Raw genomic sequence first — 57,671 nt, forward strand, 5'->3', positions numbered from 1 at the left:
CGAACCTTTACAGGGATGAAACAGCGGTTCGTCTGCTCGACCAGATCGACTACGACTTTTCAGAGGCAGAGAAAAACTCCCGCAGCCTGATGCAGCGCTTTGGTGCGCTGGAGGTGGCCATGCGGCAGAGTGACCTTGCTTTCGAGGTACGGGATTACCTGAAAGGCCATCCCAATGCGGCGGTGGTCAATCTGGGCTGCGGGTTGGACAACACCGGCAGAACCTGCGACAACGGTAGATGCAAGATCTACAATCTGGACTTCCCGGATGTGATTACCTTGCGGCAGCAGCTACTGCCCGCCGGGGATCGGGAACAAAATATCCCCTGCGACCTGAAAGACACCACATGGTTTGGCAAAATCGATGCCTCCGGCGGGGCGGTGTTCTTTGCCTCCGGGGTGTTCTATTACTTTCTGACCCAGCAGGTCCGGGAACTGGTGCGGGGGATGGCGGACGCTTTTCCCGGCGGTGTGCTGGTCTTTGATGCTGCCAATCGGACGGCAGTAAAGATGATCGCAAAAACATGGCTTAAGACTGCAAAAATCAAGGATGTGGGGGCATATTTTGCGGTTTCGGATGCCGCCAAGGAAATCGGCACGTGGAACAGCCGTCTGCAGGTCACAAGTCGCGGCTATATGCTGGGCTACAACGATTTGAGAGACCCTTCTGTCAGCGGCTTTTTCCGGTTTCTCGCAAGGGTCGGTGACAACGGAATGAAAATGCAAATCGTGAAAATAAGATTTTGAGAGGCAGAAATGAAGCGCATTCGCTTCGACGTTGAAGAAGACGGCTTTTACGGCGCATATTGGGCGTGCAAGGACACACATACAGCAGCGGGCACGGATTCGATTGAAACCGTGCCCGCTATCTGATACTATATTATTTATCGAACGTCTGTTCTATTCCCACTCGATGGCGTCGGTTCTGCCGTCCCGTCACTCCAGTTACACCCAGTTTTCGGCATCGACACAGAACGCGTGCCGCCGAATGACGCGATGTCGCGTTTCGTCGGCTTCGGGGACAAAAGCTGGGACAACCTCAAAAACTTTTTTCAAACTCAGCGCTTTGAGTTTTTGTTTTTGTCCCAAAGTGCGCGGCGGGTCGCCTTTGGAGGCTCGATGGCGCCGAAAACGCCCGTTTTGAAACTCAACCGCCCTTTTGCCCGCAAGCCGCCAGCTGCAATCGCAAGTGAATTAACGCGGGTGGCTTGTGCGCCATTTTGCAAAACCCCAGGTCGCAGGTCTTCGCCATTCGTGAACAAAGTGAGTAGTCTCAGGTGGCTTGCTTATGAGTTGGCGAACGGGCCTTCAGGATTCAGGGCAAACATGCTGGTAGAATAGGATTCTCAAATCAATGACAGGAGACCGAGCATGGCCGAACCCCACGATAGGAAGCCGATCCTCACGATCGAGCAGCAGATAGAGCACCTCAAGCAGAAGGGCGTAGCCTTCGAACTGTGTTCCGAGGAAGAGGCCGCGGACTACCTGCGCGACAAGTGCAACTTCTTCAAGCTCGCATCCTACCGCAAACTCTTCTCGAAATACGAGGGAGGCCCGCGCGACGGCCGCTACGTAGACCTCGACTTCGGCCAGCTGCGCCTGCTCGCGGCGCTCGACCAGGAGCTGCGCCACGCCCTGCTCGGCATGACGCTCGACATCGAGCATTTCCAGAAGGTGACACTGCTTCGCGAGATGGAGGACCGTGGAGAGGACGGCTACGCCATCGTGGCCGACTACATGGCATCGCTTACCACTGCAAACAGGGAGTACCGCCTGCGCGAGCTCAAGATGAGCGGCCGCAGCCCCTACAGCTCGAGCCTCTACGCGAAGTACTCCGGCGACATGCCTGCCTGGGCCTTCCTTGAGCTCACCTCGTTCGGCACCCTCATCGACTTCGTGCGCTTCTGCGCCAGGCGATGGGGCGACAGGCGCCTCGAGGCCTCCCACTACGACCTCAAGCGCGTGAAGTCCGTCCGCAACTGCGCCGCGCACGGCTCGTGCCTGATCAACTGCTTCGCCGAGAGGGGCGCCGCCCGGGGCTCGGCGTCCAGCGGCGTCTCCCGAAGGGTCGCCGCCGTGGGAATTCCCAAGGCGACCAGGAGGAAGTGGATGGGGAATACGGCCATGCAGGAGGTCGCGACCGTGCTCGTGGCGCACTCCGGCTTGGTACCCGAGGGCTCCTCGCGCTCGCGCGCCGCATCCGAGCTCGCCGAGATGTTCGCCAGGGCCGACGGCGAAACCGAGGCGCTGCCCGACAAGGGGCCCGACGCCGCAGCTCGCTCCGCGCTCGAGTTCCTTCGCAGGTTGACAGAATCGCTCGGGTTGGTAGAATAGCGTGCAGATAGCAAAACCTTCACGGTTTTAGGGGCGGACTTGCGCAAGCGACTCTGCCCTATTTTTTTGCTCGCACATTCCTCTTCTCGACGAGCAATTCCGGGCTACCTAAAGGAGAACATGGATGAAGCTGTTTTTATGTTCGCACTTTTCAAGTGTAGGAAGTTTGATAAAAGAAGAAATTGATAACAAGAAAGTCGCATTTATTCCCACAGCTTCGCCGCGTGAAGGCTACACCGGTTATGTCGGCTCGGCTCGAAAGCTATTCAATAAACTGGGAGCAGCCGTAACGGAAATTGATATTTCAACGGAGTCTTATTCAACGATACGGTCCATTTTTGAAGATGCGGATGTGATTTATTTTACCGGTGGAAATTCTTTCTTCCTTATGGACCAGCTCCGTAAAACGGGAACGGATGAGCTGTTGAAGAAGGAATTGGCAAAGGGAAAACTGATGATCGGTGAATCAGCGGGGGCGGCTATATGCGCTCCTACCATCCAATATATTGAGCAAATGGATGAAAAGCCGGAGGACTACTCACAGGAAGATGATGCAGGGCTTGATTTGATCGATTTCTATGTTCTTCCGCATTATCTTACGGCACCATTTAAGAAGGTTACCGAGAAAATAATGACTGAGTTTTCGGATTTGAATCTATGCCCAATTAACAACCGTCAGGGAATTGTAATTGATGGTGAAGGCTCAAAGGTTATTTGCAAAGACTAATTTGAAAATTCGAGTGTCCTTGAATTTTCGGACAGTGCATGATACAAGGTAATTGGTTTTCCGTTAGGAAGGCTTCCAAGTGCCGGGGACGTTTTCCCCGGCTTTTTTCTTATCCATGAGAGCAATGCGAGAACTCAGCATCTTCGTCGACGAGTCGGGAAGCGACGGCCTCTCCGACCGCCACTACCTGCTCACCGTTGTCATGCGTGACCAATCGAACAGCATAGCGGACTCGATCAGGTCGTACGAGAGCGCCTTCCATGCCGAAGGCCTCCCCGACACACCCTTCCATGCGTTGTCGCTCATGAACGGCAAGGACTTGTACTCCGGACTCGATCCAAGGACGCGCAAGAAGCTCGTATAGCGGCATGCCGCGCGGAGGCGACGAGGGACATGAAGCGCACTTAGGGGGACGGAAGCTTAAGCGCAAACAAATCCTTACTCCCATTCCTCCGAATACCGCCCCGTTCCTTGCCGTCTCGAAATACGGGGAGTAAATAGCGAAATCGCAGATGAAAGGGAGTAAAACGGTAAAGAAAAAGCCTCCGTTCCATCACGGGAACGGAGGCTAGATTATCGTATTCGCCCACCGCCGTCGCTGGCGGCTTTGCCATGACTCTCGTACGAAACGAAACTCAGCAGCACAGTGCGGCACTCAAAAATACAGGTCAGAACCCTGTCAGCCTACTCCCACTCGATGGTCGCGGGCGGCTTGGACGTGATGTCGTAGCACACGCGGTTGGCGCCGGGGACCTCGGCAACGATGCGGCCGGAGATGCGGGCCAGCACGTCGTAGGGCAGCTTGGCCCAGTCGGCGGTCATGGCATCGCTGGACTCGACGGCACGCAGGATGATCGGGCGCTGGTAGGTGCGCTCGTCACCCATAACGCCGACGGACTTGATGTCGGGCAGAACCGCAAAATACTGCCAGCAGCTGTGCTCGGAGTTACGCTCGCCGGTCTGCTCATACAGGCGCTGGTTGTAGGCGTCGAGCTCCTCGCGCACGATAGCGTCGGCGTTCTTGAGGATCTCGAGCTTCTCCTTGTCGACCGCGCCGATGATGCGGATGGCCAGACCCGGACCCGGGAAAGGCTGACGGAACACGATGTGACCCGGCAGGCCCAGCGCCAGACCAAGTGCACGGACCTCGTCCTTAAAGAAGTGATCGAGCGGCTCAATAAGGTCGAAGTGCACGCCCTCGGGGAACGGGATCAGGTTGTGATGGCTCTTGATGGTGGCCGTCTTGCCGCCCGTCTTGCGAGCGCCGGACTCGATGATGTCGGGGTAGATGGTGCCCTGAGCCAGGTACTTGACCGGCTTGCCATCGGTCTCGAGCTGCTGAGCAACCGCGAAGAACTCTTTCCAGAACTGCGTACCGATGATGCGGCGCTTCTCCTCGGGCTCGGTCACGCCGGCCAGAAGCTCGGCATAGCGGTCCTCGGCGTGGACGTGGATAAAGTCGACGTCAAACTGCTTGGTGAAGACCTCCTCCACCTGCTCGGGCTCGCCCTTGCGCAGCAGACCGTGGTTGATGAACACGCAGGTCATCTGCTTGCCCACGGCGCGAGCGCCCAGCGCAGCCACGACGGAGGAGTCGACGCCACCGGACAGGGCCAGAATCACGCGGTCGTCGCCGACCTTCTCGCGGAACTCGGCCGTCATGGTCTCGACCAGGTTGTCCATACTCCAGTTGGGCTCCAGGCCGCAGATCTCAAACAGGAAGTTGCTCAGCAGCTGCTGACCATACTCGGAGTGCTTGACCTCGGGGTGGAACTGCGTGGTGAAAATCTTGCGCTCGACGCACTCCATGGCAGCAACCGGGCACACGTCAGTGCTGGCGGTAACGGTAAAGCCCTCGGGCACCTCGGAAACGGCGTCGCGGTGGCTCATCCACACGGTCTGCTCCATGGGCGTGGAGTTAAAGAGCTTGGCGCCGGCCGTGCGCGTGATGGTGGCGCGGCCGTACTCGCCCACCTCGGAGTGGCCGACCTTGCCGCCGAGCGTCACGGCCGTGATCTGATGGCCGTAGCAGAAGCCCAGGACGGGAAGGCCCAGGTCAAAGATGGCGGGATCGATAGACGGAGCGTCCTCGGCATACACGGAAGCCGGACCGCCAGAAAGGATGAGCGCAGAGGCGTTCATCTCGCGAATCTCGTCGGCCGAGATGTCGCAGGGGACAATCTCGGAATACACGTTGAGGTCGCGGACGCGACGGGCAATGAGCTGACCGTACTGCGCACCAAAGTCGAGTACGAGGACCTTTGCGGAAGCCTTTTGATCCATGGTTCCCCCTCTTGTTGGCGGGGAGCCGGTGCCCACCCGCGTGAATGAACGAAAATAGCCTTCATAGTGTACACGTTATATGGGGTTTCTCGCCCCTCGCAGCCATCAGCGCACGGCAAACGCACGACCTAGGCCCTTATTTGACGGCAATTGAAGTGTTACCAAACGTTACAGATGATGTAATACGTTTGAACATTGGACGCCCTGTGCCACAATACTGCCGAACGACTCCGCCCTTGCGGCGGCAAATACGATAGGAATACCAGCATGAAGCGCATCCTTCTCATCGCCACGGGCGGCACCATCGCATCGACCGAGGACGGCAACGGCCTCTCCCCCGCCCTGACCGGTGAGGAGCTCGCCCAGAGCGTCCCCGAGATCTCGGACCTCTGCGAGCTCGACGTGGTGCAGCCCATGAACATCGACAGCACCAATATGCGCCCGAGCGACTGGATGCGTATCCGCGACGTCATCGTCGAGGGCTATGCCGACCACGACGGGTTTGTGGTCCTGCACGGCACCGACACCATGAGCTACACCGCGGCGGCGCTTTCCTATCTGATTCAGGACAGCCCCAAGCCCATCGTGCTCACCGGCTCGCAAAAGCCCATGGGCAATCCCTTTACCGATGCCAAGCTCAATCTGTACCAGAGCCTGCTCTATGCGCTCGACGAGCATTCGCACGACGTCTCGATCGTGTTTGGCGGCGTAGCCATTGCCGGCACGCGCGCCCGCAAGCAGCGCACCATGAGCTTTAACGCATTCATTAGCGTCAACTATCCGCCCATTGCCTACATCCGCAACGACCGCATCGTGCGCAACGGGCTCCACGGCACTCATCTGGGCGAAAACCCGGTGCGTTTCTACGACAGCATCGACCCGCGCGTATTTGTACTCAAGCTTACGCCCGGCGTGAACCCGGGCATCCTCGACGCCCTTGCCGACAGCTACGACGCCGTGATTCTGGAGACCTTTGGCATTGGCGGTATCCCCGAGTTTGGCGAGTCGGGCGAGTCGTTCCAAGAGGCAATTTTCCGCTGGGTCGATTCGGGTCGCACCGTCGTTATGACCACGCAGGTCCCCGAAGAGGGCCTCGATCTGGGCGTTTATGAGGTCGGCCGTGCTTACGCCGATCATCCGGGCATTCTGCGCGGCGACGACATGACCACCGAGACGCTCGTGGCCAAGACCATGTGGGCACTCGGCCAGTCACGCGATGCGGCCGAGATCCAGCGCCTGTTCTACAGCCAAGTCAACCACGACCGCATCCCGATGGCGTAATCCCTAAGGCAGTTCCACTTATCGCAGCCTCAAACGACAGGTGGTCCCCCTCGGGCCGTGCAAAAATCGGAGTATTCTGCAATTTCTCCGCCGGAGACATAGAATCGGCCGATTGTTAGACGAACTTTTAGGGCGAAGAGGCCGTCTAGTAAATATTTATTCCACATTTGCATTAAGCGTGTGGATTAACTACTGTCAAAAAGGCAAAGCCAGCCGCTCGAGCTACCATCTACGGCCGAACTGGTGCTGAATACTCGCGATTTTGCACATCGCAACCAGGGGGACCCGCCCAAAGAGCGTCAAATACAGCGGGGGAACGTCCTATTCGATACCCTCGAGAAGTTCTGACACCGTCATGCCGAGTGCGGGTGCGATCTTAAATAGAACCTTGAGCGTGAAATTTGCCGTCCCATCTTCGATTCGGTCGAGGTAGGGTCGGCTAATTCCTGTCGCCACACAAAAATCAACCTTGGAGATACCAAGGTCCCTGCGTGTCTCTTCGACCCGCCTGCCAAGAATCTGTTTCGCACGTTCGTCCATGCAGCCGAGTTTGAAATGGAGCCGAACATAAACGTAAACTATAGTTTACGTTTTGCCGAATACACAGGAGTTTTCTATGTCGGGTTCTTCGGTCCGCATGTACCGAGCCACGCCTCGCACAAACAGCGCACCGCCCAAGCTCGTCGTCGTTGAAGCAGAATGCCTTTCGCCCGATGAGCGCACAGCATTTGCATTGCTATCAAGTCGCGTCGCCACCGTTCTGCTCCCTTGCCCGACGCAAGGTGAACTTGCTGTTCAATGCCAAACGCACAGCTGCCCACTCAATCAGGCTGCCGTAATCGCAACCAGCCAACGCGGCCTGCCGCTCCTTTTAGAAGCCGGCATCGCACTCGCCCTTCGTGGCGCCGGATACGAAAACGAGACCGCCGCCGATATGGTCTTTAAACCACGATCGAGCGGCGGCCTCGCAGCAGCCATTGAATATATGTGCAGGCTCGTTGCCTAAAAGGACAAGCTAGAAACCAAGGCCAAAGCCCATACCGGTAATCGCCGAATACATAAAGTAGACGTTGATCACGTTGAGGAACACACCCGTGATGCAACCGTTACGCAGGTAGCGCTCGCACACGATGCGCGCCATGGCGGCGGAGTCGTCATTGTTCTTGGCTTGGCGTCCCGCCGTAAAGTACGTCGCCACGCTCAGCAGCAGATTGAGTACCGGCAGTGCCAGCAGCTCGTAGCTCTTACCCCAGCGCGTCACCTCGCCGGCGGCGTTAAACTTCGTTGCCACCTCGGGGCCAATGTTGGGGATAACACACGCTGCGACCACCAGCGGAATCACCGCAAGTACGAGCAGCGCAATACCCATGTAGCCAGCTTTTTTGCCATATTTGAACATATGCGTCGTCCTTACACGTTAAAGCGGAAGTGCACGACGTCGCCATCGGCCATGACATAGTCCTTGCCCTCAATACGCAACTTGCCGGCGGCCTTGGCGCCCTGCTCGCCGCCGAGCTCGATGTAGTCGTCGTAGCCAATGACCTCGGCCTTAATAAAGCCGCGCTCAAAATCGGTGTGGATGACGCCAGCGGCCTGCGGGGCGGTCGCGCCCTGACGAACCGTCCAGGCCTTGACCTCCATCTCGCCGGCCGTAAAGAACGACTGCAGGCCGAGCAGCTTGTAGGCAGCCTGAGCGAGCACGTCCAGGCCGGGCTGCTCCAGGCCCAGGCTCTCCAGGTAGTCGGCGGCGTCCTCGGGATCGAGCTCGGAAAGCTCTGCCTCGATCTTGGCGCAGATGGGCAGCGGCTTGACACCATCGATGGGCGCCAGATCGTCGTTGAGCATATCCTCGTCCACGTTGGCCACATACAGGATGGGCTTCATGGTGAGCAGGAACAGCCCCTTGGCGGCGGCACGCTCCTCGTCGGTCATCTCCATGGATGCGGCGCGCTTGCCCTCGTTGAGCCAGGCAAGCAGGCGCTTGGCAACCTCGAACTTGGGCATGAGCTCCTTGTCGCGCTTGGCCTCCTTCTCGAGCTTAGGCAGCTGCTTCTCGAGCGTGCCCATGTCGGCCAGGATGAGCTCGGTCATGATGGTGTCGGCATCGCCGGCGGGATCGACGAACTCGCCCGTGCGGCCCACCTCACGCATGACGTTGGGGTCCTTAAAGTAGCGCACGACCTCGCAGATGGCGTCGGTCTCGCGAATGTTGGCCAGGAACTGGTTGCCCAGGCCCTCGCCCTCGTTAGCGCCCTTCACCAGACCTGCGATGTCGACGAACTCGACCGTCGCCGGCACAATGCGACCCGGGTTGACGATGTCGGCGAGCTTTTGCAGGCGGCTATCGGGCACATCGACGATACCCACGTTGGGGTCGATCGTGGCAAACGGGTAGTTGGCGGCAAGGCCGGTCTTTTTGGTAAGCGCGGTGAACAGCGTCGACTTGCCCACGTTGGGCAGGCCCACGATACCGATGGAAAGGGACACGACAGCTCCTTTTGGTACAGGTACTTCAAACTGCATAAGTATAGCGCCGCCGCAGCATCCGGGCGAATCCGGACACCACGACGGCGCAAATGAAGCAAAGATTGGGGTCGCTGGCTAGTCCGCGAGCTTTTCCACCTGGTCGAGCATCTTGTCCAGCTTGGCCTTTGCCTCGGCCTTGACCTTCTCAGCTTCTTCGTGAGCCTTCGCCTTCTGGGCGGCCTTTTCCTCGGCTTCGGGATCGACGACGACCAGATTGGACGCGTCATGCTCAACCAACTTGAGCGCATGCTCGGGGCACACCTTGACGCAGGCACCGCAGCCCAAGCAATACGTCGACTCCAACGCAAAGCGACCGCTTCCCACCAAATCGCAGGCAAACGTGGGGCACACGTTGACGCACTCGCCGCACGACGTGCACTTGTCAAAATCGCATTCCGGCGTGCTCACCTGCATGTTCTGGGCAAGCTCGGGGTGGTTTTGCAACGTCGAGAGCACCAGTTGGCGCCCGTGCGTAAGCGTACGGCGACGCTTGGTCGTCGTGGTGCCGCACATGGTGTTGAGCGTGCGCTCCAGCTGGGTAATCTGATGGCGATGAGCCTTGAGCTTTTGCGTCACCGAGGCCAGCGCCGCCGTCGCCGGATTGAGCTTGGTCACCGTCAGGCCCGTGGTGCGGGCAATCTTTTCCATGTACTCCTTGCGCTCGTACTCGCGACGCTTATGGCATTTGAGGCTCTTGGGGTCGACCTCCAGGCCCATACCCGTGCCGGACCACTCCTCGGCCTTCGCAATCGCCTCGCCCAGAATGTCCTCACCGCCGGTGTTGCGGCATTTATCGCACACGCCCAACGGCAGGTACACACTCACGTTGGGATAGTCCGCCAGTACCGAGAACCAGGTCTCAGCCGTAATATCGCCCACGCAGGCAACGACGACCTCGTTTTCGCGCGGCATGCGCTTGAGGGCGCGCGTGCAGGTGACGTAGGCGGTCTCGTGGCTCGTAGCCGCCGAGACAATATCGTCATACAGGTTTTTGGGCGCCAGGCGCGGCGAGATGATCGCCTCGGTCGGACAGACAGCGGCGCACAGGCCGCACTTGCGACAGGAGTCGAGGATCTCGATGGCGTCTTCCTCGACCTCGATAGCGTTGACCGGGCACACATCCATGCACGCGGTGCAGCCGCTCTTTTCGTTTTTGCAGGCCAGACACGGAATGGTGTTGCCGCGCGGGCGCTCCTTGTAGTCGGCAGGATTCCATTGCGGCGCCGATGGATCGAGTGCATCGGTCACACCGCCAAGCGGGTTTTTAAGAAAGTCGAAACCCTTGCTGATCTCGATAATGTCATCAAACAGATCGTGTTCCTGCGCCATGCGCGGCCCCTCCCTGAGCAGTGCAAACAAGCAAGAGATAATGATACGCTATCGGCCCACGCCTCGGGCAAATTACACGCGGCGCATCTTTGCGGCAAATAGCCCATGGTCTATCGCCGCCTCGATTGCACAAGGCCGATCAAGCGCCAAGCTATGCCTCACACATGAGCTCGACGAGCTTTTGCCTGGTCACCTTTGTCTGCTCGTTGGCCATGTTACGCTCGTTTCTAAAGACCGCATTTGCAACACCCTGCAGATCGGCATCGGAAATCTCGCTAAGGCCCAGCTCCTCGAGCGTGGTCGGCAAACCGACGCGCTGGCAAAACTCGAGCACCTGATTAAGCTCGGGCGCACGCTCCAGGCGTAGCTGCACCACCAGACCAAATGCCACGGCCTCGCCATGCATGGCCTTGCACTCGGGCAGGATCGTCAGACCGTTGGCGATGGCATGCGCCAACGCCAAGCCACCGCTCTCAAAACCGACGCCCGAGAGCAGAATATTGCACTCGATCAGGCGCTCAACCGCCGGCGATGTACGGCCCTTTTTGAGGTCGCGCTTGGCAGCGACGCCGCACTCCATGAGCGTGTCGTAGCAGGCGCGAGCCGCGACCAGAGCCAAGTGCCCCGGCTCGCCACCGTGCTCGTTGGTACCGTGCGCCGCGGCGCACGAACGCGCCTCGAAGTACGTTGCCAGTGCGTCGCCCATGCCAGCGACCGTCATACGCAGTGGGGCTGCCGCGACCACGTTGGTATCGACCACGACCAGGTCTGGATTCTTCTCGAGCATCAGGTAGTGGTCGAACGACCCATCCTCGTGATACAGCACCGAAATCGCGCTGCACGGACCGTCCATCGAAGCCGCCGTGGGGCATACGCACAACGGCAGCTCGGCATAAAACGCTACTGCTTTGGCGATATCGAGCATTTTGCCGCCGCCAATACCCACCACCATGTCGCAATACTCGGCCTGGGCTTCCTTAGCCATTTCGACAACGGCCTCTTCCGTACACGGACCGTCATAAATCTTAAAGAACGGCTCACTTAGATCTTCGTCCAGAAATCCATCGACAATCTGCTTGCACAGCCGATCCTCGGTGCCCTGGTCAAACAAGACATAAGCAGCGCAGCCCAACCACGACAAGTACCTGCCCTGACGCGAAAGTTCGCCCGGCCCCTGAACATACCGGCCGGGACCGCCATAAACCATGGGAAGCGCCATACGAGAATCCGCCCTTCATCAAACAACGATTGGTGCAAAGTAACCTGCCCCCTGCACCAACTTGTGCATTGGAGACAGGCCACTTTGCACCATAGCAAAAAGGGGCAAAGCCATCTGTCGGCTTTGCCCCTTCCTTACCTTAGTTTACTCATCCATAAGGTAGTAGTGACCCAGTGCGTCGGCACCCAGAATGGCGTTTGCGACCATCTCGGGCGTCACCTCAAACGGCATGTTGCACATGGTGTCATCGGGCGCGCAGGCGGCCTCGGCAACAATCATGGCCTGCTCGTGCGTAAGCTCGGCAACGCCAAGTTCCTTCATCGTGACCGGCAGGCCCAGCTCAATGCAGAAGCCCAAGACTTCCTCGAGTTTCTCAGTCGGAGCATCCTCGAGTACCAGCTGGACGATGGTGCCGAAGGCGACCTTCTCGCCGTGATACATGCCGTGGCACTCGGGCAGCATCGTCAGGCCATTGTGGATGGCATGAGCAGCAGCAAGGCCCGAGCTCTCAAAGCCAATGCCCGAAAGCAGCGTGTTGGCCTCAATGATGTGCTCGACGGCAGGCGTGAGAGCACCCTTCTCCAGCGCGACCTTGGCCTTGACGCCATCGGCCATAAGCGTCTCGTAGCAGAGCTTGGCGAGCGCCAAGCCGGCCATGCCGCCCTTGCCGCCGGCGCAAGTGCCGCCGTCGGCATCATGCGTCGCCTGGGCCTCAAAGTAGGTTGCGAGCGCATCGCCCATGCCGGAAACCGTCAGGCGCACCGGGCTCGCCGCGATAACCGTCGTATCCATCAGGACAATATTGGGGTTTGCCTTAAGGAAGAGATACTTGTCGAACTGGCCGTCGTCGGTGTAGAGCACCGAAAGTGCCGAGCACGGAGCATCGGTCGAAGCAATGGTGGGGCAAATGATGACCGGGGACTCCAGGTAGTAGGCAACGGCCTTGGCGGTGTCGAGGATCTTGCCGCCACCGACACCGACGATGATGTCGCAACCGTTGTCGCGAGCGAGCGCAACCAGGCGATCGACCTCGCCCTTTGAGCACTCGCCGTTAAAGTCCTCAAACAGCAGCTCGGCCTTAGCCTCGGCAAAGCCGCCCTCGATCTTGGCACCAACGCGCTTCTTGCCCGAAGGCGTCACGATGACGAGGGCCTTAGCGCCGAGCGGCTCAACGTAAGAGCCGAGCTTGGCGAGCTCGTCCGGGCCCTGGATGTACTTGCTGGGGCTATTGAAGATTGCAGCCATTTTTATCCCATTCTCTAATAATTAAAAAGAAAGGGGCTCCGTACGGATACGTGCGGAGCCCCTCATTACGATAACAAGAGTCGATTAGAAATCGATGTCGGTGTCGTAGTAGCAGGCCTTGAGGATCTTCTCGAAGTCGGCAGCCTTGGTCTCACGCGGGTTCTCCGGCGTGCAGGCGTCGGTCTCGGCGTTCGCGGCGATCTCGGGCAGCTTGGCGAGGAACTCCTCCTCGGAAACCATCTGCGGGTTCTCGGCGTCGACCTTCACGCCACCATTCGCGTAATCCTTGATGGACTGCGGAATGTTGAGCTGGTCGTTGAGGTCGCGAATCTTCTGGACGAGCGCGGCGATGAGCTCCTCGTTGGTCTCGCCGGGAAGGTGCAGGATCTCCTTGGCCACGTAAGCATAACGCTCGGCAGCACGGGGATCCTTGGAGTTCCACTGGATGACCTTGCCCAGGTACATGGCGTTAGCAGCACCGTGGATGATGTGGCCGTTCTCGAAGGCAGCACCGGTCTTGTGAGCCATGGAGTGAACGATGCCGAGCAGGCCCGAGGAGAAGGCGATACCGGCGATGCACTGAGCCTCGTGCATGTGCTGACGGGCCTCATGGTCGCCAGCATAGGACTTGGGCAGCCACTCGACGATCTCGCGGATGCCGTGCAGAGCGTTGGCGTCGGTGAACATGGAAGCGCAGGTGGAAACGTAGGCCTCCATGCAGTGGGTCAGAGCGTCCATGCCGGTGTGAGCGCACAGCTTGGCGGGCATGGTGTAGGTGAGCTCGGGGTCGACGATGGCGACATCAGGGGTGATGTTGAAGTCGGCCAGCGGGTACTTGATGCCCTTGGCATAGTCGGTAATGACGGAGAAGGCAGTGACCTCGGTAGCGGTACCGGAGGTAGAGGAGATGGCGCAGAAGTGAGCCTTCTGACGCAGCTCGGGGAAGCTGAACGGCTGGATGATGTTATCGAAGGACTCCTCGGGATACTCGTAGAAGACCCACATGGCCTTAGCGGCATCGATGGGCGAGCCGCCGCCGATGGCGATAATCCAGTCGGGCTCGAACTCGCGCATGGCCTCGGCGCCCTTCATGACCGTCTCGATGGACGGATCGGACTCGACGCCCTCGAACAGCTTGACCTCCATGCCGGCCTCTTTGAGGTCGGCCTCAACGTCCTGCAGGAACCCGCCGCGGCGCATAGAGCTGCCGCCAGAAACGATGATGGCCTTCTTGCCCTTGAGGTTCTTCACCTCGTGGCGAGCGCCCTCACCAAAGTACAGATCGCGAGGATTGGTAAAACGTCCCATACTGTGCCTCCTAAACAAGCCCCTCTTAGACTTGCGTATATAACGGAGCACCCAATTGGCTCCGTTAGGACCGTTTTGCGCGTTGCCGGCGATGACAATGCGCGATGTCTAAACGTCTCAACGCTCAGACAAACACTATTCTACCGTTCTGGTTGGTCAGTTATTCACCTAAAGCCGACAATGATGAAACGTTTTTTCTATCCCTGAAGACCCTTGTGGGGCATTCATACTCCCAAGCTGGGCAAACGTTTTATCAAGGTTGACCACATATCCCGGGCAGGACTGTGGCCCTCCAAAATGTGCCCCGTTCGCCGCCAAAAATCGACCGTTTGCGGCACCGTGATACCACTCAGTCGTCCAAGGTGCCGACATTTGTGCGACATCCGTCTTCGTGGTGCAAAGGTGCATGTCCAAGTGCGGCACCCCCGGTGTGCCACATGCGGGTAAACTAGAACCTTATATAGAGACATTTGAACCCTAACCGCAGCAAAGGAGGCCCCATGGCATTCGATCCCATTCAAGAGGATTGCCATCGCCTCGTTCTTGAGGCCTTGCGCCGCGACAATATCCCGCTCACCGACGGTGCCGCCGTAGAGCGTCTGATGGAACAATTCACCCGCGACCCCGCGCCGCTCATCGTGCACGACCGCGACCGCGCCGGGCACCTCATTGCCAAGGTGGTCGAGGCTGTCGACTACCGCATTCCCTTTATCCCTGACGATACCCAGGCAGAGCAAGAAGAGGCCGCTGCCGAGAACATGCTTCGCGAGGCAGCCGCGCTCGACCCCACCAACTGGGATGCCCAGCGCATGCTGATCGCCCTCACCGCCAACTCCAACGAGGAGTACGTACAGTACTTGGTATCCAAGCGCGATGAAGTCGAGCACGACCTGGCACTCAAGATCGCCTCGGCGCAGGACCCCTACGAGCGCGAGGCCGCAGGCGACCTTATGCGCCGCCCCTACCTGCGCTGGCTTGCCGCCCTTGCGTCGCGCGCCCTCATTAGCGGCCGCTATCGCATGTCGCTCGAAGCCGCAAACCGCAGCCTCGACTTTGCCCCCAACGATCCGGCCGGCGTCCGTCACACCGCGATGCTCGCCATGGCGAAGCTCGAATACCCCGCCGAGGAGCTCAAGCGCTTTCGCTCTGCCCACTCCGTCCCCTATCTCACCAACACGCCGCTACGCCGTCGTCCCAAGGACGCGGAGCGCGACTTGGACCCGTGGACGCTCATCGCGCTGATGAGCGCTGCCTGGCGCGAGCTGGACTACGAGGGTGCCGAGCACTACTTGCGCATCCTTGCACGCTCGTGCCCACACGCAGCCGAGGCGCTCTATTTCCAAACCGAGTTTCCCGATGGCGTCTATGCCCGCGTCAACGTGGGCGTGGGCTCCACCGACGAGCTTGTCCTTGCGCTGTCCGAGGCGACGCCGGTACTGCAAGAGGGCTTGGGCGCCCCCGACAACGCCAGCTTTGCCGCCTGGGTCGCCACCAACGATATCGTGCGTTCCCAGATTGACGAGCGCATCCTGCGGGCGGCCGAGCAGGGCCTGCCGTTTAAGGGAGGAGACCTCTAATGGATCCGAGCGTCTACATCCCCGCCTACCTGGAGCGCGCCTACCTTGCGTCGCACCCCGAACTCACCGATGCAGCACGCGAGCTTGTCCATAACGACGTGAGCGTCAACCCTCATAAGTATGCGCAGACCGAGCATGCCCAGGCGCTGCTGTCCTATGCCGGCGTTCACCGCCACCTGCTTGACGAACTCCATCGCATCGAAGACATGGGCAGCGACGAGGAGTTTGAGCAGACGCGCAACCGCCTGTTCGACGATATGCGCGATGAGCTGCTCAAGATCGTCCGCATCGATGCGTATGTCCTCGATGCCCAGCTGCTCGCCATCATCCTGGCCGACACGCCCGTTGACGCCTGCCTGGGCGACCTGATGAAGCTTGAGGCGACCACGGCCGATTACCTGCAGCAAAGTGTGCCCGGGTTCGACATGGAAGCCCCGCACTACTGGGCCAATAATGTTTTGGCCGATGGTGTCACCGCAGCAGACCTTACCGTGAGCGAGCCGGCTCTTATCGGGTGGCTTCATACGCTCGAGGCCATCTCGCAGCTGTGCATGGCGAGCGCCCGCTACCGTGCTGCCGCCAACTACGCCCGCCGCGTCCTTAAGGCGGAAGGCTACCCCACCCGAGCCGCAGGCACCGTGTTGCTCGCCCTCGCTCGCCTGGAAGACCAGGACGGCTTTTTTGCCCTGGTCCACCAGCTCGAGGAGCAGATGGGGGCCGATGCCCTCGAGAACTCCCCCTGGTACCTACTCGCCCGCACGATTCTGCTGTTCAAAACGAACAAGATGCGCCCGGCGACACGCGCACTGCGCGAGTTTGCCAACCGTTGCGAGGGCGGTGCGTTCTTCTTACTGAACCCCATGTACCAGACACCGTACCTTCCCTGCCGGCCCGAGCCACACGATCCCTGGGATCTTTCGCATCAGGCAGTTTGGGAGGCCGACGGCATCATCTCGGATACTCCCGATTTTGCTCCCTGGGCCAACGCTTGCGAAGACGTATCGCAGCTTGCCCAGGAATTTGCGCGCCGTTACGGCTTTTAACGGCGCAAACGCCACGACCATGTCATTCACGTTAGGAACGGCTTCATGAACTTCCGCTCTTCTCTCGCCTGCACCTCGAGCGATATCGCCCGCTGGGGGCTGCGCTCCGTCCTTAAGCGCCAGGGCGGCGTACTCCCCGGCCGCATCGCCATGAAGATCGACCCCGAGCTGCTAAGCGACCTCGCGGGCCTTGTCGACCGCAGCGTGGTGATCACCGGCACCAACGGCAAGACCACTACCTCCAACCTCATCGCCGATGCCGTTGCCGCCAGCGGCGCCACCGTGGTATGCAACCGCGCCGGCAACAACATGGAGCCGGGCGTGGTGGGCGCGTTGCTCGAGGCACGCGGCAACCTTAAGCGAACCGCCAGCAGCAAGCGCGTAGGCGTCTTTGAGTGCGACGAGCTCTACACGGTGCGCGTCCTGCCCAAGCTCAAGCCGACCTACTTTGTGCTGCTCAACCTGTTCCGCGACCAGCTGGACCGCTACGGCGAGATCGACCACACCCAGGACGTCATCGCCCACGCGCTGGAGCTTTCGCCGGCAACGACGCTCATCTATAACGCCGACGATCCGCTGTGCGCCTCGATCGCCGCACGCGTCCCCAACACGAGCATCGCCTTTGGCATCGACGGCGCCACGGGCACCGAGTCCGATCGCATTAGCGACTCGCGTTTTTGCTCGCAGTGCAACGCGCCGCTGGAGTACGACTATGTGCAGTACGGCCAACTCGGCGCCTATCATTGTCCTTCGTGCGGTTGGGGTCGTCCCGCGCTGGTCCGTCGCGTGACAGGCGTTGAGCTCACCTGCGGTGGCTACGGCTTTGACCTGAACTTTGGACCCGATACCGACGCACCTGCAACGCACATCGTCACGCGCTACAACGGCCTGTACATGGTCTACAACGTTGCCGCCGCCTTCTTTGCGGCGCGCGAGCTGGGCGTGGACGCAGCTCACCTACAGCCCACGCTCGATGCCTACGTCCCCGCCGGCGGACGCATGGGCCGCTGGGAGATCGCTGGCCGTACCGTCGAGGCAAACCTGGCCAAAAATCCCGTGGGCTTCGATCGCCAGATCCAGTCCATTAAAACGGCGGGCGGCAGACTCTGCGCCTTCTTCCTGAACGACAACGACGCCGACGGCCACGATGTCTCGTGGATCTACGACGTCGACTTCGAGCGCATCGCCGATACCCCAGGGCTTGTCGCCTTTGCCGGCGGCACGCGTGCACACGATATGCAGGTACGTCTAAAGTACGCCGGCATCGACGCCGCCATCATCTCGAATATCGAGCAGGCGATCGGCGCCGTGGCAGACGAGATCGCCGATGACACCTTCTACGCCGTCGCCAACTACACGGCCTTCCCGCCGCTGGTCAAGGAACTCGACGAGCTTAAGGGCACCGATGCGAGCTCGGTTGCCTCCCACGCCGCAACGCGCGCCGATGGCAGCGCCGTCCCCACCGATATTGCGCCGGTCGAGCTCTCACGCCCCCTGCGCATCGTCTACCTGTATCCCGATGCCCTCAACCTCTATGGCGACGGCGGCAACGTCATTGCCCTCGAGCGCCGCTGCGCCTGGCGTGGCATCCCCGTGCGCGTGGACGAGGTCCGTATGGGCGAGTCGCTCGATCTCACCGACGCCGATATCGTCATGATGGGCGGTGGCTCCGACCGCGACCAGTTGGCTGTGGCACATGAATTGCTCGCTCAAAAAGACAAGGTCGCGGCCTATGTTGAGGACGGCGGCTCGCTGCTCGCAATCTGCGGCAGCTATCAGCTGCTCGGCCGTTCGTACTACATGGGCGACGATCGCATTGAGGGTCTGGGCGTCATTGCCGCCGAGACCGTGCGCGGCTCCGACCGTCTGATCGGCAACGTCGCCGTCAAAACCGACCTGGCACCCGAGCCCTTTGTGGGATTCGAGAACCACGGCGGCCGCACCCTGCTCGATGCAGAGGCCACGCCGCTCGGAACGTCCGTCGTCACGGGCACCGGCAACAACGGCGACGACGGCTTTGAGGGCCTCATCTACAAGGGCGTCATCGGCACGTACCTACACGGACCGGCACTGCCCAAGAACCCCGAACTCGCCGACTGGCTCATCACCCACGCCCTCGAGCGCCGCGGCGGTGCACAGGCCAACGCTCTGCTGCCGCTCAAGCCCCTCGACGACACCTACGAGCACGCCGCCCACGACGCCGCCATGAAGCTCCTCCCCTAGCACCCCACCACCACAAAGGGGACAGGCACCTTTGTGGTGGTTTTGACCTGCCACGACAGTTTGTCTCGATCTGTAACATCTAGACCGTTAAAAGTCGTCTTACTGTTACAGATTGAGATGTTCGTCCCGACGCCCACCGTCTGTCTCGATCTATAACAGATAGAGCCGATTTATCAGCCCAGATGTTACAGGTTGAGATGTTTGAAGATCGGGATAGGGAGCCAGCTCCTGTGTGGTGGTTTTCCAGTTTGCCAACGATATACGCGCCGGCAAAAAAGTCTGCTATACTCTTTCCCGCTGTCCCCATCGTCTAGCGGCCAAGGACGCCACCCTTTCAAGGTGGATATCGCGGGTTCGAATCCCGCTGGGGGCACCACAGAATCTGAGAAGCCCGTTGCCAATTCGGTAGCGGGCTTTTTGCTATCCATGTGCCGGGATTCGAACCCGACAGGGTGCGGAGCTGAGGAAACGCGCAAGCGTTTTCCAGCGCAGCACGCAAGGAGTGAAGCGACGCAGCGAATGCGGGCGGCGCCAGCCGCACGCGGACATCCCGCTGGGGGCACCACAGAATCTGAGAAGCCCGTTGCCAATTCGGTAGCGGGCTTTTTGCTACCCATGCGCCGGGATTCGAACCCGACAGGGTGCGGAGCTGAGGAAACGCGCAAGCGTTTTCCAGCGCAGCACGCAAGGAGTGAAGCGACGCAGCGAATGCGGGCGGCGCCAGCCGTACGCGGACATCCCGCTGGGGGCACCAACTCAAAAATGTACGAACCCGTGCGAGTTACCATCGCACGGGTTCGTTCTTTCTTGACATTAGATGAAGAAGACTCAAAGCCCCTGCGCTAGATAAACAGCTCGCACTCCTTCCGTTCGGCGCAGACTTTGCTCAACATCTTGGTAGCCGCAGAGAGCATGACGGGATTTACCGCGCGAGCGCCCCACGGACACACGGCAACGCAACGCATGCAGGAAATGCAGGCCTTTTTGTCCACTCGCTTGGGATCGTCTTTATCGATAGCGCCAACAGGGCACGCTGCGGCACAAGCCCCGCAAGCGGTGCACTCTTTTGTGGCCTTGGGCACCATACCGGCGCCCCCGGCCTTCTTATAGGGACGATTGCCCGGAATAGCCAGCTCAGAAGCATCTCCTGCAGATATCTTTTGCTGAATCTGATTCGCAAACCCAGCGAGCTGCGCCGCGTCCTGTGGGTCTGGCCGACCGGCTGCAAACTGGCGAACAATAGAATGCTCGGCGATGGCAGAAACCGCCGCGATCACCCGAAAGCCCGCGCCCTTTGCCGCATCCTCAAGCTCGACCAGCGTGTCCTCATACGCGCGGTTTCCGTAAACACAAACCAGAACCGCCTGCGCACCGTTTCCCCGCATCATACCCAAGCGCTCCGCAGCCACAGCCGGGACTCGCCCGCCATACGAGGGCACCGCGATCACGGCTACATCCTCTTTTGTCATCGCAACCGTGCGAAAACCAAGCCCGCTATCGGTCAGATCTACAGCAACGGTTTCCCCTTCCAACGCATTGGCAATGTAGCCAGACGCCCTTTCCGTTCCGCCGGTCGGGCTAAACACGATATCGAATACCCTCATCGGATCATCCTCCCCTTTATGAACAAACGCCCGAAACGTCCGCATGCCAAAACAGGTTACAACTTTTAAAATGCCCCGCGCGAAACGCTCGCTCGGCTGCAAGTTCAAAGCAGGTCAAAGCAGCAAAAAAGAAGGGGCCTCGCACAGGCGAGACCCCTTCACACGCAAAATCAAACGTGTCTGTTACACATAGAACAGAATGTCGTCGTAGGTCGGGACCGGCCAGTAGTCAGCGGCCACAATCTCCTCCATGGCATCCACGGCGGCGCGCAGCGTATCCATAGCGGGAACGACCTCATGTGCATACACGTTGGCCTGCTCCTGGCCATCGAGAGCCTCGGCCTTCTGATGCACGGCGTCGAGCGCCTTGATGGAGTCGTTGATGGTGGTGATGCCGTTGCAGAGCTTGTTGAGCGTGTTCTGCTCGCACTGCATGGCGGCCTCCGCACCAGCGGCACGAATAGTCTCAAGGCCCTTAGCGACCTTGGTGGCATAGGCGGTAATGACCGGGCGATAGGTACGACGCGCCTCGCGAACCATCGTTGTGGCCTCGATGTTCATGAGCTTGTTGTACTTCTCGAGCTTGCAGTCGTAGCGGCACTGGGCCTCGGCCTTGGTCAGGACACCCGTCTCCTCAAAGAGCGCAATGGCCTTATCGGAAACAAAGGCGGGCAGGGCGTCGGCCGTGGTCTTGTTGTTGGCAAGACCGCGCTTCTCGGCCTCAACGGGCCACTCGTCGGAGTAGCCGTCACCGGAGAAAAGGATGCGCTGGTGGTCGGTCAGGACCTTCTTGCAGTACTCGAGCGCGGCGTCCTGGAACTCATCCTCGGGCGTACCCTCAAGCGCGTCGGCGAAGGACTTGAGCGACTTGGCCACGGCGGCATCGAGCACCAGGTTGGAGTCGGAAACGTTCTGCTCGGAACCGCAGGCACGGAACTCGAACTTGTTGCCGGTGAAGGCAAACGGGGAGGTGCGGTTGCGGTCGGTGTTGTCCTGCATCAGCTTGGGCAGGGTATCGGCGCCCAGGTCGAGCACGCCGCGCGTGGCATGGACGGAAGCCTTGCCATCGATGATCTTCTCGACGACCTCGGTAAGCTGGTCGCCCAGGAAAATGGACATAATCGCCGGAGGAGCCTCGTTGGCGCCCAGACGATGATCGTTGCCGGCCGAGGCAACGGAGGCACGCAGGAGCTCCTGATAGTTATCGACGGCCTCGATCACCGCGGTGAGGAAGACGATGAACTGCAGGTTGTCGAGCGGGGTGTCGCCCGGGTCGAGCAGGTTCTCGGACTCGGTGCCAAGCGACCAGTTGTTGTGCTTGCCCGAACCGTTGATGCCCTCGAAGGGCTTCTCGTGCAGCAGACAGACCAAGTCGTGGCGGGAGGCGATGAGCTTCATCTTCTCCATCATGACCAGATTCTGGTCGATGGCCTCATTGACTTCGCCATAGACGGGGGCGAGCTCATGCTGGCAGGGAGCAACCTCGTTGTGCTTGGTCTTGGCGGGAATGCCAAGCGCCCACAGTTCATCGTCCAGGTCCTTCATATAGGCCGAGACGGTGGGGCGGATAGCGCCAAAGTAGTGCTCCTCGAGCTCCTGGCCCTTGCAGGGAGCAGCACCAAAGAGGGTGCGGCCGGTGATGACCAGGTCCTTGCGCTTGCGGTAGGCGTCCTTCTTGATCAGGAAGTACTCCTGCTCGTCGCCCACGGAAGGAACGACCTTCTTGGGGGTCTTGCCAAACAGCGCCAAAACGCGCTTGGACTCACGCGAGAGCGCGGTCATGGAGCGCAGCAGAGGGGTCTTCTTGTCCAGGGCCTCGCCCGTGTAGGAGCAGAAAGCCGTGGGGATGCACAGGACATCGTCCTTGATAAAGGCGGGGCTAGTGGGGTCCCAAGCGGTGTAGCCACGGGCCTCGAAGGTAGCACGCAGGCCGCCGTTGGGGAAGCTCGAGGCATCGGGCTCGCCCTGGATGAGGTTCTTGCCCGTAAACTTGGTAATGGCGGTGCCGTCGTGGTTGGGCTCCAGGAAGCTGTCGTGCTTCTCGGAAGTAATGCCCGAAAGCGGCTGGAACCAGTGCGCGTAGTGCGTCGCGCCCTTGGAGATGGCCCAGACCTTCATGGCATGGGCAACGGCGTTGGCCACATCCAGGTCGAGCGGCTCACCGCCCTCGAGGGTTGCAGCAAGGCGCTTCCAAATGTCCTTGGGGAGGTAGTCCTTCATGACTTCCTCAGAGAACACCATGGTCCCGAAGCGGTCAGTAAGTTCGGCCATACGGAACTCCCTTCGTATCGGCACCGCGTGAGAAGCGGTGTTGATTACTAACGAACGAGTCATAGATTAGGCTCGTCGTGTTTCCGCAACATTACCGTTATGTTGCTGTCACGAAACCAATCAATGAGGTTACCGCATCGCGGCGGCATTGCCGCCCTCAACAGCCAATCAACTGTATAAATTGCAGACCTCTCCCCATGGTTTAAGGGTAGTCAATTTGGGATGGGGCTCTATTAACTGGTATTTCGCATCAGGTACCAGTCTTTATAGCCCCATCCTAGATTGACCGCTCTGCTATAGGGAATGTCGATAGCAAGGCATCTTTGATTGGTATCCCCGAATAGCGAGTGAAACTCCACCGTGACACAGTGGTGCTGTAGAATCCTTACAACACATCACCCTATCAAGTATCTAAAGGAGCACGATATGCGCGTCGACGAGGTTTTTAAGCAGGCAGCATCCCGGGGCACCGCACCCATTTCGTTTGAGATGTTCCCGCCCAAGGGCGAGCTTACCCTCGACACGGCTCGCGAGGTGGCAGGCAATCTGTGCAAGCTTTCGCCGAGCTTTGTCTCGGTCACCTGCTCGGCCGGCGGCTCGGGCAACGGTGCCACCACCGCCCCCATCGCGCATATGATTACGAGCGAATTCGATACACCCTCGGTGGCACACCTTACCTGCGTTGGCCGCTCGCACGCCGATATCGCCGCCAAGATCGACGAGTATCGCACCGCCGGCGTTGAAAACATCCTGGCCCTGCGCGGCGATCTTCCTGCTGGCGCGACCGAGGACGACAAGCCCGCCTCGGACTACGCCTACGCCCGCGACCTCATCCCCGAGCTCGTCGACGCCGGCTTTTGCGTGGGCGCCGCAGCCTACCCCGAGGGCCACATTGCCTGTGAGGACCTCAACGCTTCGGTCGAATACCTCAAGCAAAAGCAAGATGCCGGCGCGAGCTTCTTTGTGACGCAGCTCTTTTTTGATAACGAGTGCTTCTACCGTTTTCGCGAGCTTGCCGACAAGGCCGATATCACCGTGCCCATCACCGCGGGCATCATGCCGTTTATGGGCAAGTCGCAGATCAGCCGCATGGTCTTTATGTGCGGCGCATCGCTGCCCTCCCCCGTCATCAAGATTCTCGCCAAGTACGAGAACGACCCCGAAAGCCTGCAGGCAGCCGGTGTAGAATATGCCGCCCGTCAGCTTTACGACCTTAAGGAGCACGGTGTCGCCGGTCTGCACCTGTACACTATGAATCGTCCTGCAATCGCCGCAACCATTATGGAGCGCCTGGGGTAATGGAAAAACCGCACATCGATACAACCGCTGTCGAAGTGCCGGCCGACCTTGCGTCGCCGGCGCTTTATCGTATCGATGCTGCCCATCATCCCCGTGTCGACCGTGCCGAGATGCTGCGGTATCTGGGCTACGGCGGCCAGCAGATTGAGCCCGAGCTAGCACAGCGTATTGAGCTTGTCGTTGAACGTCTGGAACTGGACATTGAGCCCCGTGGCGTGCGGCGCGTGTTTACCGTCGATGCTACAGGCGTGGACGAGCAGGGAGAGCCCAGCATCCGTCTGGTCGGCACCAACGTTGAGCTGCGCGGTCGCGATATCTATCGCCATCTCAAAGACGCCCGCTTTGCCGCGCTCATGGCATGCACCCTCGGCATGGACGCCGAGCGTCGCCTGCGCACCACGGGAGCCCAGCAGCCCCTGGAGGGAGCCGTGCTCGACGCCGCATGCTCTGCCTATGTAGAAGCCGCCGTCGAGCAGATGGACCAGCAGGTCAAGGCTGCGGCCGCCGCACACGGACTCGCCGGTAACTGGCGCTTTAGCCCCGGCTACGGCGACTGCCCGCTTACGGCCCAGCGCTCGATCGTGGCTGCGCTCAACGCCACGCGGCTCATCGGGCTTACCGTCACCCCCACCAGCCTACTCATGCCCACAAAGAGCGTGACCGCGGTGATCGGTCTGTTTGACGGCGAGGTCCACGACGCCCAGAGCCGCCCCACCTGCAATATCTGCCGCATGCGCGAGCACTGCCGCTTCCGCGCCGCCCACACCACCTGCTATTCCAGCCATTTGGGGACGGGGTAGAAATGGTAGATTTAGCGCTTGACTTTTGCCGTATTGTGGATCGGTTTATAGCGGAATCGCAATACGGTAAGCCACTGACACGCAAGCATCGTTGTCAAGCTTTATTTCTACCATTTCTACCCCGTCCCCAAATGGCAGGTTAGGAGCTCATTGATGTTTACTCCGCTTATCACTCATGATCTGGACGGTGCCGCGTTGGCGGCGCCCGTTGATGCCGCACGCCGCAATGGCGCCACGTACAAGACGCGCACGATCGACGACCTTCGCATTAAGGACGATCGCCTGCGCGCCGCCATCGAAGGCACGGGACACCTGCTGTTCGACGGTGGCATGGGCACCATGCTGCAGGCGGCCGGCATGAAGGCCGGCGCCCTGCCCGAGCTGCTCAACTTCGAGGAGCCCCAAGTCATTACCGACATCCAGCGTCAGTACGTCGAGGCCGGCTGCGACGTGATCACCGCCAACACCTTTGGCGCCAACGCCCACAAGCTCGACGGTGCCGCCACCGTGGCAGATGTCTTTGCCGCCGCTGTCGCCTGCGCCCGCGCGGCCGGCGCCCGCTACGTCGCCGGCGATATCGGCCCCATCGGCGCGCTGCTTCGCCCCTTGGGTACCCTCAGCTTCGACGAGGCCTATGATCTCTTTGCCGAGGAGGTGCGCGCCAGCGTCGCCGCGGGCGTCGACCTCTTTATTATCGAGACCATGACCGACCTTGCCGAGATCAAGGCGGCGGTCCTTGCCTGCCACGAGAACTCCGACCTGCCCGTCTTTGCCACCATGACCTTTGAGGAAGACGGTCGCACGTTCCTGGGCACAAGCCCCGAGGTGGCCGCCATCACGCTCGATGCCATCGGCGCCGACGTTTTGGGCATCAACTGCAGCCAGGGACCGGCCGAGCTCCGAGGGCTCGCCGCACGCATGCTCACCGTTACCGATAAGCCCGTTATGGTGCAGGCCAACGCAGGACTCCCCCGCGTGGACGACGACGGTAACACCGTCTTTGACATCCAGGCTCCCGAGTACGCCAAGGCCGTCGCTGGCATGATTGCCGACGGCGTAAGCGTTGTGGGCGGCTGTTGCGGAACCACGCCGGCGCACATGGCCGCCCTGCGCACGCTTATCGACAATCACACGCCCAGCCCGCGCCACCGCAAGCCCAGCATGTCGGTCACGAGCGCTCAGACGGTCGTGGACCTTCCCTGTGACGGTCACAAGATTGCCGTCATCGGCGAGCGCATCAATCCCACCGGCAAAAAGCGCCTGCAGCAGGCCCTGCGCGACGGCGACCTGGGCTACGTCGTAAGCCAGGGCATCAGCCAGCAAGAGCAGGGTGCCGATATCCTGGACGTCAATGTGGGCCTGCCCGAGATCGACGAGGTCCAGGTCATCCAGCAGGCCACCGAGCAGCTCCAAGGCTCCACGCTCCTGCCACTGCAGATAGACTCCACCGACCCCGCGGCCGTCGAGGCCGCCGTGCGCCGCTATGCCGGCAAGCCCATCATCAACTCGGTCAATGGCAAACAGCAGATCATGGATGAGATCTTCCCGCTGGTCGCCCACTACGGCACCAACGTCGTCGGCCTCACGCTCGACGAAGGCGGCATCCCCGATACCGCCGAGGCTCGCTTTGCCATCGCCGAGCGTATCGTGGCCGAGGCTGCCCGCTACGGCATCGGCCCGGACCGCATCCTCATCGACTGCCTGGTCATGACCGCCTCGACCAATCAACGCCAGGCCGAACAGATTCTGCGCGCCATGTCCCTGTGCAAGGAGCGCCTGGGCGTCAAATGCGCGCTCGGCGTGTCGAACATCAGCTTTGGCCTGCCTGCCCGCCCGCTGCTGGGATCGGTCTTTTTGGCCGCCGCCTTTGGCGCGGGTCTCGATGCCCCCATCATGAACCCGGGCTCCAAGCGCTTTATGGACACCGTCTACAGCTATCGCGTGCTGAGCGTTGAGGACGAGGGCTCGACCGGATACATCGAGCGCTACGCCGGCTGGACCGATCCGTATAAGATCGCCGCAAACCCGGCGGCGGCTCAGGCAGTATCGACCGACACCGTTCCCGCCGCCGGCACCGCCGGCTCCGGCGGCAACGACGACCCGATTCGTCGCATGGTCGTCTCGGGCCGCAAAGGCGAGATCGCGGCGGAGACCGAGCGTCTGTTGGCAGACCACGACGCCATGGACCTCATCAACAATCACTTTATCCCCGCCCTCGACGAGGTGGGCGTCCTCTTTGACCAGGGCAAGTTCTTCTTGCCGCAGCTTATGGCCTCGGCCGAGGCCGCGCGCGTGGGCTTTGACACCATCAAGCGGCTGATGCCCGCCGGCGAGATTGCCGACAAGGGCAAAATCTGCGTGGCCACCGTTAAAGGCGACATCCACGACATCGGTAAGAACATCGTCAAGATGCTGCTCGATAACTACGGCTATACCGTCTTTGACCTAGGCCGCGACGTCGACCCGCAAGAGGTGCTCAAGACCGTACAGGAGCGCGACATCAAGCTCGTCGGCCTCTCGGCGCTTATGACCACCACCGTCGTGGCCATGGAAGAGACCATCAAACTGCTTCATGCCGAGGTGCCGGACGTCAAGATCATCGTAGGCGGCGCCGTACTCACCCCCGAATACGCCAAGCAGATCGGCGCGGACTACTACGCCAAGGACGCCGCCGAAAGCGCTCGTATCGCCGAAGAGGTCTTTGGGCAGTAACACAACGGAAACAACCGAGTACCAAAACGTGCCGCGCGCGCCATTTGGCACGTGCGGCACGTTAGAATAGAAAAGACTATGCTCGTTTTGGCAGATAGGAGCGCAAGGATGGCGATCACGCCCGCAGAAATCGCGGAAACCCGCGGCATGGTTGAGGAGCAGAACCTCGACATCAGGACCATCACCATGGGTGTTTCGCTCATGGGTTGCGGCGACGAGAACCTCGACCGCATGTGCACGAAGATCTACGACCACGTGACGCACACGGCTGAGCACCTGGTCGAGACCGCCGAGAACCTCGAGCGCGAGTACGGTATCCCCATCGTCAACAAACGCGTTTCCGTCACCCCGGTGGCGCAGATCGCCGCGTGCTGCAAGGATGAGGACCTCACCCCCATCGCGCATGCCCTCGACCGCGCGGCCGAGACGCTCGGCATCGATTATCTGGGCGGCTTCTCCGCACTCGTCCAGAAGGGCATCGGCGACGCCGATCGCCGCGTCATCCAGTCCATCCCCCAGGCGCTCGCTACCACGAGCCGCGTCTGCTCCAGCGTCAACGTCGCCAGCCTGCGCGCCGGCATCAACATGGACGCCGTGCTTATGGCCGCCCAGACCATCATCGATGCCGCCAAACTCACGGCCGACCAGGATTCCGTCGGCGCTTCCAAGTTTGTTTGCTTTGCCAACATGGTCGAGGACTCCCCGTTTATGGCGGGCGCCGTCCACGGCGGTGGCGAGGCCGACGCCGTCATCAACGTAGGCGTCTCGGGCCCCGGCGTTATGGCCGCAGCCCTGGAGACACTGCCCGATTCCGCATCGATGATGGAGGTCGCCGAAAAAATCAAGCAGACCGCCTTTAAGATCACCCGCGCCGGCGAGCTCATGAGCCGCGAGGCCGCCCATCGCCTGGGTGTCGAGAAGGGCATTGTCGACCTGTCGCTGGCTCCCACGCCCGCCATCGGCGACTCCGTCGCGCGCATCCTCGAGATCATCGGCGTGGGCACCTGCGGTGGCCCGGGCACGACCTGCGCGCTCGCCATGCTCAACGATGCCGTCAAGAAAGGCGGCGTCATGGCCAGCTCCAGCGTGGGCGGTCTCTCCGGCGCCTTTATCCCCGTGTCCGAGGATGCCGGCATGATCGCCGCTGTCGAGGCCGGTGCGCTTTCGCTCGAGAAGCTCGAGGCTATGACCTGCGTGTGCTCCGTCGGCCTGGACATGATCGCCATCCCCGGCGACACCCCGGTCGAGACCATCGCCGGCATCATCGCCGACGAGATGGCCATCGGCGTCATCAACAATAAGACCACGGCCGTGCGCGTGATTCCCGCTATCGGCAAGGGCGTGGGCGACTGTGTCGAGTACGGCGGTCTGTTTGGCCGTGCACCCATCATGCCGGTGAACCCCAACGCCGGCACCGTGCTTGCCCACCGTGGTGGACGCTTCCCGGCACCGCTGAACTCGCTGAAGAACTAGCTGAGGAGGACTGGCGAGGAGCCCCGGGGAGGGCAAATATATAAGGTCGCCTGCTCGGACAGTCCTGATTCGCACGGAGAGCACATTAAGTGCTCTCCGGCTCGTGCGGAACTCGCGATCGACCTTATATATTTGCCCTCCCCGGGGCTCCCGCACAACGGGACCTCAGTTGGATTCTATCCCGATTGCAGTCGCTTCGCTCCTGCACCACTTGGCTGGTGCGGCGGTTTGGCATTGGAACGGTTCTTTTTCTGATATATGCTGGTTGCGGCTCTTCTTTTGGGAGGGGCCGCTTTTTTGTTGCTAGGAGGTTGGCCCGTGGTTGATGGGGATGCTCGCTCTGAGCTTCTTTCTGCTGATTGGAATGGCGAATGGATGCGTCTGCAGGCCGCTCGGCATCGGGCTGATGATTCTTTTGAGTGGGATAAGCGGGCTCGGCATTTTCGTCCACTGGAGACTGCCCCGTATGCTCGGGATTTTATAAAGCTGTTGGCGCTTGAGCCTGGTGAGTCGGTGCTCGATATGGGGTGTGGGGCTGGGTCGATTGCTATTCCGCTTGCTCAGGCTGGACATCCTGTGATTGCTGCTGACTTTTCTCCTGCTATGTTAGGCACGCTTGATGCTGGCATTGAGTACTATGGGCTCGAGGATTGCATTACACCGCTTGAGCTTGCTTGGGATGATGATTGGGATTTGGTTGGACCGGTCGCAAAAGCGGTGGATGTTGCCTTTGCCAGTCGCTCTGTCACCACGACCAACCTAAAAGGCGCACTTGCCAAGCTTGATCGAACGGCTCGTCGGCGTTGTGCCGTTACGATGGTCGCCAACTCGAGCCCGCGTTATGACCTGCACTTGATGAATGCCATCGGCGCCTCGGTTACCTGCAGCAATGGTTTTGTGTACGCCTTTAACATCCTTATTCAGATGGGTGCACTGCCACAGGTCACGTATTTTGAATCACCCCGCCGCGACACCTTCGATAGTCTCGAGGCAGGCGTGGCAGACTTTTCTCGCATGCTCGAGCACGGCAACGAGGACAAGATCGACCGCCTGCGCAACTATATCGCCCACCACATGATCGAGAACCCGCATGCCGGTGAGCCGGGATCCAAGGGCGTACCGCAGGGACGCTACATGCTCGACCACATCCGCAAAGTCCGATGGGCGTTTATCGCCTGGGAGCCGGTCTCCGTACCCCGCCCGTAGCCCATCTAAAGCTTGCATCGTCTTCCCGCCCGGCATCCGCATTCTTTGCGAACTGGGCAAACATGCCCCACACCGTGCCGTTCCTGCGCTATCGTGGGACAGCTCACGTAGATTAAGGCCCCATTGCGGGGCGCCCCATACATAGAAAGCGAGAACCCATGGCACTGACAGGAGCCCAGGTCAAGCAGCTTCGCAGCATGGCCCATCACCTCAACCCCGCCATCATCATCGGTAAGTCCGATGTCAACGAGGGCACCGTCGAGCAGACGGTCGCCTACCTGGAGAAGCACGAGCTCGTTAAGTGCTCCGTGCTGGACGGCTCCAGCCTTTCTGCCCGCGAGGCCGCCGAGGAGCTCGCCGAGCGCTGCCACGCCGACGTCGTTCAGGTTATCGGCCGCAAGTTCTCGCTGTATCGCGAGTCCTCGCGCAAGGATATCGAGAAGATCAAGCTCGTCTAAAACCGACTGGCCATACCGAGTAGCCTGCGGGCGTCCGAGTGATTCGGGCGCCCGTTTTTTATCGCTCGACAAGCACGCGCTTGAGCCTGCCTTCGACCAGGCGCTCATACAGGCGCCTTGTCTCGGGCTCGGGCACGCCTTGAACCTGCTCTCGCAGGTGGTGCATGTGACCGCTGTATAGCTCGACAACATCGCGGCGTCGTCCCGCCGCACCGTAAACGCGCATGGCACAGCGAACCATGTCCTCGCGCGCAGTCTCTTGGCGAAGCCCCGATTCAACGAGCCAAATTGCCGATTGCAGGTCATTTTCCTCGAGAGCGGCATTCGCTCCCCTAATCATGCAGTCGATGTACTTGGATTGCATAATGTGGCGCATGCGCGTAAAAAACGTGGGATTGCAACCGGTGGGAACATACAGCGGCCCCGCGTAGAGCTGCTCAACCTTAAGACAAAGCTCAACCAGGTGAGGGCCTCTCGCGCCCATACGGTTTCCCAGGATCTCGCGGCTCAGCTGGTCAAAGAGCCTTACATCGGTCTTAACGTAGTCGCCGTTGAGCCCTATGCACTCGTTTTGGATGAGCACGCACGACTTGCCATCCGGCGTTGGACCCAAAGCCGAGCGCAAGCGCGATACCGTCGAATACAGATTGTTGCGCGCCGCGCTAAACTCGGCATGGGGCCACAACTCCATGGCGATTGTCTCGCGGTCGACCATGGCATCCATGCCCAACGCGAGCCGCTCGGCAAGTGTTGCCGCCTTTTTGCGACGCCACATCTTATCCGTGATGGGAAAGCCGTCGCGCTCGGCGCGAAATGTGCCAAACATGCGCATCTCAATATGGCCGATCGTATCGACAGCCTCAACCTCGCCCGCCTGGAACAGGTGCTCGCTTTCGCCCTCAAAATCATCGCGTAGTGAATACCGCGACAGTTCACGCACCGGAAGCTTCTTGCGAATCCTGACGGCAGGCTCGCCCAGACAATGCATCGCAAGACGTGCGAACAGCCGATACGATGGGTCTAAAATCCCCGAGCGATTCATAGACATCCAAGCGGCAAGATCGCTATCGCGGCCCGCAGCGGCCAAATGCAGTGCCACGATCCAGGCTTCTGAGCCGCCGACCTGTGTCTTGCTAATATCGAGCAGTTCTGCCTCTTCGCGAACCGATACCAGCGACGTATTGCGCAGGTACGCCACGCGCTCAAGCAGCAACGCGTTTTCGCGCATGTACGCAATCGATTCGTCGGCGAGCTTGAGCACCTGAACCGCACGGAACTTCGCGTTGACCGGCCGCCCCTCCGCCAGCGATTGCCAACCCTCCAGCAATAACCCAAACAGCTGAATTTGATTGTCACGAACACGCACCGCAAAGCGGTCGAGCTCGCCAAACGCCACATCGTCGGTCACGGGCAAGCCCGCGAGCAGGCGCCGCGCCGCGAGCACCATACGCAGCCAAATGGATGGTGCCTTAAGCCCGCGGATATCGAGCGCCTCGAGTATCTGCGCCATCTTGTCATCGCGCTCGTCGGGTTTAGCAAACGAGCCGTCGAACAGCTCCACCAGCATATGGTCGGCCTGTATGAGAATCCCCGCGATGTCGAGCTCGCAATCATAAGCTTTGCACGCCTTGAGCTTCGCGAGAACATTGCCGTCTTCCGCTCGCTCGGTTAGGTGGCGCTTGACCTCGATATGCGCGGACAGCATGTCGAGCACCTCGCAGGATGTCTGTTCTTGCACAACAGGGTTGGCGGGAAGCCCCAGGTCATTGTCGCCGTAAAAGGCGATAGTAAGCGCCTGGGCTATTTTCCAGGTAGCGGGGTCGACCTCGCGGGCCGCCTGGTCACCCGCACGTTCGATAACGGACGCCATATACCTTGCCAGCTTTGTATTGCACACGCTGACAGCCGCCAGATACACGCCGAGTGCCTCGGCGGCTGTCGGCTCTTGCTCCTGCTTTTCCGCATTGATCATCGCCGACGCCGCACGGCAAATGTCCCCTCCATGCCCGGTCAGGGCAAGATCGGCCCCATACTGCCCGGCAAGCTCCAACACCACACGGCGGTCCAAGAACGCATCGGCCAGGTCCATGGCCAAATCGCATCGGGCCGCCTTTATCAAAATGCGAGCAGCCCGCGATACTAGTTCGGGACGGATCTCGGCAACAAGCTTTCGCAGCCTCAGGCGCGCGTTGTCCTTAGCGCCCAAACACCTAAAGGTGCGATCAGACGGATCCACGCCAAAAATCGGATAATCGCGCACAAAGATAGACTGGTCGACCATCGAAAGCCTCACACCGCACGCCTCTAGCTCCGCAATGCGGCCCTCGCCCATCAATACCATCAAGCAGGCAACGGTAAACAACAGGTTGTTCTCGAGCGATGCGAGATCGGCCAGCGCCGCACCGTACACGTTGACGATTTCGTTTTCGAGCAACCCGGCAACATCGCCCTGTCCATACATCCCCGTCTGCAAGGCAGATACCAGCTCTGGCACACCTTGCGTGAGCCGATAAAAATCGAGCGATGTGCTGATAGAGAACGCCGTGGCCCATGACGAATACTCATAGGCGTGCACCTTGAGCATCTGCGCATTGACTTTTACAGAATCGCCCAGCCCGTGGATAAGCAATCGGTTGGAGGGGCGGCAGGCAATAAAGACCCCCGTCCCCGTAGCACGTAAGCTGCGGATTCGATCGATGAGGTCCTCGGTTTCGTGCTGCTCGAGATTGGGCACGTTGTCGATCGCAACGAGCGAATGAGGTTTGTCCTTAAGCTCATCGGCGACAACCTCGAGCTGCATAAAGAGCTCGCGTCCAATCGCGCGGTCGGCCCCGATAATCCGAACCGGCCCTCGCGTGGGGTCCGATTTAACCTCCTACACGTATTGCAGCAACACCGACGTCTTACCAAACCCATCGGGCGCGTAGAGCAAAACAATTCCCGCCTTGCGCCCTTTAACGATGAGCTCGTTCATCAAGCGATCGCGCCGCACCATATAGCCGCCGCCCGTCGGCATCAACTCGAGGTCGTCCGTATTGCCCAGATCGTTTACCATGCTTGCTCCTCAACTCGACCATATGGACACCGTAGCTGCAGGACCATATGAGCCGCCCCGTGAATAGCGCGACTTAGAGTTTTTAATTGTCTGCCGGTACGTGTTTGGCAAGTTTTTGTACAGCGAGGCCCGATGGTAACTTATCCCCCGACCAATAGGTCTTTGCGCAGGTCAATGCGTTTGCCAGCATGTCCCATCCCATTTGCAGTGTAGCGCAGTCGGCTATTTTTATTTGAGTTGCGCAACTCGCCTACTCCTCGCTACCGCCTGCGACTCTATGGTGGCAAATGTGCATAGAATCTGCTATAGAATGAATCACAAAAATTTAAAACCCTCCAGTCAAGCACGCGGCAAGGTTTCCGTCATGTATACGCCACGGCGTATGTCCACTAAAAAGGCCCCCGCAAAGCGAGGGCCTTTTGAGAAACTATGTAAGATCGCTTGATCGCGTTACTCGCAGAGCGAAAGAGCGGCCTCGTCAGCAACGACAACGCAGTTGGTGTGCAGCTGCAGGATCGAAGCCGGGCATTTGGGCGTAACCGGACCATAGCACATATCGTGCACGGCCTGAGCCTTGGCCTCGCCGTTGGCGACAACCAGGATCATGCGGGCATACATGATGGTCTGGGTGCCCATGGTGTAAGCCTGACGGGGCACGTCATCGATGCTGTCGAACAGGCGGCTGTTGGCCTGAATGGTGCTCTCGGTGAGGTCGACGCAGTGCGTACCCTTGGAGAAGTGGTCATCGGGCTCGTTAAAGCCGATGTGACCGTTGTTGCCAATGCCGAGCAGCTGCAGATCCGGGTAACCGGCGGCAGCGACGATCTTGTCGTACTCGGAGCAGGCAGCGGCGGCATCGGGGTTGGAGCCATCGGGCACGTGCGTGTTGTTCAGATCGATATTGATGTGATCGAAGAAGTTCTCGCGCATAAAGTAGTGATAGCTCTGGGGATCGTCGTGCGAAAGACCACGATACTCGTCCAGGTTATAAGTGCTGACCTCGGCGAAGTCGACGTCACCCTTCTCGTACCAAGCGGCGAGCTGCTTGTAGGCGCCAATCGGGGTGGAGCCAGTGGCAAGACCCAGCACGCAATCGGGCTTGAGGATAACCTGGGCCGAGATGATATTAGCGGCCTTGCGGCTCATATCCTCGTAGTCTTTAGCTTTAATGATTTTCATTACGCGTCCTTTCTCGTACAAGAGAGGCAAGGCTCCCCTTACAAGCACTTGCCCGCGGCCCGCGTCGGCCGCAACCAACGTGTGCGGCCACCAGGGCGAGGTCGCGTAATATATGTGTCTCGTGTCTAACCGCGTCGAGGCCCCTGCCCGTCCACGGTGACCCAAAGCTGTTTAGCTTCGGACAATCCCCATCTTGCCACGGAGGGCGCCCTCTTTCAAGGGCGCCCTCCGTAAACGTGATTGAATTGTAGGCTAAAGGCCAAGCGGAGCGACTAGCGCTCGCGAGCAACGATGAGCTGGTCCATCTCCTCGACATGCTCGCCAACGGAGCCCTTGATGCTCGAGAACTCAACAGAGTTGCACACCAAGATGGGAACCGTCACATCGTAACCCTCGGCAGCAATTGCCTCGCGATCGAACTCGATGAGCACGTCGCCCTTATGGACGACATCACCCACCTGTGCATGCACGCTAAAATGCTTGCCCTCAAGCTGGACAGTGTCCAAACCAACATGGATGAGCACGTCTAGACCATCAACCGTGTTGAGCGCAACGGCGTGACCCGTGGGAAAAATGGCCTCGACCTTGGCGTCTGCCGGCGCAATCACACGCGTGCCGGTAGGCTGAATCGCCACGCCCTGGCCCAAAAGGCCGGTAGCAAACGTCTGGTCTTTGACCTCGGACAACGGAATGACGTCGCCCGAGATGGGAGCATCCAGCGTAAGGACTCGACCACGCATACCAAAAGACCTCAGGACTTTAGTGAACATGCTCCCCCTCGGACATACCAATCAATCAAAATAACTTTAACAGTTTACCACTTGGCACCCGTTTTTGACCATTAGGGAAGTTCGCGCTTGACAACCTCGACGATGTCGTCAACCACACGCTGGGTCAACTCGTGCGTCTCGGCCTCGGCCATCACACGGACCAGCGGCTCGGTGCCACTCGGACGTACCAGAATGCGGCCGCGACCGTTGAGCTCCTTCTCGGCGGCAGCGACGGCGTCCCAAATGGGCTGACAATCGTCCAGGCCGGCCTTATTGTCGGAATGTACGTTGACAAGTACCTGCGGGTACTTCTTCATGATGCCGGCAAGGTCGGTGAGGGTGCGGCCGGTGCGCTTGAGCACGGCCAGAAGCTGCAGGGCCGTCACCAAGCCGTCGCCGGTGGTGTTGTGCTCCAGGAAGATGATGTGGCCGGACTGCTCGCCGCCGATGACGGCACCGTCCTCGAGCATACGCTCGAGAACATAGCGGTCGCCCACGGCGGTCTGGACCATCTCGAAGCCCTGCTCCTTCATGGCGATGGAGAAGCCTAGGTTGCACATAACGGTCGAGACGATCTCGGAGTTGGCGAGCTTGCCGCGAGCGGCCAAGTCGGAGCCGCAGATGGCCAGGATGTAGTCGCCATCGATTTCGTTGCCCTCGCTGTCCACGAACAGCACGCGATCGGCGTCGCCATCGTGAGCCAGACCGATGTCGGCGTGGGTGCGCAGCACGAGCTCACGCAGGGGCTCAAGATGAGTGGAGCCGCACTCGACGTTAATGTCGGTGCCGCAGTAGTCGGTGTTGATGGCATGGACCGTGGCGCCCAGGCGCTGCAGTGCGGCGGGCGTGGTCTGGCAAGAAGCGCCGTGGCCGCAGTCGACGGCAACAACCAGGCCGTCGAGCTTAAGGCCGTCGAGCGTGTTGATGGCATGATCGACATATGCCTTGCGGGCGTCCTTCATCTTGATGATGTGACCCACACCGGCGCCGGTCGGCAGCGTGTCGGCAGCCATGGCCTCCTCGGACATGACCCAGGCGCTGATCTCTTCCTCGACAGCATCGGGAAGCTTCATGCCCTTGCGGCTAAAGAACTTGATGCCGTTGAACTCCGGCGGATTGTGCGAAGCAGAGATGACGATGCCGCCGTCGAGCTCGTTTTGGACGGTGAGCAGCGCCACGGCCGGCGTAGGGATAACGCCGCAGCAGTGCGGTCGGCCGCCCTCGGCCATAATGCCGGCGGTCAGAGCACTCTCGAGCATGGTGCCCGAAAGACGCGTGTCACGGCCGATGCAAATGTCCGGACCAAGGAACTTGGTCGCCGCACGGCCAAGACGAAACGCGAGGTCGCACGAGAGGTCGGCGTTGGCGACGCCGCGGACGCCATCGGTACCGAAGATGTTCTGGGGCATAGGATCGCTCCTTCCCAAGTGGGCAAAACGCAGTCGCCCACCCTAGTCGAAAAAGAAAAGCGGGACCCGCCGAGCAATCGGCAGGCCCCGCTTGTACATTGTATCTCGTAAGGAGATAAAACCTTAGCGCTTGGAGAACTGGGGAGCGCGGCGAGCCTTCTTGAGGCCGTACTTCTTGCGCTCGACCACGCGAGCATCGCGCGTAAGGAAACCGGCCTTCTTGAGGTCAGCACGGTAGTCGCCAGCGTTCAGAAGAGCGCGAGCGATGCCCAGGCGCAGAGCGCCGGACTGACCGGAGATGCCGCCGCCATCGCACAGAGCGATAACGTCGAACTGACCGGCGGTGTCGGTCACCTTGAAGGGAGCAAGGGCGTTCTCAACGAGCTGATGACGGCCGAAATACTGCTCGGCGTCACGCTTGTTGATGGTCACCTTGCCGGTGCCGGGGACGAGACGGACGCGGGCGACGGCGTTCTTACGACGGCCGGTACCCTGGTAGACAACGGTGTTCTCAGCCATCTTTAAGCCTCCAGCTCAATCTTCGTGGGGTTCTGGGCAGCGTGCGGATGCTCGGCACCAGCGTAGACCTTAAGCTTGGTCATCTGGGCACGGCCGAGGGTGGTCTTGGGCAGCATGCCGCGAACGGCGCGCTCGATGACCTTCTCCGGGTGCTTCTCCATAGCCTGGCGGAAGCTCTCAGCCTTGAGACCGCCGTTGTAGCCGCTGTGGCGATAATAGGTCTTCGTGTCGGCCTTGTTACCGGTAAGCTGGACCTTATCGGCGTTGATGACGACAACGAAGTCGCCGCAGTCGCTGTTGGGCGTGAACTGGGGCTTGTTCTTACCGCGCAGAATCATTGCGATCTGGGTGGCAAGACGGCCCAGGACAGCACCATCGGCGTCGACGAGAACCCAGTTGCGCTGGACCTCGCCCTGCTTGGCGTAGTGAGTCGATTTCGAAATCACTTAGACTCCTCCATGTACAGTACGTGTTGTTACAGAGATTCACGGGGCTCTGCAAGTAACCCGTCCATATTACCCCGCTCGCCGCCCGAGTCAACAGGTATTTTGGTTCTGACCAGACTTTCTGCACATGTCGTCCATGGGTCATGACGTCGCGACACTAGCGCTCGACAAATGCCTCGATATCTCCCAGCAAGCGCTTTGCCTCCTGGCGGCCCTGAATATACAGGTCGAGGAGCTTTGCTGGATCGTGCTCAACGTGGCCGACCTCGACCGGCTTTTGCGGAGCAACGACCAGTGCGCGGCCCTCGCGTTCATACTTCCACAGATGCATGCGCTGGATGTTATAGCGGTCGTGGCGCGTCTCGATAGCCTCGAGCAGGTAGGGGTAGTCGGCATAGCGGGCGCGCGCGGCGGGCATAAACTCGTAGGGCTTTTTCTCGTACGAGCGGTCCTGCGTGACAATGACAACCGCGCGATCGAAGCCCGCCTCCTCCAGCACGTGCTCGATGGGAACCGAATCGGCTACGCCACCGTCGACGTATTTGTGCCCGTCAATCTCGACCGGCGGCGTCACCAGCGGCAGCGACGTCGAGGCGCGCACGGCATCGAGGTCGAGCACGGCGCTTTTGACCGGCAGGTACGCGGCAGTTCCAAAGAGCATGTCCGTCGCGACGGCGTACATCTCGATGGGGCTCGCATCAAACGTCACGTTGTCAAAGGGATCCAGGCGGTCCTGGACATCATTGAAGATAAAGTCGTAGCCCACAATAGAACCCGTGGACGCAAACGATGCGGCACCCATGAAGCGGTTGTCGTTGCAGAAAGCCAGGTTGATGCGGTTGGCACGGCCGATCTGGTGCGACTTGTAGTTCACGCCGTTGAGGGCGCCGGCCGATACGCCATATACCGCCGGAATCTCGACGCCGGCCTCCATGAGGACGTCGAGCACGCCTGCGGTAAACTGCCCGCGAAAACTACCGCCCTCCAAAACGAGCGCGACCTTGCCGGCGTTCTTTGCCTTATCTTCTGCAGTCATGTTGACCTCCTGCTGTTTCGTTTTGGCCTTCTTCTACCCAGTTTTACGGAGGAGAGCGCACGGGTTTTGGAGATGAGGAAGAAGGGGCGGTCGGCGGGAAAGCGCATCCCACCCTGCGTTGCTGCGGCGTTTTCTTTACGCTCGCGCCCTGCGCAGAGTTCGATTCTCCGCGGTACGGGGGATCCGTTGATGCGGGGTTTGGCCAGCTGAAATTCAATAAACATCGCATCCGTTTTGAATCGAGGCTTTGCGCGGAGAATCCGCGTATTTGCTTCGCAAATCCGCACCGGCTTCGGCCGCCTGTCGGCGTCCTCGCCCGCTCGCTACAAACGCTTCGCGTTTGCTTAACGCTCGCGCCCTGCATAGAGTTCGATTCTCCGCGGTATCTGTAAGTAATAAAAAAGCAGGTAGGTGCGTTTACCTACCTGCTTGTAACTATTGGTGGAGGCGCGGAGAATCGAACTCCGGTCCACGAAAGCCCCCTGATTGGCATCTCCAAGCTCAGTCGCTGGTTTTGTCTCGGACGCTTTGCGCGCAGCGACACGCTCGCGGCGTCCTAACCGGTTCGGTCTTAGCCTGCGCCATACCGATTACGTGCGCAGGAGCATTCCCCTAAAATGACGTCGCGCCGGCGTCGGGGAAATCACCGGGTTGACGCGCCGCTATAAACTAAGCAGCGAGAGCCATAGGCTCAAAAGAAGAGTTGTTGTCAATTCAATTTGACGGTACCCCTGTTTAACGAGGCGAGGAGACCTCGGCTTGCTTCCTCTCTCAGAGCTATCGTGTCGAAACCAGTCGCCCCCGAATGTTGGGAAAGTCTGGATGGTATCGGACCTGCAAACACCCGATAACCGTCGACTTTTCAAGGAACACGCGGGGTGAACCCCGCTCGTGGATAGCTATCTTACCACGTTCTAAAGGCAGACAGCTGCTCTATGCACGAGCTGTGAAGACCCTAATGTGCACCATACTTCGCACTTTTGCCACCGAACGCGTCACGTATATTTTCGCCAAGCAAAATTGACCCGTCGAAAGGACCGTTATGGATACCAAGCAGCAACTCGTCAATGCCCTCGTGGGCCTGGGCTCAACCATTACCGAAGCTATGGATGTCATCGAGGGCTTTGTCCCCTGCGGACATCCCGCCCTCACGGTATCGAACGCACTCGTCGCGCTGGACGCTGACGATGATGCAGCTCTCGCCCAGCAGCTTGAGACCGTCGAGGGCTTTATCGACCACGTGAGTGAGAACCGCGGCGTGTCCGCCTACCACGGCATCGAGGTCGAGCTCGCGGGTCCCAAAGCCGATCTGCTCACAGCAATCCGCGAGGTAGGCGCCCTTATGCAGACCGCAGGCGTCAAGAACACCCAGGTCAACGAGTGGGTCTACCGCAGTCTGGCAGCACTCGATAGCTCCGACGAAAAGGCAGCCGAGCAGCTCGCAGAAAGTCCCGCCATTAAGGCCGAGCTTTTGTAAATAGCAGATGCGGGTCCCTTGGCGCATCGTCGTCCAAGAGGCCTGCAAACAGTTCGCGTCAACTGATAGCCGCGCCGCCGCGTTCGGCCAAAGTAAGAATCGGCATCATTTGACGAGGTGTCTTTGCTGCAAGATCGGCATGTTCGAGCAGTTTGCGATCGTTAGTTACCAAGTAATCAACCTGGGCGCGTTTGCATGCGGCGAGTACCAAGTTGTCCTCGTAATCGCGATGGAGCGCTAAGTATTTGTCGGCTAGCCACAGATCGGATGCGTCTGCGCCCACGGCGGTGGCGTTTTCGGTCATATTCCGAACAAACGCCAGTGCCGCATCGCCAATTGCGCGGGCAGAAGCCTCGTCGAGTGCTCCCCCGCTGGCAAGAACGCTACGCTTCAGCTCGTGTTGGACAACGTGCAGTACGTCCTTAGCGATATGCACCGGAAAGAACAGTAACGACCCCGTCTCCGTCGCCTGCCCAATAAACGCACGCGCGGCAAGCGATTCGGCATGGTCGACGCAAAACGAATCAACCCATACGTTGGCGTCCACCATGATCTTGAGAGGCGCCCCACTCACTGGATCATCCCCTTTTGGCGATAATGCTCATCCATGGCTTCGGAATAGATTGTTTCCCAACCGCGATTGTCGGATACGGGCGACGTAGCGATGCCCAGGTCCGCGTAAAGCTGATCCACCGCCGCCCATGATGCGGCGAACGGAGTATCGGGCGCGACGGTCTGCTGCCGGTCGTCGACGGCCGCAAGCACTTCCTCGCACTGCCCGCCACCCTGCGCGACCTTGGCCACCACCTTTTTGATGAGCTCGGGCAGTGACCCGCCCGAAAGCCGCAGCGCTTCCTCGGCACGGTTCTTGACCTGGCGATCCACGCGAACGTTCACCTGCGCCATGCCGTCAACAGCACCCACGTCGATCCCGCTCCCTTCAAATGCTAGCACCGCTAGCAACACTATATAGAGAAGCTAGCAAATGGTCAAATGCAAAAGGCCTGCGTCCGGACGACACCGATGCCGTCTGGGCGCAGGCCAGATAACGTGGGCGAACACGTCCGCTAGCGCAGGTAAGCCTTTGCGTTGCCCAGGCTGTAGGCGATCGTTGAGCCGTTGTGCAGCAGCGACGACGCCTGCGGAGTAATCATGCCGGTAATACCCAATGCCAACAGCGCCGAGTTGGTGAGCATCACCTTGGAATACGAACTCGTCAGACGGTCGATAAGCCCCTGACTCATGCGGCGCAGGCGCACGATCGCGGCGAGATCCGTATCGGTCAGGATGATATCGGCGACCTCCTTGGCGATGTCGCTTCCGCCGCCCATTGCCAGCCCCACGTCGGCCAAACCGAGCGCCGGCGAATCGTTGACGCCGTCGCCCACCATGGCAACGTGGCGCCCCTCGCTCTTAATGCGCTCCACATAAGCGTACTTGTCCTCGGGCAGCAGCTCGGCCTTAAACTCGTCGACACCTGCCTCGCGAGCAATGCGCTCGGCCGTGCGTTCCGAGTCGCCCGTGAGCATGACCACGTGCTTAACGCCCAACGCGTGCAGGTCGGCGATGGCCTCGCGGACCCCGGACTTGAGCGGGTCCTCGATACCGAGCACGCCGACGACCTTGCCGTCGACCGCCAGGTACAGAGGCGACAGGCCCTGCATCTGGGACTCGATTTGCTCCTTAATGTCGGACTCGAGCTGCGCGCTCTCATCCTCAAATACAAAGTGCGCGGAACCGATGATGGCGCGACGCCCTTCAATGGACGAAGCGATGCCGTGCGCCACGATGTACTCGACGGCGGCATGGCGCTCGCGGTGCTCGAGCCCGCGCTCGCGCGCCGCATTGACCACGGCGCGCGCCACCGGATGCGGAAAATGCTCCTCCAAGCAGGCGGAAAGGCGCAGGATCTCGTCCTCGCTCCAACCATCGGTGGTGAGTACGCAGGCAAGACGCGGCTGGGCCTCGGTGAGCGTGCCAGTCTTATCAAACACAATGGTGTCGGCCTTGGCAAACGACTCAAAGTACTTGGCGCCCTTGACCATGACGCCCATCTTGGCGGCGTCGCTCATGGCGGTCATGACGGCAACGGAACCCGTGAGTTTGAGTGCGCACGAGTAGTCAACCATCAGCGCCGCCGAGGTCTTAATGAGGCTGCGGGTGGTAAGCGCAACCAGGCCCGCGAGCAGGAAGTTCCACGGGACGATCTTGTTGGCAAGGTCCTCCATATGCGACTGGCCCTCGGACTTGAGCGAGTCGGCCGTCTGCACGAGCGAGACGATCGAGCGAAGCTTGGTCTGCGCCGTGTTGGCGCGCACGCGCACCAAGATGCTGCCGTCTTCCACGACGGTGCCGGCGAATACATCGTCCCCTGCGCTGCGCTCGACGGCAAGCGGCTCGCCGGTCAGGGTCGCCTGGTTGACCATGGCGCTCCCCTGTTCGACCACACCGTCAATGCAGATGGACATGCCGGTGCGTACGGCGACCAGATCGCCGGGCTCGAGCTCGGTCGCAGCAACGCTCACCTCAGTGTCGCCGACGACCTTTTGCGCCTTGTCGGGCACATCGAGCAGCGAGTTGATGAGCTCGTTTTCGCTCATGGCGCGGGTGTAGTCCTCGAGCAGCTCGCCCACGTTGAGCAGGAACATCGTCTGGCCCGCAGTGTCGACATCACGCTTGACGAACGAAATGCCGATGGCCGAAGCGTCGAGCACAGGAACGGTCAGGCGCGGCTGTGCCAGCTCATGAAGGGCAGCGCGCAAAAATGCCATGTAACCGGCCACGACAAACACCGCACGCAGAGGCGTCGGCAAGAACCAGCGACGTGCGTAATGGGCGCCGACGAGTGTCGCCAGGTCCATAACGAGTTTGTGCTTGCGCGGCTCGAGTTGCATCACATAGCCCGACTTGGCATCGGCGATAGCTTGAGCATCGAGTGCGCCCAGGGCGTCGAGCACGCTCGTACGGCGCGGCTCGTCGTACTCCAGCGCCATCTGGCCAATACGGCCATAAACGCGCACCTTGTGCACGCCGTCGATATCGCCGCTGAGCTTAAGAAGTGCGTCGAGATCGCTCTCTGGCACAGGACCCGCCAATTGAAGACGGGTCCTGCCAGGGATCTCGCTAATAATCGAGAATCTCATAGTTTGTGCCTGGGAGCGTTACTCGGCTGCCTCGTCAGCAGCGGCCTCGCTCTGGGTGATGTAAGCAGCCTCGGCAACCATGTCGTCGACATTAGCCTTGGCCTGCTCGACCATGTCCTGGTAGCCGTTCTTGATGCGCATGCCGCACGCGATACCCTGCACGCAGGCATTCTTTACCGGAGCGCTGGTAAGCAGCTTGATGCCGGCCGTACCAAGCAGAAAACCGCCACCAACAAGCAGGGTGTTAAACGTCGACTTCTTCATGTTGCTTCTCCCTTTTGCCGCACAAGCGCGGCATGGTGCCTTAGCACCCGAGTTCATTAGTTTGCTCGAGCACGCTTTTGAAAATAGTTTAGTATAACTATTTGGTCAACAATGGCTAACTTTTTGGAAACTATGGGGATGAACTCAATGTGACAAAGGGATTGTCCCTTTGTCACATTCCTATAGCCGCCAGGCAGCCGCTTCCTTTTGCAGCGCAACCATGCGGGCGAATTCTCCACCTGCCGCCTTGAGCTGTGCCGGAGTGCCCTGCTCGGCAACCACACCATCCTTGAGCACAACGATTTTGTCGGCATTTTCCACCGTACGCATACGGTGGGCAATAACGATAACCGTCTTGCCTGCAAGCAGACGGGAGAGCGCCTGTTGCACCACGGTCTCGTTCTCCACATCCAAGCTCGCCGTCGCCTCGTCCAACAGCACGATAGGCGCATCTTTGAGCAGCGCACGGGCGATAGAGATGCGCTGGCGCTCGCCGCCGGACAGCTTGGAGCCGTTCTCGCCAATCATGGTGTCGTAGCCCTGCGGCATGCGGTTCACGAACTCGTCGCAGTTGGCGGCACGCGCGGCCGCAAGCACTTCCTCATCGGTGGCATCACGACGCCCGAGGCGGATATTTCCCATCACCGTGTCGTCAAAGAGCAGCACGTCTTGGAACACAATGGCGTAATCACGCAGCAGCACCTCGGGATCCACGCTCGCAACATCCACGCCACCCACGGTGACCGTGCCTTCGGTGGCATCCCAAAAGCGCGCGGCCAGGCGGCACACCGTAGACTTACCGGAACCCGAAGGACCGACCAGTGCCGTGACCTCGCCTTCCTTGGCGGTAAAGCTCACATCGGTAAGAACTTTCTCGCCGGCGCGTCCGTCCTCGCCCGCACCATAGCCAAATGCCACGTGATCGAACACCACATCGTGGCCCACGGGCTCAAATTTCTCGCTGCCCCACGCCACAGGCTCTTCCATGATGGAACGCATGCGCTTGGCAGACGACTCGGCGGCAAACAGCTCGGACATTAACATTAACGCCTGGTCAAAGGGCGCATAGATACGGCTCACCATAAGCAGGAAGGCAAACATCACCAAAAAGTCGACCTGCCCGGAGGCGACCACCGCGGCGCCCGTAACCAGCGTGGTGGCAATGCCCAGACGCAGGATGACAAAGGCAGAGTTGACCAAAAGCCCGTTAGCGAGCTCGCCCTTGGTGGTCTCGCGCTCCTCGGCATCGATCACAGCGTTGAGTCCCTCAAGATAATGGGCCTCCTGGTTGGTGGCACGGATCTCGCGAACGCAGTCGAGCGTCTCTTGAATTGCCTCGGTAACCTTGACCTTCTCGGCACGCACGCGATCGAACACCGGGGTCATGGGGCCGCGTGTTAGATACAGCACGGCAAAGGCCACGGGAACGCTCCAAAACGCCGCGATCGCCAGCTGCCAGCAAAAGAACAACGACGCCACGAACACAATGGCGCTTGCGATGATGGCGCCCCAAAGCTCTCCCAGCACGTGGCTGTAGGCGTGCTCCATAGCCTGGACGTCGCCCATGATGGTCTCGGTTAAATCGGCCAGATCACGACGACCAAAAAACGACAGCGGCAGTTTGCGCAAGCGCTCGGCGATCTCCATACGCTGCTTGCCGCACTCCTCGTAAAAGATGCAGTAGGTGTAGTAATACTGCTGCCAGTTAGAGGCAAAGAGCATCACGAAAAAGACCAGGAGGCCGCCCACGATCGGCAGGGCATCCGGCAGGTCAGCCCCGCTGGCGAGATGCTCGACAAAGCTGGCCATAACCAGGAATAGAAAGCCCATGCCGGCCATGGTAATGAGATTGGTGAGCGTGGTCCAGAAAATGCCGCGTTTTACGCCGGCGACGCCTTTATCGGATAGGAAATACTTCTTTTGGAATGAGGCGAACATTTAGGCCTCGCCTCCCTTCGCGACGGCGGTATCCGCGGTCGTAGCAGTAATCTTCCAACTCGCGGCCTGTTCGTATTCGGCCCACATCTTGGCATACAGACCCTCTTGGGACAGCAACTCGGCATGGGTACCCGACTCCTGCACGCTGCCCTGGTTGAGCACCACGATTTGGTCTGCGCCCACTACAGTCGAGAGTCGGTGCGCAATCATAATGACTGTGCGACCAGCCGCCAGCTTGCTAAAGGCGCGCTGGATGAGCGTCTCGTTCTCGGGATCGGCAAACGCCGTGGCCTCATCGAGCACCACGATAGGCGCGTCTTTAAGGATCGCGCGGGCGAGTGCCACGCGCTGGACCTCGCCGCCCGAAAGATATGCTCCGCCGGCACCGAGCATGGTATTGATGCCCTGTGGGAGCTTGGCCACAATGTCGTCGCACTGAGCTGCGGAGAGGGCCGCACGCACTTCGTCGTCAGTGGCCGTAGGCTTGGAGGCGCGCACGTTATCGGCAAGTGTTTGCCGGAACAGCTGGTTGGTCTGGAACACGAAGGCGACCTGGTCCATAAGCTCGTGCGAATCCATATCGCGAACGTCCACACCGCCTACGAGCACTCGACCCGAGGAAACATCCCAAAAACGCGGGATCAGGCTTGCGCAGGTTGACTTACCGCCACCAGAGGGACCCACCAGGGCGAGGGTGCTACCAGCGGAAACGCTGAAACTTACATGGCTAACGGCAGGTGCTTCGGCACCTTCGTACGTAAAGCTCACGTCCTCAAATCGCACGTCGCCGCCGGCAGGGTGCTTGGGTTGTGCGGGCACGGAAAGCTGCTTGGAATCCATGACGCTTCGAATACGAGCCAACGAATCGGCACTCATCTGAGAGGCCTCGCCCACAAACATGAGCTTGGTCATGGCCGTCGGTACCACGGCCGAAAATATCGCGTAAAACGTGAAGTTGGTCATAAAATGCGCGAAGTCCGTCTCGCCTGGCGCCAACAGCAACGCCACGGGCAACAGGAATGCCACAAGACCATTGAGCGCGGTAAGGTTGAGTACCTGCGGACCTCGGCAGAACGTGCCCGCATAGTTTTGCGCCATGTCGGCGTATTCGGCGATTGCATCGTGGAAGGCCTTAAAGGAGTAGACCGTCTGCTGAAACACCTTGACCACGGGGATGCCGCGTACGTATTCGGTGCCGGTCTTGTTCATCTTGACCAGCGCTCCCATGTAGGCCTTCATGAACTCGGCGCCTTCGCCGCTCATCATGGTGGCCATGGCGCCAAACGAAACGACGACCGAGATAAGGCATGCCGCGCCCAAGCGCCAATCGAGGGCGAAAAGCAGCACGAGCAAGCCCACGACCATGGCGGCGGCGCCGGCGATATCGGGCAGCATGTGCGCGAGCAGGGTCTCGGTGGAGGCGGCGCATCCGTCTACAATACGGCGCAGCTCACCGGTGGCGTGCGTGTCAAAGTAGCCGAGCGGCAGCTTAAGCAGGTGCTCGCTCGTAGTCTTGCGGATATTGGACGCGCAGCGAAACGCGGACAGATGCGTGCACATGAGCCCCACAAAATAAGCTACGATGCTTGCCAGCGCAAACCCCACGGCCCACCAGCCATACGTCGCGATGTCGCAGGCTTCGCTCCAGTTAGGTGCCACGGCGATCAGATCGCGCGCGACAAGCCAAATGCACACGTACGGGCCAAAGCTCAGCAGCTGCGAGAGCGCCGAGAGCGCCATGCCCAAATACGTTAAGAATTTGCGGTCACCGGCATATGCAAGCAGCTCGCCGATACCGCCACCTTCCCTTTTTGATCCCTTTGCCATGAGATTCCTTTCTAACGGCTTGAGAGTTAACCGTATTCAACTTATCATTGATATGTTAGCCAAGGCACACAATCGAGCCAGGCGTGGACGTTTCTGCAAAGGAAAGGGACGCTTTTGAAAATGCATCGGGCCGCGACCAACATAACCGAGCTCTACGCACCGCAATTTGAGCAGTTTGGCCTGGAGCTTACCGGCAAGGGCGCCGTCTTTACCGGCGAGGTGGCAAACGACCGGGCGCACGGCCGCGCATGGATCATGCCTCTCTCCCCTGCCTGCATCGTCATGGAGCATTTCATCACCCCGACGCACGATATGTACCTGGCCGAATACACACCCGAGCCATACGCCTGTGTGAGCGAGGTCAGCGCGCCCACACTTACATGCATGCCCGAGGCCGGCATAACGCCCGCGAACCTTAAACCATTGCATGGACCGTGGCCAAACAATACCGTTTGCAGCTTTATCCAAGATAGCTGTGGCGAGGAATTAAGCCCGCTGTTTGCGGGGGAGCTTTATCACTCGCGCTCGGTGCTCTTTTTGCCTGGATATTTTGACGAACTGGAACACCGCTATCCCACCGAGTTCGCGGGAATCTTTGAGGCGTTTGCCGAGCCATGGCACGAGGAAGCGGCGTCTGCCATCTGCTGCACGCTGCGCCGGATTAACGAGGACCGCGCCCGCACCGTAGGCGGACACGTCTATATGCAAGGCATCGTGGAGACCATGGTCGCGGAGCTCGCCTGTTCGCGCGCGGCCCACAAGCAGGCGCGGCAGGCGACAGACACACGCGTCAGCATAACCATTGCCGAAGAAGCAACGGCAATGATTGAGCGCGCGCTCGACACAGGCAGACGTGTGGGTATCAACGAGGTGGCCGAGAGGCTCTACACAAGCCGCTCCAAACTATGCGCCACCTTTAAGGCCCAAACTGGCGAGTCCCTGGGCGCCTACATTCGCAGACGTCGTATGGAGCGAGCACAGGACCTTTTGGCCGATAGCGCGCTCACGATAGCGCAGGTGGCAGAGCGTCTAGGCTACCCTCAGCAGGCCGCCTTCGCCCAAGCCTTCAAGCAACACACCGGCACCACCCCCACCGCTTGGCGTTCCCAGCATATATAAAGAATGAGGGCGCCATCGGCGCCCTCATTCACTCTATTCCATTCAGCCCTACCTGACCCGAACGGCCGAGTCGTTGCAGAACCCGGGAGCCCCGGCAGGGCGGGTGCTTGCTCAAAATGAGTTCCGCACGCAAAGAAGGCCACTTAATGTGGCCTTCGTCTTGCGCAGGACTGTTCGAAATTTTGAGCAAGCACCCGCCCTGCCGGGGCTCCCGGGTTCCCGCTTACGAGAGCGACGTTCTCAGCAACTCGTTGAAGAGCTTCGGATTGCCCTTGCCGCGGCTCGCCTTCATGCACTGGCCCACCAAAAAGCCGATGACCTTTTGGTTGCCGTCACGATACTGCTGCGCCTGATCGGCACAGTTAGCCAGCACCTCGTCCACAATCGGCTGCAGCGCGCCGGCATCGCTCACCTGGCGCATGCCGCGCTCGTCGACGATCTTGTTGGGATCGTCACCGGTCTGGGCCATGGCCTCAAAGACCTCGTGTGCCTGATTGGAGCTAATGGCATCGGTCGCCAGCAACTTGGCAAGAGCTGCCACCTGAGCCGGTGCAATACCGGACTCTGTCAGCGACACGCCCGCGCCCTTAAGGTAGGCGATCATCTCGTTCACCAGCAAGTTTGCGACCGTCTGGGCCTCCTTGCCAGCCATACCGGCAGCGGCGGCCTCAAAGAACTCGGCAAACTCCGGGTCGCCAGCAATCTGCTCGGCGTCAGCCGCCTTAATACCAAAGTCGGCCTCAAATCGAGCGCGCTTGGCATCGGGCAGCTCGGGAATTTCGCCACGGCAGCGGTCGATAAACTCATCATCCAGATCAAACGGCGCCAAATCGGGGTCGGGGAACAGACGATAGTCGTCGGCCGTCTCCTTGACACGCATGACCACGGTGCGCTTGCGGCTGGGCTCCCAGTGGCGGGTCTCCTGGTAGATAATGCCGCCCTCCTCGAGCACCTCGGCCTGGCGGCAGATCTCGTAGGCAAGGCCGTCATGCAGGCTCTTAAACGAGTTGAGGTTCTTGAGCTCGGTCTTGGTGCCCAGCTTGGTCTCGCCGCGGCGACGGAGCGACACGTTGCCGTCGCAGCGCATGGAACCCTTCTCCATGGAGCAGTCCGAAATGCCCAGCGTCACAAAGATGCGACGGAGCTTCTCCATAAACAGGCGCGCTTCCTCGGGCGTCCGCAAGTCGGGCTCAGTCACGAGCTCAATCAAAGGCGTGCCGCAGCGGTTGTAGTCGACGAGCGACTCGGCCGCGGCGGTAATGCGACCCTCGGCACCGCCCACGTGCACCATCTTGGCAGCGTCCTCCTCCATGTGGATGCGCAGGATGCGGATGGGCACCGTGTAGGAACCATCCTCGCGACGCTCGGGCATCTGCAGGTTGGACGCGTCGTAGCTGGCCAGGTGGCCGGCGCGCTGGTTGCCCTCGCGCATGGTCGACGTCATGGACGTGGACAGGCCCTCGGCGTTGGCCGAGGCGCTCGCCAGGCTCTGGGCCTCAGCCTCGCCAAACGCGCAGTCGGGGCGCTCGGCGGCACCGCGACCGGTCACGTCCAGGTCCAGGTGACCGTACATGGCAAAAGCGACCGGACCCTGCGTGGTCTGGAAGTTCTTGGCCATGTCGGGATAGAAGTAGTGCTTGCGGTAGAACATCGAGTGGCGCTGGATCTCGCAGTTGGTGGCGAGACCGGCCTTGACGATGCTCTCGATTGCCTTCTTGTTGGGCACCGGCAGGGCGCCGGGCAGGCCCAGGCACACCGGGCACACGTTGGCGTTGGGCTCGTCATCGTGGCTGAGCTTGCAGTTGCAGAACATCTTGGTATCGAGTGCGGTGAGCTCGGTATGGATCTCCAGGCCGATCACGGCCTCCCAATCCTGCAGGACCTCGGAAAGCTCCTTCATTACAGCTCGCCTCCCTTCCCGGCAAAATCGGGCGCGACGGAAAGCGCGGGCGCACCCGTGGCGGCATCGGCAAAGCCGCGCTCCAGGGCGCGGGCAAACGTGAGCAGCTGACGGTCCTTAAAGGCCGGACCCACCAGCTGGGCAGAAACGGGCAACTGAGTATCCTCGCCCAGGCCCAGCGGCACCGAGATACCACCGTTGCCGCAAATGTTGAGCGAGATGGTGTACAGGTCGGAGAGGTACATCTGCGTGGGGTCGCTGATCTCGCCAAACTTAAAGGCCGTGCGCGGCGAGGCGGGCATGAGGATGGTGTCCACCTTGGCATACGCGGCGTCGTAGTCCTGCGTGATGAGCGTGCGGGCCTTTTGCGCAGCGTAGTAGTACTTGTCGTACACACCCGAGCTCAGCAGGTAGGCGCCGAGCATCTGACGACGCTTGGCCTCGGCGCCAAAGCCGTGGGCGCGCGACAGCGAGCTCTGGTCGGACAGGTTGGCGCAGCCCTCCTCCTGGTAGCCGTAGCGAATGCCGTCGAAGCGCGCCAGGTTGGAGAACGCCTCGGCCGGACCGATGACGTAGTAGGCGGCGATAGCGGCGTCTAGGTGCGGCAGGTCGACCTCGACCAGCTCGGCACCCTGGTTCTGCAGCTCCTGGGCGGCGCGCTGGACAGCAGTCTTGACCTCGGGCGTCAGGCCCTCGGCCTCCATAAACGCAGGGATAATGCCCACGCGCTTGCCCTCGATGCTGTCGTTGAGATGCTCAGTATAGTCGACGGCGCAATCCTGGCTGGTGCAGTCGTATGGATCGTGGCCCGCACCGGTGAGCGCGTTCATGGCCAGCGCGACATCCTCGACCGTGCGGCCGAAGGGGCCAACCTGGTCGAGCGACGAGCCAAAGGCAACCACGCCGTAACGGCTCACGGCACCGTACGTGGGCTTAAAGCCCACCACGCCGCACAGCGACGCCGGCTGGCGGATGGAGCCGCCGGTGTCCGAGCCCAGCGAGAGCGCGACCTCGCCCGCGGCGACGGCGGCAGCGGAACCGCCCGAGGAGCCGCCGGGCACGCGCTCGGTATCCCAGGGATTGTTGGTGCGGTGGAACGCTGAGCTCTCGGTGGAGCTGCCAAAGGCAAACTCGTCCATGTTAGCCTTGCCCATGGGCAGGCAGCCGGCATCGAGCATGCGCTGGACGCAGGTGGCGGTGTAGACGCTCTGGTAGTCCTCGAGCATGCGGGAAGCACAGGTGGTGCGCGTGCCCACGAGGTTCATGTTGTCCTTGATGGCCAGCGGCACGCCCGCGAGCGGGGGCAGCGGCTTGCCTGCGGCACGGTCGGCATCCACGCGCGCAGCGGCCTCGAGCGCGAGCTCGGGCGCCACCTGCAGGAATGCCTGGACCCCGCCCTCGCGCGCCTCGATGGCGGCAAGGGAGGCCTGGGCCACCTCGGTAGCGGTAAAGTCGCCGGCGGCAACGCCCGCGGCGATCTGGGCGGCGGTAAGGGAATCGAAGCTCTGCGCCATTACTCGCTCTCCCCCTCTCCCAAAATGGACGGCACGCGGAAGTAGCGGTCGCGCGCGCTGCCGGCGTTTTCGAGCGCGACGTCGAGCGGCAGGTCGCGCTCGGGCTCGCGCAGGTCATCACCCATCACGTTGGACAGGCTTCCGATGGGATGGAACGTGGGCTCCACGTCGGGCAAGTCATATTGCAAGACGGGCTCGAGCATCTGGACGGCGTCGTTCAGGTAGGACGTCATCTGGGTGAGCTCGTCATCGGTCAGTGCGATCTTTGCGTACTCGGCGATGCCGCGCACGTCTTTCTCGCTGAGTGCCATAGGCGCTCCCTTCCGCATAACAGTTAAACCGCTCTAGTATACAAGGCAACGCCGGCTTGGAGCAGGCGCTTTACCCAAATGCAGCGAAAACGTAACGAGGGCGGCGGTTGGTAAGCGGCGGGCTGGCGGTTCTGCAGCGAAACCGCACCGTCCATAGCGAAAACCGTCTCACCCGCAACGAAAAGCATCACAACATTCGATGTTTTTCGTCGAAATCGCGATTTTCATCGAATGTTGTGATGGTTTGGAAGCCCCCGACCACCACAAAGATGCCTGTCCCCATTGTGGTGGTTCTGGACGATGTCTTATGCCGAGGCCTTGGCCTTGCGGCGCTTACGGACCGCGTGGATCACGATGTCCAGCATCAACAGCACAATGGCCACGACCACGATAAGCACGGCAAACTCGCGCTTGCCCCAGTGGCGGCCGGTCAGCGACTTTTGCTTGTCGACGTCCTTCTTGCTGTACTTGGTGCGCGCGCAATGCACCAGCAGACGATGGTCGTTCACGCCGTAGGGCGTGCAGGTGACGAGCGTCACTTTGTCGGCGCCGGGCTCGATGGTCAGCGACTCCATCTCCTCGGGCAGCACCACCTCGGAGTCCACCATCTTGTAGGCGAGCGTCTTATTCATGGTGTGCAGCAGCACCAGGTCGCCGGGCTCCAGCGAGTGGATGTCGTCGAACATGCTCAGGTTGCGCATACCCGAGTGCGCGGTGAGCACGCAATGCGTCGAGGTGCCGCCCACCGGCAGGCTCGTGCCCTCCAGGTGGCCGACGCCCGCCATAAGGACCTCCTCGCTCGTGCCGTGGTAAATGGGCATGCTCACCTCGATGGAGGGGATCTCGACCCAGCTCATCATGGGGTCGCGGTCAAAGATGAGCTGCTGAGCGTAGGGCTCGATCTGGTCGGTGGGAAGCTCGGTGGCCTCGCCCGCCAGCTGCTCGTTAAAGGAGCGCGCCTGCAGCAGGATGCGCTCGCGCTCCTCGGCAGATAGCGCGTCCACGGTACTGGACACGGTGCTAATCTGGTTGAACACGCCCGAGGCTTCGAGCCGGTCCAAGATCCACGGCCAGGTCATAAGGCCCACGCCAATAAGGATGATGACGATGGTGATGAGCCGGTCGGCCCAGCGCGGCAGTCGCTTGCGGCGGCGCTTGGGCTTTGGTTGAGGTTTGGGCTGAGGGCTTGAGCCACCGTTGGCCGCGGCGTTATTGCTCTTCATATGTTTGGCGCCCTGCACCATCGCCAGTCACTCCTCTACAACTCAAGTTGTCTAAACAAATAATAGCCGATTAGCGAGCTTCCACGCCGGACAACGCAGCCTAGCAGCATTGCGCAGTGCGAGTATGGGCCCGCATTTGAGTTTTCAAAATGTCCCGAATCGGCTGAGCGATTCGGGATACAATGTCAATAGAAAACGACGCACCCCGCGTAAGTGTACGAGAGCGCGGGCGGCCTAGTTTTCAGCTTTTGTTAAATGCCCGGGATCCGACCCCCGGGCATTCTTATTTGCGCTTTCGACGCAAATGCCGTCCACCGTCCGCACCGCGCGTGCGCCTACGGACCTTAAACCGAACTTCATACGAGTCAAGAAACGCGATGACGAACGTGCCCACCGTCGCGAGGGCGGCGAGCGCGTTAAGGAATTTCAGCATTTGGGGACCTCCGATCGAGTCGTCGGCCGCCCGCGCACGGGATGCGTCGCAAGGATATTTTACTGCGAGCGTATGCACCCGCAGCTGGTAAACGCAATAATCGCAAACATCTGTTCGATATTCATACGCTTGATCCATCGGGCAATGGAGTCTGGTTGCGTTATCCCAAAAGAACGGGGCAAACTCCAGTGCGGAGTCTGCCCCGAAAAGAGAATGGCAAAGCAAGAACGTGGATGGACGAAAAAAGTGTCCGCAAGTCTCATGGCCATCACATCCCACCTGCCAAAGGGATGGGCGAGCGAGCGTTACTCCTGCTCGGACTCCTCGGCCTGCTTACGGCTGCGGATGAGGTGAGCCACGCCGATGCACAGCACCGCGCCACCAGCGATCCAAGTGAAGGTCACGCCGTTAAGACCGGTCAGCGGAAGGCCAGAGCCCTTCTTGTTCTTGACGGTGATGGAAGCTGCGGCACCGGTCACAGTACCTTTGTCCACCATGTCAGAGTCGTCGGTGACGGTAAGCGTCGTCAGCGTACCATCAATATCGTACTTCGGATCAACCGTGATGTTAAACGGAGCGATGGTGTTGTAGCTGGAGGGCGTAGTGGTCTCGGTAATCTGATACTTACCCGCATCGAGGCCCGGAATCTTGACCTCGCCATTGTCGTCGGTTATGAACTCGTAGGCATCTTTCTCCAAATTGGTAAGGCTGCCGTCCTGCTTGAGCCACTTGTCCACGGAAGCGGTATCCTCGTTTGCAACGACCTTGACCTTAAAACCGGCTTTGAGTTTCTTGCTGCTGTCGACGCTATCAACCTTGGTGACATCGAGACGGAAGACGTGGTCCGTCGCAACTTTACTCTCGGATTTACCACTGCCTTCAGCCATGGGGTTATTGGAGTACTCGAGATAGACTTCGTTTTTATTACCGGCAGCCTCATAGCTGGCCTTGCTATTGAGCTTGGCCTTGTAGAAGACAACAATCTTAGTGCCGGCATCGATATTGAGTGTGTCGTTATCATTAGCCGCGGTAGCCGACTTCAAACCCTTATTATTAAAAGTCACCGTCAGTACATTATTATTGTCCTCAGCAGGCTCAGCTACGGTGTAGCTATTCTTGTTAATCTTGGTATAGCTCTGACCATTCAACGCATAAACCTCGAGCGCGCCAGCATAGGTCAGACCCTCCGTAAGAGTGTCCGTAAACTTGTAACTATAGGAATCATAGGTAGCGTAGTTGTCTGCAATCGTGCCGGTAAGTTTATAGCTTATCTCCTGACCCACCTGGGAGTCAGCAAAGTTCTTCCACCCATCCTGGGCGGTGTAGCCACCCTCCTTCTCGGCGGAGTCGTTAAGGATCTTCTTGTTGATCGTCGGAATATTGGTCTTCTCTGCAACAGTCACGCCCTTACCACCAACAACAGCGAAAATCGGCGAAGTGCCAGTGTTCGCATTAGCCTCCTGGGTAGTGCTCAGCGAGCTTTCATCGGTCACAAAAAGATAGTAGCCATTGCTCGGGGCATTAAAAGACTCGCCCGCCTTGAATGAGGCGCCGGTCTGAGCAATGTTATTGTCGATGATAGCTTTAGCTATCTTGTTAAGGACGTGATCCCTGTCAAGACGCGTGCTGGCAGAAGTGTTCACATTATTTTTATCGCTCAACCAGTCGGCAATGTTCTGAGCGGAAGGATTTGGAGGAAGGCTCTCGCCATTCGTTGCGCCCTTGATAGCAGTGATGATTGCATTCTTCGCCGGCTCATTATTCTTAAGATTTGCGGCCCAGTCGACATTGGAAACGACTTTATCGGAGTTACCATCCTCATCCACGACATCAGCCTCGAAAATCTGGTAGGCCTTGTACGTCACATTGCCATTCTTATTGTTTTTATTGATAGTGACGCTGTTGGCCGGAGCCGTCGCGCCCTCAGCTGCAAACGCCATGGTCACCGGCGCCATAACCCCGCCGAAGCTCAACGCTGCTGTGAGGCCGGCGGTTACTGCCAGGCGTGCGATGTTCTTGTTCATGTGCATCTTCTTTCCTCTGCTTTCTACTTCGTAACTCATTCGATCGATCATCATCTGTCTGTGTCTTAGCATCTGCTTCGCTACGTCTCGCCCCGCTCTCTGTGGGGCTGCCAGCTACTCTTTATGGCTGCCACCTCCCCGCTTGACCAGGAGCGCGACCACGATGAGCGCGGCTCCGGCGACCGCAACGGCGGCCGCGGTGAACATTGCCATATCGCCAGTCGAGGGCATAAAGCCTCCGGTGGTAATGCTAGGGGGTGTGCCGGTAGGCGTGTTGATGAGCGACGCCTCCAAGCTGCCCGTCGACCCGTCCGCGCTGTCGGCGCGCAGGGGCGACTCGGCCGTGATGGTGAGCTTGGGCTTGGCGGCGGCCACCTGCTCGACGTCCAGACCCTCGGCCTTGACCGTCACGGAGCGCGTGCCCTCAAAGGCGGTGTAGCCCTTGGGCGCCTTGAGCTCGCGGACCTCCAGCTTGCCCGAGTCCACGCCCGAGACGGTCACGCGGCCGTCCTCGCCCGTGGTGACGGTGGCCTTGCCCTCCGCATCCCACGTGCCGTCGGCCGCCAGCGTACGGCCGCGGTCGTCGGCGAAGCTCAGGACCGCCCCGGCGAGCGGCTTGTCGCCGTCGCTGCCGCGCTTGGTGAGCGCGAGATCCCAGGTGTAGGCGCACGCATCGTCGCTCGGCGTGCGGGTAAAGCCGGCATCGCCGGACTGGTCGGCAAAGGGAGAACGCGGGTAGCGCAGGTAGACCTCGTTGGGGTTGCCCTTCGCGATGCCGTGGTTGCACGCGCTGTTGAGCGGCGCGTTGTACACGGCGACCACGCGGGCGCCCGCGGTAAAGGCTTCGGTCCCGCCGAGCGCGGCGATGAGGTCGCCGGTGCGCACGGTGAAGGTCTTGCCGTCGGCCGCTACCTTGGTGGCGCACTGGGCTGTGATGTCGGTCCAGCCCTGCGCGGGCTCGGTGCCGGCGCGGCCGTCCTTGCCGGCCGAGACGGCGTCGAAGCCGCCGTCCGCGCCCGCCGCCACGTACACGCGCATGCTCGCGGCGACCTTGGAGGGGTCGAGCCCCACGCTCATGGTGTCGACGAACCGCACCGTATAGGTGTCGTAGGCCGTGAGCCCCGACGGGACCGTGGCCGAGAGGCGCCAGTACAGGTCGTCGGCGAC

At 60.2% G+C, this 57,671-nt stretch carries 46 protein-coding genes, 1 tRNA gene and 1 other RNA gene (2 of these 48 cut by a window edge); 18 read left to right on the forward strand and 30 right to left on the reverse strand.

Translation table 11 applies throughout. The features are described 5' to 3' along the window. The 4 genes from AAAX36_RS01745 to AAAX36_RS01760 all read left to right on the forward strand — a co-directional run. Positions 1-746: the 3' portion of a class I SAM-dependent methyltransferase gene (locus tag AAAX36_RS01745; protein WP_349073791.1), read on the forward strand. The gene continues 85 nt to the left of window position 1, outside the view; only the last 746 of its 831 coding nucleotides appear in the window; its start codon lies beyond the left edge, outside the window; it ends in the stop codon at positions 744-746. A 624-nt stretch (positions 747-1,370) separates the two neighbouring features. Further along, positions 1,371-2,333 (forward strand): Abi family protein, encoded by a 963-nt coding sequence (locus tag AAAX36_RS01750; RefSeq protein ID WP_075844146.1) that lies wholly within the window; start codon positions 1,371-1,373, stop codon positions 2,331-2,333. 124 nt (positions 2,334-2,457) lie between these two features. Beyond that, a complete protein-coding gene (locus AAAX36_RS01755) occupies positions 2,458-3,060 on the forward strand; it encodes a Type 1 glutamine amidotransferase-like domain-containing protein (protein ID WP_349073792.1) in 603 nt (200 codons plus the stop codon). A gap of 124 nt (positions 3,061-3,184) precedes the next feature. After that, the gene (locus tag AAAX36_RS01760) at positions 3,185-3,424 is read left to right on the forward strand and encodes a hypothetical protein (RefSeq protein WP_229107834.1); all 240 of its coding nucleotides are present in this window, start codon (positions 3,185-3,187) and stop codon (positions 3,422-3,424) included. 320 nt (positions 3,425-3,744) lie between these two features. Here the strand turns inward: AAAX36_RS01760 and guaA are convergent, their stop codons facing one another. Further along, positions 3,745-5,343: a glutamine-hydrolyzing GMP synthase gene (guaA, locus tag AAAX36_RS01765; RefSeq protein WP_055309954.1), complete on the reverse strand. Its 1,599-nt coding sequence runs from the start codon at positions 5,341-5,343 to the stop codon at positions 3,745-3,747. A gap of 267 nt (positions 5,344-5,610) precedes the next feature. On the opposite strand from guaA, the gene AAAX36_RS01770 reads away from it, so the two are divergent. After that, complete coding sequence (locus tag AAAX36_RS01770) at positions 5,611-6,624, forward strand: asparaginase (RefSeq protein ID WP_349073793.1); 1,014 nt, start codon at positions 5,611-5,613, stop codon at positions 6,622-6,624. Positions 6,625-7,240: 616 nt separating this feature from the next. Then, the gene (locus tag AAAX36_RS01775) at positions 7,241-7,630 is read left to right on the forward strand and encodes a hypothetical protein (protein ID WP_349073794.1); all 390 of its coding nucleotides are present in this window, start codon (positions 7,241-7,243) and stop codon (positions 7,628-7,630) included. A 9-nt stretch (positions 7,631-7,639) separates the two neighbouring features. Here the strand turns inward: AAAX36_RS01775 and AAAX36_RS01780 are convergent, their stop codons facing one another. The 6 genes from AAAX36_RS01780 to AAAX36_RS01805 form a co-directional block, all read right to left on the reverse strand. Then, positions 7,640-8,023: a DUF1648 domain-containing protein gene (locus tag AAAX36_RS01780; RefSeq protein ID WP_349073795.1), complete on the reverse strand. Its 384-nt coding sequence runs from the start codon at positions 8,021-8,023 to the stop codon at positions 7,640-7,642. Positions 8,024-8,034: 11 nt separating this feature from the next. Next, a complete protein-coding gene (ychF, locus tag AAAX36_RS01785) occupies positions 8,035-9,111 on the reverse strand; it encodes a redox-regulated ATPase YchF (protein ID WP_035136922.1) in 1,077 nt (358 codons plus the stop codon). 114 nt (positions 9,112-9,225) lie between these two features. Then, a complete protein-coding gene (locus AAAX36_RS01790) occupies positions 9,226-10,479 on the reverse strand; it encodes a 4Fe-4S binding protein (protein ID WP_349073796.1) in 1,254 nt (417 codons plus the stop codon). Positions 10,480-10,630: 151 nt separating this feature from the next. Further along, positions 10,631-11,698: a glycerol dehydrogenase gene (locus AAAX36_RS01795; protein ID WP_349073797.1), complete on the reverse strand. Its 1,068-nt coding sequence runs from the start codon at positions 11,696-11,698 to the stop codon at positions 10,631-10,633. Positions 11,699-11,842: 144 nt separating this feature from the next. Then, the gene (locus AAAX36_RS01800; protein ID WP_349073798.1) at positions 11,843-12,943 is read right to left on the reverse strand and encodes a glycerol dehydrogenase; all 1,101 of its coding nucleotides are present in this window, start codon (positions 12,941-12,943) and stop codon (positions 11,843-11,845) included. Positions 12,944-13,027: 84 nt separating this feature from the next. Further along, the gene (locus AAAX36_RS01805) at positions 13,028-14,251 is read right to left on the reverse strand and encodes an iron-containing alcohol dehydrogenase (RefSeq protein WP_117655226.1); all 1,224 of its coding nucleotides are present in this window, start codon (positions 14,249-14,251) and stop codon (positions 13,028-13,030) included. A gap of 500 nt (positions 14,252-14,751) precedes the next feature. Between AAAX36_RS01805 and AAAX36_RS01810 the strand changes: the two genes are divergently transcribed. The 4 genes from AAAX36_RS01810 to AAAX36_RS01825 all read left to right on the forward strand — a co-directional run bounded on the left by AAAX36_RS01810 (position 14,752) and on the right by AAAX36_RS01825 (position 19,470). After that, positions 14,752-15,828 carry a hypothetical protein gene (locus AAAX36_RS01810; protein WP_118080950.1) on the forward strand — a complete coding sequence of 359 codons (1,077 nt, stop codon included), beginning with the start codon at positions 14,752-14,754 and terminating at the stop codon, positions 15,826-15,828. After that, positions 15,828-16,871, forward strand: a complete 1,044-nt coding sequence (locus AAAX36_RS01815; protein ID WP_349073799.1) for a hypothetical protein — start codon at positions 15,828-15,830, stop codon at positions 16,869-16,871. Before AAAX36_RS01810 ends, AAAX36_RS01815 begins: the two co-directional genes overlap by 1 nt. A 45-nt stretch (positions 16,872-16,916) precedes the next feature. After that, complete coding sequence (locus tag AAAX36_RS01820) at positions 16,917-19,094, forward strand: MurT ligase domain-containing protein (RefSeq protein WP_349073800.1); 2,178 nt, start codon at positions 16,917-16,919, stop codon at positions 19,092-19,094. A gap of 299 nt (positions 19,095-19,393) precedes the next feature. Next, a tRNA-Glu gene (locus AAAX36_RS01825) sits at positions 19,394-19,470 on the forward strand. A 466-nt stretch (positions 19,471-19,936) separates the two neighbouring features. On the opposite strand, the gene AAAX36_RS01830 is transcribed toward AAAX36_RS01825, so the two are convergent. Beyond that, complete coding sequence (locus tag AAAX36_RS01830) at positions 19,937-20,806, reverse strand: 4Fe-4S binding protein (RefSeq protein WP_349073801.1); 870 nt, start codon at positions 20,804-20,806, stop codon at positions 19,937-19,939. A 75-nt stretch (positions 20,807-20,881) separates the two neighbouring features. Next, entirely contained in the window at positions 20,882-22,969 is a 2,088-nt protein-coding gene (locus AAAX36_RS01835) for a glutamine synthetase III (protein ID WP_118205277.1), read from the reverse strand. 426 nt (positions 22,970-23,395) lie between these two features. On the opposite strand from AAAX36_RS01835, the gene AAAX36_RS01840 reads away from it, so the two are divergent. The 6 genes from AAAX36_RS01840 to AAAX36_RS01865 all read left to right on the forward strand — a co-directional run bounded on the left by AAAX36_RS01840 (position 23,396) and on the right by AAAX36_RS01865 (position 30,917). After that, positions 23,396-24,268 (forward strand): methylenetetrahydrofolate reductase, encoded by an 873-nt coding sequence (locus tag AAAX36_RS01840; protein ID WP_349073802.1) that lies wholly within the window; start codon positions 23,396-23,398, stop codon positions 24,266-24,268. Further along, positions 24,268-25,068, forward strand: a complete 801-nt coding sequence (locus AAAX36_RS01845) for a hypothetical protein (protein WP_349073803.1) — start codon at positions 24,268-24,270, stop codon at positions 25,066-25,068. The genes AAAX36_RS01840 and AAAX36_RS01845 overlap by 1 nt, the downstream gene beginning before the upstream one ends. Positions 25,069-25,221: 153 nt before the next feature. Further along, a complete protein-coding gene (locus tag AAAX36_RS01850; protein WP_349073804.1) occupies positions 25,222-27,780 on the forward strand; it encodes a homocysteine S-methyltransferase family protein in 2,559 nt (852 codons plus the stop codon). A gap of 108 nt (positions 27,781-27,888) precedes the next feature. Next, positions 27,889-29,253: a PFL family protein gene (locus AAAX36_RS01855; RefSeq protein WP_035136908.1), complete on the forward strand. Its 1,365-nt coding sequence runs from the start codon at positions 27,889-27,891 to the stop codon at positions 29,251-29,253. A gap of 375 nt (positions 29,254-29,628) precedes the next feature. After that, positions 29,629-30,459, forward strand: a complete 831-nt coding sequence (locus tag AAAX36_RS01860; RefSeq protein WP_349073853.1) for a methyltransferase domain-containing protein — start codon at positions 29,629-29,631, stop codon at positions 30,457-30,459. A 158-nt stretch (positions 30,460-30,617) separates the two neighbouring features. Then, entirely contained in the window at positions 30,618-30,917 is a 300-nt protein-coding gene (locus AAAX36_RS01865; protein WP_117839974.1) for a YhbY family RNA-binding protein, read from the forward strand. Between the two features lie 58 nt (positions 30,918-30,975). Here AAAX36_RS01865 and AAAX36_RS01870 read toward each other — a convergent pair whose 3' ends face one another. The 9 genes from AAAX36_RS01870 to ssrA form a co-directional block, all read right to left on the reverse strand. Further along, positions 30,976-33,717: a BTAD domain-containing putative transcriptional regulator gene (locus AAAX36_RS01870; RefSeq protein ID WP_349073805.1), complete on the reverse strand. Its 2,742-nt coding sequence runs from the start codon at positions 33,715-33,717 to the stop codon at positions 30,976-30,978. 75 nt (positions 33,718-33,792) lie between these two features. Then, positions 33,793-33,972 (reverse strand): hypothetical protein, encoded by a 180-nt coding sequence (locus tag AAAX36_RS01875; RefSeq protein WP_349073806.1) that lies wholly within the window; start codon positions 33,970-33,972, stop codon positions 33,793-33,795. A gap of 450 nt (positions 33,973-34,422) precedes the next feature. Then, positions 34,423-35,151: a glucosamine-6-phosphate deaminase gene (gene nagB, locus AAAX36_RS01880; RefSeq protein WP_117839976.1), complete on the reverse strand. Its 729-nt coding sequence runs from the start codon at positions 35,149-35,151 to the stop codon at positions 34,423-34,425. Between the two features lie 272 nt (positions 35,152-35,423). Continuing rightward, on the reverse strand, positions 35,424-35,921 hold the full coding sequence (locus AAAX36_RS01885) for a PTS glucose transporter subunit IIA (RefSeq protein WP_117839977.1): 498 nt from the start codon (positions 35,919-35,921) through the stop codon (positions 35,424-35,426). A gap of 71 nt (positions 35,922-35,992) precedes the next feature. Beyond that, the gene (gene glmM / locus AAAX36_RS01890; protein ID WP_349073807.1) at positions 35,993-37,330 is read right to left on the reverse strand and encodes a phosphoglucosamine mutase; all 1,338 of its coding nucleotides are present in this window, start codon (positions 37,328-37,330) and stop codon (positions 35,993-35,995) included. A gap of 123 nt (positions 37,331-37,453) precedes the next feature. Continuing rightward, the gene (rpsI, locus tag AAAX36_RS01895; RefSeq protein WP_022094634.1) at positions 37,454-37,849 is read right to left on the reverse strand and encodes a 30S ribosomal protein S9; all 396 of its coding nucleotides are present in this window, start codon (positions 37,847-37,849) and stop codon (positions 37,454-37,456) included. Between the two features lie 2 nt (positions 37,850-37,851). Then, entirely contained in the window at positions 37,852-38,295 is a 444-nt protein-coding gene (gene rplM / locus AAAX36_RS01900; protein WP_022094635.1) for a 50S ribosomal protein L13, read from the reverse strand. Positions 38,296-38,452: 157 nt separating this feature from the next. Continuing rightward, positions 38,453-39,331: a patatin family protein gene (locus AAAX36_RS01905; protein ID WP_118080924.1), complete on the reverse strand. Its 879-nt coding sequence runs from the start codon at positions 39,329-39,331 to the stop codon at positions 38,453-38,455. Between the two features lie 439 nt (positions 39,332-39,770). Continuing rightward, positions 39,771-40,134: a transfer-messenger RNA gene (gene ssrA, locus AAAX36_RS01910) on the reverse strand. Positions 40,135-40,373: 239 nt separating this feature from the next. Here ssrA and AAAX36_RS01915 point away from each other — a divergent pair. Beyond that, positions 40,374-40,808 (forward strand): hypothetical protein, encoded by a 435-nt coding sequence (locus AAAX36_RS01915; protein ID WP_329738591.1) that lies wholly within the window; start codon positions 40,374-40,376, stop codon positions 40,806-40,808. A 58-nt stretch (positions 40,809-40,866) separates the two neighbouring features. Here AAAX36_RS01915 and AAAX36_RS01920 read toward each other — a convergent pair whose 3' ends face one another. The 6 genes from AAAX36_RS01920 to AAAX36_RS01945 all read right to left on the reverse strand — a co-directional run bounded on the left by AAAX36_RS01920 (position 40,867) and on the right by AAAX36_RS01945 (position 47,980). Beyond that, positions 40,867-41,382: a PIN domain-containing protein gene (locus AAAX36_RS01920; protein ID WP_349073808.1), complete on the reverse strand. Its 516-nt coding sequence runs from the start codon at positions 41,380-41,382 to the stop codon at positions 40,867-40,869. Further along, a complete protein-coding gene (locus tag AAAX36_RS01925) occupies positions 41,379-41,732 on the reverse strand; it encodes a hypothetical protein (protein ID WP_349073809.1) in 354 nt (117 codons plus the stop codon). Before AAAX36_RS01925 ends, AAAX36_RS01920 begins: the two co-directional genes overlap by 4 nt. A 143-nt stretch (positions 41,733-41,875) precedes the next feature. Beyond that, positions 41,876-43,891: a heavy metal translocating P-type ATPase gene (locus AAAX36_RS01930; protein ID WP_349073810.1), complete on the reverse strand. Its 2,016-nt coding sequence runs from the start codon at positions 43,889-43,891 to the stop codon at positions 41,876-41,878. Between the two features lie 78 nt (positions 43,892-43,969). After that, positions 43,970-44,215 carry a DUF6110 family protein gene (locus tag AAAX36_RS01935; RefSeq protein WP_055250999.1) on the reverse strand — a complete coding sequence of 82 codons (246 nt, stop codon included), beginning with the start codon at positions 44,213-44,215 and terminating at the stop codon, positions 43,970-43,972. 180 nt (positions 44,216-44,395) lie between these two features. Continuing rightward, positions 44,396-46,153: an ABC transporter ATP-binding protein gene (locus AAAX36_RS01940; protein ID WP_349073811.1), complete on the reverse strand. Its 1,758-nt coding sequence runs from the start codon at positions 46,151-46,153 to the stop codon at positions 44,396-44,398. Then, positions 46,154-47,980, reverse strand: a complete 1,827-nt coding sequence (locus AAAX36_RS01945; protein ID WP_349073812.1) for an ABC transporter ATP-binding protein — start codon at positions 47,978-47,980, stop codon at positions 46,154-46,156. Between the two features lie 120 nt (positions 47,981-48,100). Here AAAX36_RS01945 and AAAX36_RS01950 point away from each other — a divergent pair, with 120 nt between their 5' ends. Further along, positions 48,101-49,099, forward strand: a complete 999-nt coding sequence (locus AAAX36_RS01950) for a helix-turn-helix transcriptional regulator (protein WP_349073854.1) — start codon at positions 48,101-48,103, stop codon at positions 49,097-49,099. A gap of 223 nt (positions 49,100-49,322) precedes the next feature. On the opposite strand, the gene gatB is transcribed toward AAAX36_RS01950, so the two are convergent. The 6 genes from gatB to AAAX36_RS01980 all read right to left on the reverse strand — a co-directional run. Continuing rightward, on the reverse strand, positions 49,323-50,999 hold the full coding sequence (gatB, locus tag AAAX36_RS01955; protein WP_349073813.1) for an Asp-tRNA(Asn)/Glu-tRNA(Gln) amidotransferase subunit GatB: 1,677 nt from the start codon (positions 50,997-50,999) through the stop codon (positions 49,323-49,325). Further along, entirely contained in the window at positions 50,999-52,513 is a 1,515-nt protein-coding gene (gene gatA / locus AAAX36_RS01960) for an Asp-tRNA(Asn)/Glu-tRNA(Gln) amidotransferase subunit GatA (RefSeq protein WP_349073814.1), read from the reverse strand. Before gatA ends, gatB begins: the two co-directional genes overlap by 1 nt. Then, a complete protein-coding gene (gene gatC / locus AAAX36_RS01965) occupies positions 52,513-52,824 on the reverse strand; it encodes an Asp-tRNA(Asn)/Glu-tRNA(Gln) amidotransferase subunit GatC (RefSeq protein WP_055287082.1) in 312 nt (103 codons plus the stop codon). Before gatC ends, gatA begins: the two co-directional genes overlap by 1 nt. 305 nt (positions 52,825-53,129) lie before the next feature. Then, positions 53,130-54,047: a class C sortase gene (locus tag AAAX36_RS01970; RefSeq protein WP_349073815.1), complete on the reverse strand. Its 918-nt coding sequence runs from the start codon at positions 54,045-54,047 to the stop codon at positions 53,130-53,132. Between the two features lie 738 nt (positions 54,048-54,785). Next, complete coding sequence (locus AAAX36_RS01975) at positions 54,786-56,504, reverse strand: isopeptide-forming domain-containing fimbrial protein (RefSeq protein WP_349073816.1); 1,719 nt, start codon at positions 56,502-56,504, stop codon at positions 54,786-54,788. A 114-nt stretch (positions 56,505-56,618) separates the two neighbouring features. After that, positions 56,619-57,671, reverse strand: the 3' portion of a protein-coding gene (locus tag AAAX36_RS01980; protein WP_349073817.1) for an isopeptide-forming domain-containing fimbrial protein. The gene runs 618 nt beyond the window's last position; 1,053 of the gene's 1,671 nt are visible here — the last part of the coding sequence; its start codon lies beyond the right edge, outside the window; its stop codon occupies positions 56,619-56,621.

This window comes from Collinsella sp. CLA-ER-H10 (assembly GCF_040092475.1).
Lineage (GTDB): Bacteria > Actinomycetota > Coriobacteriia > Coriobacteriales > Coriobacteriaceae > Collinsella.

What these genes read in the sequence shown, in the direction of transcription:
- gatA (WP_349073814.1), bottom strand. Translation starts at nt 52,513, where the DNA reads ATGGCGCAGAGCTTCGATTCCCTTACCGCCGCCCAGATCGCCGCGGGC.
- AAAX36_RS01975 (WP_349073816.1), bottom strand. Translation starts at nt 56,504, where the DNA reads ATGAACAAGAACATCGCACGCCTGGCAGTAACCGCCGGCCTCACAGCA.
- AAAX36_RS01780 (WP_349073795.1), bottom strand. Translation starts at nt 8,023, where the DNA reads ATGTTCAAATATGGCAAAAAAGCTGGCTACATGGGTATTGCGCTGCTC.
- AAAX36_RS01775 (WP_349073794.1), top strand. Translation starts at nt 7,241, where the DNA reads ATGTCGGGTTCTTCGGTCCGCATGTACCGAGCCACGCCTCGCACAAAC.
- AAAX36_RS01795 (WP_349073797.1), bottom strand. Translation starts at nt 11,698, where the DNA reads ATGGCGCTTCCCATGGTTTATGGCGGTCCCGGCCGGTATGTTCAGGGG.
- AAAX36_RS01835 (WP_118205277.1), bottom strand. Translation starts at nt 22,969, where the DNA reads ATGGCCGAACTTACTGACCGCTTCGGGACCATGGTGTTCTCTGAGGAA.
- glmM (WP_349073807.1), bottom strand. Translation starts at nt 37,330, where the DNA reads ATGCCCCAGAACATCTTCGGTACCGATGGCGTCCGCGGCGTCGCCAAC.
- AAAX36_RS01860 (WP_349073853.1), top strand. Translation starts at nt 29,629, where the DNA reads ATGCGTCTGCAGGCCGCTCGGCATCGGGCTGATGATTCTTTTGAGTGG.
- AAAX36_RS01935 (WP_055250999.1), bottom strand. Translation starts at nt 44,215, where the DNA reads ATGAAGAAGTCGACGTTTAACACCCTGCTTGTTGGTGGCGGTTTTCTG.
- gatB (WP_349073813.1), bottom strand. Translation starts at nt 50,999, where the DNA reads ATGAAGGAGCTTTCCGAGGTCCTGCAGGATTGGGAGGCCGTGATCGGC.
- AAAX36_RS01850 (WP_349073804.1), top strand. Translation starts at nt 25,222, where the DNA reads ATGTTTACTCCGCTTATCACTCATGATCTGGACGGTGCCGCGTTGGCG.
- nagB (WP_117839976.1), bottom strand. Translation starts at nt 35,151, where the DNA reads ATGAAAATCATTAAAGCTAAAGACTACGAGGATATGAGCCGCAAGGCC.
- AAAX36_RS01870 (WP_349073805.1), bottom strand. Translation starts at nt 33,717, where the DNA reads ATGCAGCTCGAGGTTGTCGCCGATGAGCTTAAGGACAAACCTCATTCG.
- AAAX36_RS01800 (WP_349073798.1), bottom strand. Translation starts at nt 12,943, where the DNA reads ATGGCTGCAATCTTCAATAGCCCCAGCAAGTACATCCAGGGCCCGGAC.
- gatC (WP_055287082.1), bottom strand. Translation starts at nt 52,824, where the DNA reads ATGGCACTCAGCGAGAAAGACGTGCGCGGCATCGCCGAGTACGCAAAG.
- AAAX36_RS01815 (WP_349073799.1), top strand. Translation starts at nt 15,828, where the DNA reads ATGGATCCGAGCGTCTACATCCCCGCCTACCTGGAGCGCGCCTACCTT.
- AAAX36_RS01865 (WP_117839974.1), top strand. Translation starts at nt 30,618, where the DNA reads ATGGCACTGACAGGAGCCCAGGTCAAGCAGCTTCGCAGCATGGCCCAT.
- AAAX36_RS01855 (WP_035136908.1), top strand. Translation starts at nt 27,889, where the DNA reads ATGGCGATCACGCCCGCAGAAATCGCGGAAACCCGCGGCATGGTTGAG.
- AAAX36_RS01790 (WP_349073796.1), bottom strand. Translation starts at nt 10,479, where the DNA reads ATGGCGCAGGAACACGATCTGTTTGATGACATTATCGAGATCAGCAAG.
- AAAX36_RS01905 (WP_118080924.1), bottom strand. Translation starts at nt 39,331, where the DNA reads ATGACTGCAGAAGATAAGGCAAAGAACGCCGGCAAGGTCGCGCTCGTT.
- AAAX36_RS01750 (WP_075844146.1), top strand. Translation starts at nt 1,371, where the DNA reads ATGGCCGAACCCCACGATAGGAAGCCGATCCTCACGATCGAGCAGCAG.
- AAAX36_RS01770 (WP_349073793.1), top strand. Translation starts at nt 5,611, where the DNA reads ATGAAGCGCATCCTTCTCATCGCCACGGGCGGCACCATCGCATCGACC.
- AAAX36_RS01940 (WP_349073811.1), bottom strand. Translation starts at nt 46,153, where the DNA reads ATGTTCGCCTCATTCCAAAAGAAGTATTTCCTATCCGATAAAGGCGTC.
- AAAX36_RS01840 (WP_349073802.1), top strand. Translation starts at nt 23,396, where the DNA reads ATGCGCGTCGACGAGGTTTTTAAGCAGGCAGCATCCCGGGGCACCGCA.
- guaA (WP_055309954.1), bottom strand. Translation starts at nt 5,343, where the DNA reads ATGGATCAAAAGGCTTCCGCAAAGGTCCTCGTACTCGACTTTGGTGCG.
- AAAX36_RS01810 (WP_118080950.1), top strand. Translation starts at nt 14,752, where the DNA reads ATGGCATTCGATCCCATTCAAGAGGATTGCCATCGCCTCGTTCTTGAG.
- AAAX36_RS01915 (WP_329738591.1), top strand. Translation starts at nt 40,374, where the DNA reads ATGGATACCAAGCAGCAACTCGTCAATGCCCTCGTGGGCCTGGGCTCA.
- AAAX36_RS01945 (WP_349073812.1), bottom strand. Translation starts at nt 47,980, where the DNA reads ATGGCAAAGGGATCAAAAAGGGAAGGTGGCGGTATCGGCGAGCTGCTT.
- AAAX36_RS01760 (WP_229107834.1), top strand. Translation starts at nt 3,185, where the DNA reads ATGCGAGAACTCAGCATCTTCGTCGACGAGTCGGGAAGCGACGGCCTC.
- AAAX36_RS01970 (WP_349073815.1), bottom strand. Translation starts at nt 54,047, where the DNA reads ATGAAGAGCAATAACGCCGCGGCCAACGGTGGCTCAAGCCCTCAGCCC.
- AAAX36_RS01845 (WP_349073803.1), top strand. Translation starts at nt 24,268, where the DNA reads ATGGAAAAACCGCACATCGATACAACCGCTGTCGAAGTGCCGGCCGAC.
- AAAX36_RS01875 (WP_349073806.1), bottom strand. Translation starts at nt 33,972, where the DNA reads ATGGTAAACGATCTGGGCAATACGGACGACCTCGAGTTGATGCCGACG.
- AAAX36_RS01755 (WP_349073792.1), top strand. Translation starts at nt 2,458, where the DNA reads ATGAAGCTGTTTTTATGTTCGCACTTTTCAAGTGTAGGAAGTTTGATA.
- rpsI (WP_022094634.1), bottom strand. Translation starts at nt 37,849, where the DNA reads ATGGCTGAGAACACCGTTGTCTACCAGGGTACCGGCCGTCGTAAGAAC.
- AAAX36_RS01950 (WP_349073854.1), top strand. Translation starts at nt 48,101, where the DNA reads ATGCATCGGGCCGCGACCAACATAACCGAGCTCTACGCACCGCAATTT.
- AAAX36_RS01805 (WP_117655226.1), bottom strand. Translation starts at nt 14,251, where the DNA reads ATGGGACGTTTTACCAATCCTCGCGATCTGTACTTTGGTGAGGGCGCT.
- AAAX36_RS01820 (WP_349073800.1), top strand. Translation starts at nt 16,917, where the DNA reads ATGAACTTCCGCTCTTCTCTCGCCTGCACCTCGAGCGATATCGCCCGC.
- AAAX36_RS01885 (WP_117839977.1), bottom strand. Translation starts at nt 35,921, where the DNA reads ATGTTCACTAAAGTCCTGAGGTCTTTTGGTATGCGTGGTCGAGTCCTT.